This window comes from Citrobacter sp. C5_2, assembly GCF_014596845.2.
Lineage (GTDB): Bacteria > Pseudomonadota > Gammaproteobacteria > Enterobacterales > Enterobacteriaceae > Citrobacter > Citrobacter werkmanii.
This window is the reverse complement of sequence record NZ_CP115032.1, coordinates 4,203,435-4,261,105: the sequence shown is the minus strand read 5'-3', so window position 1 is coordinate 4,261,105 and position 57,671 is coordinate 4,203,435. Positions and strand designations below refer to the sequence as shown.

The window sequence follows — 57,671 nt, the reverse complement described above, 5'->3', positions numbered from 1 at the left end:
TGTAATTTTTATTCATCTGGCGGCTCGGGTGTTTTATATCAATAGCTTGGGTGTGTTGTGAAATGGAGAGGTGTTATGAATGTTTATACTCAGGCGTTACAGGTAGGATATGACCACTATTTATTTGTTAATACTCAGCTATCTAACCCGACTATTAAGTCGGTAAGTCAATACATTGAGTATAGAACATGGTCAGGTCAAATCTGGCGCTCTGAGATTATTGATCGTGGGAATGCCTTCTTTCACTGGCAAGGACAGGACAGAATAAATGGGCATCGTGATACGGTTATTAATTATCTGTTGAACGGCCAACGCTGGCAGTCAACAATTGCAGATTATATTTTCTTTCATTCTCTGGATGGCGAAGAGGCGCTGGGACATTATGATAATGTGATTAAATACGTTTGTGCTAATAATTGTGTGTATCGAAGTACGTTTGCGGAATATATAACTCAATAATAAGAAGGCGCGTCATTGTTTCCGGACGCGCCTGGCGTCATTTCACTGACCGTAATAGGCTTTTGCGCCATGTTTACGCAGGTAGTGTTTATCCAGCAGGGTTTGTTGCATATCCGGCAACTGCGGCGCGAGTTGGCGGCAGAATATCCCCATATAGGCGACTTCTTCCAGCACGATGGCGTTATGCACCGCATCTTCGGCATTTTTTCCCCAGGCGAACGGACCGTGAGAGTGCACCAGTACGCCTGGTATCTGCGCTGCGTCAATCCCTTGTTTCTCAAAGGTTTCGACGATCACATTCCCGGTTTCCCACTCGTATTCCCCGTTAATCTCGCTGTCGGTCATTTTACGTGTGCAGGGAATGGCGCCGTAGAAATAGTCCGCATGGGTGGTACCCGTGGCCGGGATCGACTGACCCGCCTGCGCCCAGATTGTCGCGTGGCGCGAGTGGGTATGAACAATGCCGCCAATGGTCGGGAATGCCTGATATAACAAACGGTGCGTTGGGGTATCGGAGGAGGGCTTTTTCGTGCCTTCAACGACTTCCCCGGTGGCGATACTGACAACAACCATATCGTCTGCGGTCATGACGCTGTAATCGACACCGGAAGGTTTAATCACAAACACGCCGCGTTCGCGATCGACGGCGCTAACGTTTCCCCAGGTCAGCGTCACCAGGTTGTGCTTGGGCAGTGCCAGATTCGCTTCCAGTACCTGACGTTTAAGATCTTCTAGCATGTAAACTCCTGAATGCCGGATGGCGTTTCGCTTATCCGGCCTACGGTGATTTGTAGGCCCGGTAAATGAAATGCCACCGGGCAATCCGTTTCACCAATTAACGTTTGAACCCGTAATACACTTCGTTCCAGCGCAGCGCGTCCTTAAAGGCCGGCAGACGGGTCTCGTTATCGATCACTGCGATCTCGATATCGTGCATTTCAGCGAACTGGCGCATATCGTTCAGATCCAGCGCATGGCTGAAGACGGTGTGGTGCGCGCCGCCGGCAAGGATCCAGGCCTCAGATGCGGTTGGTAGATCCGGCTGGGCCTTCCACAATGCGTTAGCCACCGGCAGTTTCGGCAGGTCGTGCGGCGTTTGCACCGTGTCGATGCAGTTAACCAACAGGCGGTAGCGATCGCCGAGATCGATCAGGCTGGCAACCACTGCCGGGCCGGTTTTGGTGTTGAAGATCAGACGGGCAGGATCGTCTTTACCGCCAATACCGAGGTGCTGAACGTCGAGGATCGGTTTCTCTTCCACAGCGATTGACGGGCACACTTCCAGCATGTGCGAGCCGAGCACCAGATCGTTGCCTTTCTCGAAGTGGTAGGTGTAATCCTCCATAAATGAGGTGCCGCCCTGCAGACCGGTTGACATCACCTTCATGATGCGAAGCAGAGCGGCGGTTTTCCAGTCGCCTTCGCCCGCAAAGCCGTAGCCTTGCTGCATCAGACGCTGTACGGCCAGACCTGGAAGTTGTTTCAGGCCGTGCAAATCTTCAAATGTCGTCGTGAAGGCGTGGAATCCGCCCTGCTCAAGGAAGCGCTTCATTCCCAGTTCAATTCGGGCGGCTTCCAGTACGTTCTGACGTTTCTCACCATGGACTTGTGTGGCCGCCGTCATGGTGTAGGTGCTTTCATACTCGTCGATCAGCGCGTTGATTTCGCCGTCACTAATTGCGTTCACTACCTGCACCAGGTCGCCCACGGCCCAGGTATTTACCGAGAAGCCGAATTTGATCTGTGCGGCAACCTTATCGCCGTCAGTGACCGCCACTTCGCGCATGTTGTCGCCAAAACGGCAGACTTTCAGATGGCGGGTATCCTGTTTGGACACCGCCTGACGCATCCAGGAGCCAATACGCTCGTGCGCCTGCTTATCCTGCCAATGGCCGGTGACCACGGTGTGCTGCTGACGCATACGCGCACCGATGAAGCCGAATTCGCGACCGCCGTGTGCGGTCTGGTTCAGGTTCATAAAGTCCATATCAATGCTGTCCCACGGCAGGGCGGCGTTGAATTGGGTGTGGAACTGCATCAGCGGCTTATTGAGGATAGTCAGACCGTTAATCCACATTTTGGCTGGAGAGAAGGTGTGCAGCCAGACCACCAGACCTGCGCAGCGATCGTCATAGTTGGCATCACGACAGATAGCGGTAATTTCGTCAGGTGAAGTACCCAGCGGTTTTAACACCAGTTTGCAGGGCAAGTTAGCTTCCGTATTCAGTGCGTTAACAACGTGCTCGGCATGTTGGGTTACCTGACGCAGGGTTTCCGGGCCATACAAGTGCTGGCTACCAATCACAAACCACACTTCATAGTTATTAAAAATTGTCATTGTCGTGTCCTTAATGAGTCAGGGTTGCCAGGTCTACCGGGGCTTGTTGCGCCGGAGCGGCAGTCGGAAGGTATTGTTGTTCAGCGCTTACCGCCCACTGCTGGTAGCGGCGGTAAAGTTGTTCAAAACGTTGAGCCTGTTCTGGGCGAGGTTGCATCGTCTTTTCTACTGCGCTCGCCATGTGTTGCTGGGCGGCTGGAATGTCTGCATGGACCTGCGCGGCAACGGCGGCGAAGATAGCCGCACCGAGCGCGCAGCACTGGTCTGAAGCGACAATCTGCAGCGGACGGTTTAGCACGTCGCAGCAGGCCTGCATGATGACCGGGTTTTTACGCGCGATACCGCCGAGCGCCATGACGTTGTTAACCGCAATGCCTTGTTCGGTGAAGCATTCCATGATGGCGCGCGCGCCAAAGGCCGTGGCGGCAATCAGACCGCCGAACAGCGCTGGCGCATCAGTTGCCAGATTCAGGTCGGTAATGACGCCTTTCAGACGCTGGTTGGCATTCGGCGTACGACGACCATTAAACCAGTCGAGCACCACCGGCAGGTGATCCAGCGACGGATTTTTCGCCCAGGCTTCGGTGAGCGCTGGCAGTAGCTGTTTTTGGCTGGCTTTAATCTGGGTTTTCAGTTCCGGGTGCTGCGCAGCAAGCTGTTCCAGCGGCCAGCTCAACACGCGGCTAAACCAGGCATAGATGTCGCCGAAAGCAGATTGCCCCGCTTCCAGACCGATAAAATGCGGCACCACGCTGCCATCAACCTGCCCGCAAATGCCTTTCACCGCGCGTTCGCCAACGCTGTGTTTATCGGCAATCAGAATGTCGCAGGTAGACGTGCCGATGACTTTCACCAGCGTATTGGGCTGTGCGCCTGCGCCGACCGCGCCCATATGGCAGTCAAAGGCGCCGCCTGAAATCACCACGCTTTCCGATAGACCCAGGCGCTGCGCCCACTCGGCACACAGAGTGCCAACCGGCAGGTCCGCCGTGAAGGTATCGCTAAACATTGGGTATTGCAGATGGCGGTTGAGGATGGGGTCGAGTTCGTCAAAGAAACTGGCTGGCGGCAGCCCCCCCCAGCTTTCATGCCACAGGGATTTATGCCCGGCGCTGCAGCGACCGCGACGAATATCCTGGGGGCGCACAGTATTGGAGAGCAGGGCCGGAACCCAGTCACACAGCTCAATCCATGAGACCGCCGCCTCGGCGACCGCGTGGTCCTGGCGAGTCACGTGCAGGATTTTTGCCCAGAACCATTCGCTGGAATAAATACCGCCAATATAGCGGGAGTAATCGATCTTGCCCGGCGTGTGGCACAGGCGAGTAATTTCTTCGGCTTCTTCTACCGCGGTGTGATCTTTCCACAGAACAAACATCGCATTCGGGTTTTCCGCAAACTCCGGGCGCAGCGCCAGTACGTTGCCGTCGGCATCGATAGGCGCCGGGGTTGAGCCGGTACTGTCAACGCCAATCCCGACCACTTCTGCGCGTTGTTCCGCGCTCAGTTCGGCGAGTACGGTTTTCAGCGCCGCTTCCATGGATTCAATGTAGTCGCGCGGATGATGGCGAAACTGGTTGTTTGGGCCGTCGCAAAACAGCCCTTCCTGCCAACGTGGATACCACTCAACGCTGGTGGCGATTTCTTCACCAGTGGCACATTCCACCGCCAAAGCGCGTACCGAATCACTACCAAAATCGAGGCCAATTGCAATCGCCATCGTCTTACTCCATCCAAAAATACGGGTATGGATAAACAGTAGTGACCAGGGATAAAAACCGTCAGGCAGGATTCGCTAATCTTATGGACTAAAATGCTGTGGCATCACAAAGTGTGACGCCGTGCAAATAATCAATGTGGACATTTCTGCCGTAGTTATAGACACTTTTGTTAGCCGATTTTGACGTTGGCGTGGTACATGTTTTTTACAAATTGCTTTTCACAAGCGGGGTTGATGGTCCATTACCGCAAACAACTGTGGCCCGCCGGGACGACGGCGATGATGTCTGGCGTAATATGGACAAATTGTTTCTTAGCAGAACCCAGGGAGTATTGAAATTATGGCTGAAACGCAAAACGATCCCCTCCTGCCGGGCTATTCGTTTAACGCACATTTGGTGGCTGGATTGACCCCCATTGAGGCGAACGGATACCTGGATTTTTTTATCGACAGGCCGCTGGGGATGAAAGGCTATATCCTCAATCTCACTATTCGTGGGCAAGGGGTCATTAATAATCAGGGCAAGCAGTTTGTCTGTCGACCTGGCGATATTTTGCTGTTTCCGCCTGGCGAAATTCACCACTACGGACGCCATCCTGACGCCAGCGAGTGGTATCACCAGTGGGTCTACTTCCGGCCACGCGCTTACTGGCAGGAGTGGCTGGCCTGGCCGGCCATTTTTGCCCAGACCGGTTTCTTTCGCCCTGATGAAGCGCATCAACCGCATTTCAACGAACTGTTTGGGCAGATCATCAATGCCGGGCAGGGAGAGGGACGTTATTCCGAACTGCTGGCGATTAATTTACTGGAGCAATTGTTACTCCGACGTATGGAAGCCATTAATGAGTCGCTGCACCCGCCAATGGACAACCGCGTTCGCGATGCCTGTCAGTACATTAGCGATCATCTGGCGGACAGCAATTTTGATATTGCCAGCGTCGCACAGCATGTCTGCCTGTCGCCTTCCCGTTTGTCACACCTGTTCCGCCAGCAATTGGGCATCAGCGTATTAAGCTGGCGTGAGGATCAGCGAATCAGTCAGGCGAAGCTACTGCTGAGTACCACACGAATGCCTATCGCCACGGTGGGTCGCAACGTCGGCTTTGATGACCAGCTCTATTTCTCTCGCGTTTTCAAAAAATGTACCGGCGCCAGTCCGAGCGAGTTCCGTGCTGGATGTGAATAAAAAGTGAATGATGTGTCCTGAAAGTTGTCATAACTGGCAATCTATTCAGACAATTGATGGCTTGACGAAGTTGAGAAGGGTTATCAAAATCCCTGCTTCGTAAATCTGACGGACACATTATGCAAGCATTGCTGGAACACTTTATTCTCCAGTCCGCCCTGTACTCTCTGATCGCCGTACTTTTGGTGGCCTTTTTGGAGTCTCTGGCGCTGGTTGGTCTGATTCTGCCTGGCACCGTGATGATGGCGGGGCTGGGGGCGCTGATTGGCAGTGGCGAACTGAATTTCTGGCATGCCTGGCTTGCGGGCATCGTCGGTTGCCTGTTGGGGGATTGGATCTCCTTTTGGTTGGGCTGGCGCTTTAAAAAGCCGCTGCACCGTTGGTCGTTCATGAAAAAGAACAAGGCGCTGCTGGATAAAACCGAGCATGCGCTGCATCAGCACAGCATGTTTACCATTCTGGTGGGCCGTTTTGTCGGCCCAACGCGTCCGCTGGTGCCGATGGTGGCGGGTATGCTGGATCTGCCTGTCGCAAAATTTATAGTCCCCAATATTATTGGCTGCGTGCTGTGGCCGCCGTTCTATTTCCTGCCGGGTATTTTGGCGGGCGCGGCAATCGATATTCCTTCCGATATGCAGAGTGGAGATTTCAAATGGCTGCTGCTGGCGACGGCGTTGCTGCTGTGGGTTGGCGGCTGGTTATGCTGGCGGCTGTGGCGCAGCGGCAAAGCGGCAGTCGATCGTTTAACTGCGTATTTCCCCCGCAGCCGTTTACTGTATCTGGCGCCGTTGACGCTCGGGATCGGCGTGGTCGCGCTGGTGGCGCTGTTGCGTCACCCGCTGATGCCGGTATATATCGATATTCTGCGCAAAGTTGTGGGTTACTAGCGATTCCTTTGCCGGATGGCGGCTTCACGTTATCCGGCCTACGAAATATGAGGCTTGATGCCTAACAGCGCTGAGGCGCTGGCTTGACCGCTTAGTAGCTCGTCTGTTTTGCCTTGCCACGCAATGCGTCCGTCGGCGACCACGATTGACCGGGGCGCAATTCGCGCCGCATCTTCGACGCTGTGGGATACCATCAGCAGCGTAAGCTGCTTATCACGGCAGACCTCGGCGACCAGGGTTAACATCTCCTGACGCAGCGCGGGATCGAGCGCAGAGAACGGTTCATCGAGCAGCAAAATGGGTTGCTCCCGCACCAGACAACGCGCCAGCGCCACACGTTGTCGCTGCCCGCCGGAAAGCTCACCGGGGAGTCGCTCCAGCAGTGAATCGAGCCCCATTTGCCGGGCGATGTGGCGCATTTTTTCCCGCTGCGATGCGTTCAGTTTTAATCCCGGATCAAGACCCAGACCGATGTTTTGCCACACGCTCAGATGGCTGAACAGGTTGTTTTCCTGAAACAGCATGGAGACGGGGCGACGCGAAGGGGGCGTTGCGGTGTGATCTTCACCTTCAATCATCATTGTGCCGCTGGCAGGCGCAAGAAAGCCGGCAATCAGATTCAATAGCGTACTTTTCCCGGCGCCGCTGGGGCCGAGTATTGCGACCTGCTCACCGCGCGAGACTGACAGCGTAAAGCGCATGGGCAAATGGTGGTAAAGCCATGTGATATCAATCAGTTTTAACATTTCTACCCGGCAATTTCTCAATAACGGTAAACAGCGTAAAACACAGGATCAGCAGCAAGAGCGCCGTAACCGCGCCATCCTGACTGCGATAAGATCCAATCTGCTGATATAGATAAAACGGCAAGGTGCGGAAATCCTCATTGCCAAATAACGCCACCACGCCAAAATCGCCAATCGACAGTACGCAGGCAAAAGCCATCGCCTGCGCCAGCGGACGTTTCAGTGCCCGCAGTTCAACCACTTTCAGCCGCGACCATCCCTCAATTCCCAACGACTGGCACAACATACTGTAGCGTGCGGTCACGTCACGCATTGGGTTTTCCAGTACCTTCAGCGCGTAAGGGATCGCCATCAGCGCGTTGGTGAAAATCACAATGCCGTCGGCGGATTCGGGGAGACCAACGGTGTTATTGAGCAGCAGAAAGAAGCCGGTTGCCAACACGATGCCCGGCATGGCGAGGATCATCATGCCGCTAAGCTCCAGTACCTGGCCTGCCAGCACCTGCTGTCGGGCGCGCAGTTCGCGACTGCTCCATAACAGCATCATGGTGAGTATCACGCATAATGCCCCTGCCGCCAGCGCGATGCGCAGTGAAGTTCCCAACGCCTGCCACAGAACCGGCTGCATAAGCACATCCAGAACCTGGCGGTTAAGACCATCGACAATCACTGCCAACAGCGGCGGCAGCAACAGCAACAGGGCCAGGAAAATCAGCAACGAGTCTGCCAGACGGCTGTGCAGACGATCGTCGGGATCGCGCCAGCCCTGAACCAGCGTGGTGCCGGGCGCAATAGCGCGGCTCAGGCGTTGACTGAGGAGCACCAGCGCTAAACAACACAGCATCTGGATCAATGCCAGCATAGCGGCACGGGCGGGATCGTAATCGAAATTCAGCGCCTGATAGATAGCCAGCTCAATGGTGGTGGCCTGCGGCCCGCCACCCAGCGACAAAACGGTGGCGAAGCTGGCGAAGCACAGCATAAAGATGAGCGCGGCGACGGGAAGGATCTGACGGCGTAACCATGGCCATTCGACAAAGCGGAAGAAATGCCAGCCGCGAATACCCAACTGAGCGGCTAACTGTCGCTGTTCACCGGGAATATTTTCCAGCGACTGCAACAGCAGACGGCTGGCCATCGGCAGATTGAAAAAAACGTGCGCCAGCAGAATACCCTGCAAACCGTACGGCGAAAACGTCCACTCCAGCCCGAATATCTGCCAGAGTGAGGCTAACCAGCCCTGACGGCCATACACGCTGAGAATGCCAAAGACCGCGACCAACACCGGCAGGATTAACGTCATCGCGCACAGGCGTAGCAGCGCCAGACGTCCGGGGAAACGGCGGCGATAAAGTGCTCTGGCAAGGAAAATTGCCGGGACAACCGACAACACTGCGGATAAAAAAGCCTGCCAGAAAGAAAAACGCACCACGTGCCACAGGTAGTCGTCTCGCCACAGCGAGAGCCATTCTCCTTGTGGGGCGTTAAACCATAGCGCCAGAAACGCGGCCAGGGCTACTGCGACCATCAGCGTGGCGGCAGAAAGCCCTGGAACCAGCCAGCCGGGAATTAACGGCTGACGGCGCGTTGCCATTCGCTAATCCATGTCTGACGCTGAGCCGCAACCTGCTGCGGGGTAAATTCCAGCGCGGTGGCCGGTTTCTTCAGTTGCTCAAATCCTGATGGGAGAGCAACCTGCGTCACCGGATACATCCAGTTGCCGGTCGGAATGGCATTCTGGAATGCCGGAGAAACCATAAACTTGAGGAACGTCTCAGCCAGTTCCGGCTGCTTGCTGGCCGCGGTGCGGGCGGCGACTTCCACCTGCAAATAGTGACCTTCACTAAAGTTGGCGGCGGCGTAGTTATCTTTTTTCTCGTCAATGATGTGATAGGCCGGAGAGGTTGTGTAGCTCAGTACCAGATCGCTTTCACCTTTCAGGAACAGGCCGTAGGCTTCGCTCCAGCCCTTGGTGACGGTGACGGTTTTGGCTGCCAGTTTCTGCCACGCCTCCGGTGCTTTGTCGCCATAGACTTTTTGCATCCATAACAGCAGGCCCAGCCCTGGCGTGCTGGTGCGTGGATCCTGATAAATGACGCGCCATTTCTGATCGCTTTCGATCAGTTCTTTCAGGCTCTTTGGCGGATTTTTCAGCTTGTTTTTATCATAGACAAAAGCGAAGTAGCCGTAATCAAACGGGACAAAGGTGTCATTTTTCCAGCCGCCGGGTACGTCAACGGCGTCGTTTGCGACATTGCTCTTGGCGAACAGTTTGGTTTGCGTGGCGGCTTCCAGCAGGTTGTTATCCAGTCCCAGCACGACGTCGGCTTTGCTGTTTTTTCCTTCCATGCGCAGGCGGTTAAGCAGCGAGACGCCATCTTCCAACGCGACCAGCTTCAGTTCGCAGTTGCAGTCAGCTTCAAAGGCTTTTTTGATTGTCGGGCCAGGCCCCCAGTCCGCAGCGAACGAATCGTAGGTATAGACGGTCAGCACCGGTTTGGCGAAGGCAGGCGCTGCGCACAGCAGTAAAAGCGGAAGACATTTTTTAAACACTTTGCACCTCAAGAGTTGGGTGGCAAAGGACTTGAGATAAGCCTCAAATCCCTTCGCCGGCATTATCCGGATCAGGTTCGACGGGTATCTCTCAGCCCATACACTTCATCATTCACGCTGCCTCTGTGTTGGCTGCGCTCGCTCACCCCAGTCACATAGTTATCTATGCTCCTGGGGATTCACTCGCTTGCCGCCTTGAGGCATCATGAATGATTTTGTGTATGTTTTTTATTTAGCACCCCGTTGAGAACGGCGTTAGTGTAGTGATTTTGTTGCCGGGCAGCAATTAAGAGCTGGCTCTTAGGGATCCGGCGGCGCAAACCATGCCGATTTAAAATCAAACCAGCCGAGGGTATTCATGCGTAGCCCGCGCATACTACGCTGGCCCTGAATGATCAGCCAGTGGTGGATCAACGGCACAATGGCCTTTGTGGCGAGCAGCTGTTGGCACCATGCCGCCAGGCTCATTTCACCGGTTCGCCAGCGGGCCGCATCGTTTTCCCAGTCGCGCGAGATACAGTTTTGCAGCAGCGGGACTTCGCACAAATGAGCGAACAGCGAGAAATCCAGCGGGAGGGTAAAGTTGGCGCTGTTGAGCCAGATATCACTGACTATTTCACCTGCATGCCACTGATCGTAGTCGATCTCCTGAATGTTCAGCTGTACCTGATGCTGCGCCAGCAACGTTTTCATGATCTGCGCGATAATCCGATGTTCGATGTGATCGCGATAGTAAGTGAGCGTTAGCGTTTCCAGCCCGGCCGGTTTTTCACCATGCCCGGGTTTGGCGTGGTGCCAGCGGGGGAGTAACCCATAGGCGGGAAACCACAGTCTCTGGTACTGTTCGTCGGCGTGACAGATTAAATTGGTTGGCGAGAGAACGCGGCTTGCCCACTCGCGAACCTCCTGATTAGCACCACGATGGGTGCGTGTATCAAACAGCAGGTAGTAGCAGCCTTCTTCCAGTCGACTTTCAATCGCCTTTTCATCCTCCGTGGGACCTTTTAGCGTCAACCCGCCGCCCGGCTCTTCGCCGATGTCAGGTAATACCCAAACGTTAACTTCATCGATCAGCGCCCGGTAGCCGAAGTAATCATCAAATGCGCGAATTTTCAGTTGGTTATTAGTATTGCGCATCACGGCATATGGGCCGGTGCCAATCGGATGGCTGGAAAAGTTATTTAGCGTTTCCCATTCTCGCGGCAGGATCATGGCGGGGACTTGCCCCAGTAGCCAGGGAAGCCAGCGGTCCGGTTGGGCAAGATGGATATCCAGCGTCCAGGCGGTGGGCGAGACGATTTGCGTAATGTGCGAATACAGCGGCAGCGCGTTGATGCGCTGTAGCGAGGTAATGACATCCTCCATTTCCAGCTCACGGCCATGATGAAAATGGATCCCCGGGCGCAGGAAGAATCGCCAGTGTAAAGGCGAAATCTGCTGCCAATGATGCGCAATGTCGGCTTCCAGTTCCCCATTTTCCTCATTTACCAGAATTAAGGAACTGAAGATTTGTCGGGCAATATGGGTTTCGGAGCGGCGTAACGCCGTGCCGGGGAGCAGATTGCGCATAGGGCGATAATAGAGGACGCGCATGATGTGCCGCCCCTGGCGAAAACTGCGTCCCAGGTGGGAAACCAGCATTTGTCTGACGGCCGTTTTATCACCGACCAGTTGCACCAGTTGATCGATACGATCCTGTTCCAGCAGGTCTTCTGCCCGCTGCTGCTGGAGCGCCAGCCCGGTATAGAGAAATGTCAGGCGCGAGCGTTTACCCCGCCCAACTTCGGCTTCCCACGTTAACCAGCCGCGATCCTGCATGGTATTAAGCAGGGTGCGCATATGACGGCGCGAGCAGCTCAGCAGCTCCGCCAGTTCGTTTAGCGTCGTGTCTTGCGTTTTGCCGTCACAGCATTGCCACAGACGGATGAACTGTTGTTGCAAACGACCAGAAGACATAAAAGGGGAACTCCTGCGGAAAACTCAGCAATTTTATTATCCCTATATTAAGCCAATAATAGATTCCGATGAAGCGATGAGACAACGAAGGGGTCATCTATGCGTCAGTTCTGGTTGAAGTACTTTACTGCGACGGAAAAATCGTCCTGGTTGGCTTGCCTGAGCGCACCGCAGCGCTTAAAGATGCTTGAAGAACTGATGCAGTGGGAGGTGACAGCCTGACCTCCGAATTGCGAGTTGCAGACATCATGTGTGACTGAGTATTGGTGTTAATCGCCGCGCCAGCAGGTATTATCTGCTGGCTTTTTTCGTTTCAGCTGCGCTTAAAAGGAAAGATATGCTCTGGATTATGACCATGGGACGGCGCCTTAACGGCGTTTACGCGGCATTTATGCTGGTCGCTTTTATGATGGGTGTGGCCGGGGCGTTGCAGGCACCCACGCTGAGCCTGTTTCTGAGCCGTGAAGTCGGGGCGCAGCCATTTTGGGTCGGGCTGTTTTATACCGTCAACGCTATTGCCGGGATCGGGGTCAGCCTTGGTCTGGCGAAACGATCCGATAGTCAGGGCGATCGGCGAAAACTGATCATGTTCTGTTGTCTGATGGCAATCGGCAACGCGCTGCTGTTTGCCTTTAATCGCCACTATCTCACGCTGATCACCTGCGGTGTGCTGCTGGCTTCGCTGGCAAATACCGCCATGCCGCAGCTGTTTGCGCTGGCGCGGGAATATGCCGATAGCTCGGCGCGTGAAGTGGTGATGTTTAGCTCGGTGATGCGTGCGCAGCTTTCGTTGGCGTGGGTGATAGGGCCGCCGCTGGCTTTTATGCTGGCGCTGAATTACGGCTTCACGGCGATGTTTTCCATTGCCGCAGGCATTTTTGCCATTAGCCTGGTGCTGATCGCGATGATACTGCCATCTGTGGCTCGGGTGGAGCAACCTGTCGATGTGCCGCTGGAACAGGCCAGCGGTTGGCAGGACAAAAATGTACGCATGCTGTTTATTGCCTCCACGCTGATGTGGACCTGCAATACCATGTACATCATTGATATGCCGCTGTGGATTAGCCTTGAGCTGGGCTTGCCGGACAAGCTGGCCGGGATCCTGATGGGCACCGCGGCCGGGCTGGAAATTCCGGCGATGATTCTGGCGGGCTACTACGTGAAACGCTTTGGTAAGCGGCGCATGATGATCGCGGCCGTAGCGGCGGGCGTACTGTTTTATCTTGGTCTGATCTTCTTTCACAGCCGCACGGCGCTGCTGGTCCTGCAACTGTTTAACGCGGTATTTATCGGCATTATCGCCGGAATAGGAATGCTGTGGTTTCAGGATCTGATGCCGGGGCGTGCGGGATCGGCGACCACATTGTTTACTAACAGTATTTCAACGGGCGTGATTCTGGCGGGAGTGATTCAGGGAGCGGTGGCGCAAAGCTACGGGCATTTTGCCGTTTACTGGGTGATTGCGGCGATTTCGGTGGTCACGCTGGTGATGACCGGGCGGGTGAAGGATGTTTGATTTATAAAGTGCCGGATGGCGGCGTAACGGCCTGATCCGGCACAACAATGACTAGCGCATAAACGCGGGCTGCCTGTCTTCGTATTCGGTGATGGCGGCTTCGTGCTGCAGCGTCAGCCCGATGCTGTCCAGACCGTTCAGCATGCAGTGGCGGCGGAAGTCATCGATCTTAAAGCTGTAGGACTTATCGCCCGCTTTGACGACCTGCGCCACCAGATCCACTTCAAATGTAATCCCCGGATTGGCTTTCACCAGGGTAAACATTTCATCGACCTGCGCGTCGTTCAGGGTTACCGGCAGCAGTTGGTTGTTGAAACTGTTGCCGTAGAAGATATCGGCGAAGCTTGGCGCGATCACTACTTTAAAGCCGTAGTCGGTCAGCGCCCACGGCGCATGTTCGCGTGAAGAGCCGCAGCCAAAGTTTTCCCGCGTCAGCAGAATCGACGCGCCTTTATATTCCGGAAAGTTCAGCACAAACTCTGGATTTGGCTGTTGACCCTTTTCGTCCAGGAAACGCCAGTCGTTAAACAGATGGGCGCCAAAACCGGTGCGTGTGACCTTCTGCAAAAACTGTTTCGGGATAATTGCATCGGTATCGACGTTGGCGGCATCCAGTGGGACAACCAGGCCGGTATGCTGGGTAAATTTCTCTGCCATGGTAGTTTCCTTATTTGATGCTGCGAATGTCGGCGAAGTGGCCGGTAACGGCGGCGGCGGCGGCCATCGCCGGGCTGACTAAATGCGTGCGGCCACCGCGGCCCTGACGACCTTCAAAGTTACGGTTGCTGGTGGATGCGCAGCGCTCGCCTGGGTTCAGGCGGTCATTATTCATGGCCAGGCACATGGAACAGCCCGGTAAGCGCCATTCAAATCCTGCTTCGATAAAGATCTTGTCCAGACCTTCCGCTTCCGCCTGCGCTTTCACCGGACCAGAACCCGGCACCACCAGTGCCTGTACGCCCGGCGCGACTTTGCGCCCTTTGGCGATTTCCGCCGCGGCGCGTAAATCTTCAATGCGCGAGTTGGTGCAGGAACCGATAAACACTTTATCGATAGCTACTTCTGTTAACGGAATGCCCGGTTTCAGCCCCATATACGCCAGCGCTTTTTCCGCCGATGCGCGCTCAACGGGATCGGTAAATGATGCTGGATCGGGAATATTATCGTTCACCGAGATCACCTGACCCGGATTCGTTCCCCAGGTGACCTGCGGCGCGATCTCTTCTGCTTGCAGAGTGACGACGGTATCAAACGTTGCGCCGTCGTCGGTTTGCAGCGTTTTCCAGTACTCAACCGCGTGGGCAAAATCCTCGCCCTTCGGTGCGTGTAAACGACCTTGCACATAGTTAAAGGTGGTTTCATCCGGTGCGACCAGACCCGCTTTGGCCCCCATTTCAATGGCCATGTTACACAGGGTCATACGGCCTTCCATGCTCAGCGCACGGATGGCTTCGCCGCAAAATTCAACCACATGCCCGGTACCGCCCGCGCTACCGGTTTTACCGATAATCGCCAGCACGATATCTTTCGCCGTGATGCCCGGCGCGGCCTGACCGTTGACTTCAATCTTCATGGTTTTGGCGCGACCCTGTTTCAGGGTTTGCGTTGCCAGCACGTGTTCAACTTCTGAAGTGCCAATACCGAACGCCAGCGCGCCGAATGCGCCGTGGGTGGCGGTGTGGGAGTCGCCACAGACGATGGTCATTCCCGGCAAGGTCACGCCTTGCTCAGGCCCCATCACGTGGACAATACCCTGATACGGGTGATTCAGGTCGTACAGTTCAACGCCAAATTCATTGCAGTTTTTGATCAGTTCCTGCATCTGAATACGCGCCATTTCGCCGGAGGCGTTAATGTCTTTGGTCTGCGTTGAGACGTTGTGGTCCATGGTGGCGAAGGTTTTACCCGGCTGGCGCACCTGACGACCATGCGCGCGCAGACCATCAAACGCCTGCGGGGAGGTGACTTCATGCACCAGATGGCGGTCGATATACAGCAGCGGGGTTTCGTTTTGCGCCTCAAAGACTACGTGCGCATCAAATAATTTTTCGTATAACGTTTTGGCCATGATTACACCCCTTCTGCGACGTAACGGGCAATGATGTCGCCCATTTCATCGGTACCGACTGCGGCAGCGCCACGGGCCAAATCACCAGTGCGAATGCCTTCTTCTAATGCGCGGTTAATGGCGCTCTCAATTGCGGTTGCCGCATCGTTGGCATCCAGGCTGTAGCGCAGCAGCAGCGCCAGCGACAGGATCTGGGCGATAGGGTTAGCAATGTTTTTCCCGGCGATATCCGGGGCGGAGCCGCCAGCAGGCTCGTACAGACCAAAACCCTGCTCGTTCAGGCTGGCGGATGGCAACATCCCCATTGAACCGGTGATCATGGCGCACTCGTCAGACAGAATGTCGCCAAACAGGTTGGAGCACAGCAGGACGTCGAACTGGGAAGGATCTTTGATCAACTGCATTGTCGCGTTGTCGATGTACATATGCGCCAGTTCAACGTCCGGATATTCATTGGCAATTTCATTGACGATTTCGCGCCACAGAATAGAGGTTTGCAGCACGTTAGCTTTATCAATCGACGTCACTTTACGGCGACGCTGGCGAGCTGACTCAAACGCGATACGGGCAATACGTTCGATCTCGAAACGGTGATATACCTCGGTATCAAATGCTTTTTCATGTTGCCCGCTGCCTTCGCGGCCTTTTGGCTGACCGAAGTAGATCCCGCCGGTCAGTTCACGCACGCACAGGATGTCGAAACCGTGAGCGGCGATATCGGCGCGCAGAGGACAAAACGCTTCCAGCCCCTGGTACAGCTTTGCCGGACGCAGGTTGCTGAATAATTTGAAGTGCTTACGCAATGGCAGCAGCGCACCGCGTTCAGGCTGCTGGTTTGGCGGCAGGTTTTCCCATTTCGGACCGCCAACGGAGCCAAACAGAATGGCGTCAGCTTGCTCACAGCCTTCAACCGTAGCCGGCGGCAGCGGCTGACCGTGGTTATCAATGGCGGCGCCACCCACGTCGTAGTGGCTGGTGGTAATGCGCATGTTAAAACGGTGGCGAATTGCGTCCAGTACTTTCAAGGCTTGCGCCATCACTTCCGGGCCAATACCGTCACCCGGCAAAACAGCAATATGGTAATTCTTCGACATCACACGGTTTCCTTGTTGTTCTCGTTGTTCTGAGCTTTGCGTTGCAATTCTTTTTCGACTTCTTCGGCGCGCCAGATATTGTTCAGCACATGGACCATCGCTTTGGCGGAAGACTCGACAATATCCGTTGCCAGACCGACGCCGTGGAAGCGGCGACCGTTATAGTTGGCGACGATATCCACCTGACCCAGCGCATCTTTACCGTGCCCTTTGGCGGTCAGGCTGTATTTCACCAGTTCGACGTTGTATTCCGTCACGCGGTTGATGGCCTGATAAATGGCATCAACCGGGCCGTTACCGTTCGCCGCTTCGGCTTTGACGTCTTCACCGCAGGCCAGCTTGACGGAGGCAGTAGCAATGTCATTTGAGCCGGATTGCACGCTGAAGTAATCCAGACGGAAATGTTCTGGCTCTTCCTGCTGTTTGTTAATAAAGGCCAGCGCTTCCAGGTCGTAATCAAATACCTGACCTTTTTTATCCGCCAGCTTCAGGAAAGCGTCGTACAGGTTGTCCAGATTATATTCACTCTCTTTATAGCCCATCTCATCCATGCGGTGTTTCACCGCGGCGCGTCCGGAACGGGAGGTCAGGTTCAACTGTACCTGATTCAGGCCGATGGATTCAGGCGTCATGATTTCGTAGTTTTCACGATTTTTCAGTACGCCGTCCTGATGAATGCCGGAGGAGTGAGCAAAGGCGCCGCTACCGACAATCGCTTTGTTAGCCGGAATGGGCATGTTACAGATTTGGCTCACTAACTGGCTGGTACGCCAGATCTCCTGATGATTAATGCGGGTCTGTACGTTCAGGATATCTTTGCGCACTTTGATCGCCATGATCACTTCTTCCAGGGAGCAGTTACCAGCGCGTTCGCCGATACCGTTCATTGCGCCTTCCACCTGGCGCGCTCCGGCGTGAACGGCAGCCAGCGCGTTGCCGACGCCCAGGCCTAAATCATCATGGGTGTGTACGGAGATGATGGCTTTATCGATATTCGGTACGCGTTCGTACAGACCGGAAATGATTGCGCCAAATTCGAAAGGCATGGTGTAGCCGACGGTATCGGGAATATTGATGGTTTTGGCACCGGCGTTAATGGCGGCTTCGACCACGCGAGCCAGGTCTGCGATAGGGGTACGGCCAGCATCTTCGCAGGAGAATTCCACGTCATCCGTGTAATTACGCGCACGCTTAACCATATAGATAGCCCGCTCGATCACCTCATCCAGCGTACTGCGCAATTTGGTCGCGATATGCATCGGCGAGGTGGCGATAAACGTATGAATGCGGAAAGCTTCAGCGACCTTCAGGGATTCAGCTGCAACATCAATATCTTTTTCAACGCAGCGCGCTAAGGCGCAAACACGGCTGTTCTTAACCTGACGAGCAATGGTCTGTACTGATTCAAAGTCACCTGGTGAAGAGACCGGGAAACCCACTTCCATCACGTCAACGCCCATACGCTCAAGGGCCAGCGCAATCTGCAGTTTTTCTTTCACACTCAGGCTTGCCTGTAACGCCTGTTCTCCGTCGCGTAAGGTGGTATCGAAAATAATGACTTGCTGGCTCATGGTTTAGGTCCTTGGTCTTTAGGGCGCCTTGCTTCGAGCATAAAAAAACCCGCGCAACGGCGCGGGTTTCTGTCTTAACTGGAGCTGACTTAATGCTGAATGTCGTCCACCAGTCTACCGCGCAACGAAGATGCGTTTAGTAGTAGTAGACCGTTGAAACGAGCAATGTAAGTCATCAATTAAGCTCCAGGCGAATGCGATATGCTTTTAGTGGTACTGGATATGAACTCCGATGTCAACCCCATCCCTTGTAAATGCCCCTGTAGCAGATAAAAGTTTAGGCAAAACTTAAGCGAATTGTGCTGAATTTGTTGGCGTATATAAAATTAATCTGCTGATGCTTGTACATAATTTTCATGGTTTGACATATTTAAGCATATTTATTCGCATTTATTGTAACGGTTCGTTGAAGTCGATGGCGCGATTAAGATTTTATATCTTTATGATTTGTCTGTTTTTATAGCAATACTGAATAGATCGGGGCACAGCGGAAGGACATGATTGATAAATTAATGTTAACTTTTAATGTATTAATAATATAAACATTTAATTAAAACTTAAATATACATTCATGATGTGTATGATTGTATATTCGCCACGCTTATGGTTATATTGTTTTTGAAATTTAAACATATGAATCATCGTGCAGTGACCTCTGCCACACTGCGCTCGCATTGCTGTTTTGTTCATTTAGGTTTGTACCTTTATGTTTTCCTAATTTTAATGTTTTTCCTTTTTCTTATTTTATATGCATGGTAAATCATATTAGCGGAGGTTATTTCTTTACTCCGTCTGGGAAAAGGGAGTTTAGAGTGACAGTGGAGTTAACTATGCCAGAAGTAAAAATAATAGATAAACCCAATCTTTTAGAGCCAGGAAAACCGCAACTTCGCATGGTTGACCTTAATCTTTTAACCGTTTTTGATGCGGTGATGCAGGAACAGAATATTACCCGCGCTGCGCATACCCTGGGGATGTCGCAACCAGCGGTCAGTAATGCGGTAGCGCGCCTCAAGGTCATGTTTAATGATGAGCTTTTTGTTCGTTATGGTCGGGGGATCCAGCCGACAGCAAGAGCTTTCCAGCTATTTGGTTCCATTCGTCAGGCATTGCAATTAGTGCAAAACGAACTGCCTGGATCGGGTTTTGAACCAGCCAGCAGTGAACGTGTTTTCAATCTCTGCGTATGCAGCCCATTAGATAATATCCTGACATCGTTGATTTATAATCGGGTTGAACAGGTCGCGCCAAACATTAATGTCATATTTAAATCTTCACTTAATCAAAATACCGAGCATCAGCTGCGTTATCAGGAAACAGAGTTTGTTATTAGCTATGAAGAATTCCGTCGTCCAGAATTCTCAAGTATTCCGTTATTCAATGATGAAATGGTATTAGTGGTAAGCAAAAAGCATCCGCGCATTAGTGGTCCATTATTGGAAAACGATGTTTATAATGAGCAACACGCGGTGGTTTCGCTGGATCGCTTCGCATCTTTCAGTCAGCCGTGGTATGACACGCCGGATAAACAATCCTGCGTCGCTTACCAGGGCATGGCATTAATTAGCGTTCTTAATATTGTGTCGCAAACGCATCTGGTCGCTATTGCGCCACGTTGGTTGGCAGAAGAGTTCGCTGATTCTTTAGAACTTCAGATATTACCTTTACCTTTAAAATTGAACAGCCGTACATGTTATCTTTCCTGGCATGAAGCTGCAGGCCGGGATAAAGGACATCAATGGATGGAAGAGCTGTTAGTCTCCATCTGTAAGCAATAGCATTCAGCAGAACAAGCCGGATAATGCTTCTGGTTTGTTCTGCTTTTTTATTTATATGTAAAATTTTATGCTGAAATCCACTTTCCAGGATTAGCTAACAGTGTAAAAAAATAGAGTAATAGCTGTAAGTCCCCCTTTTTAAGCGATTATTTATCATATCATTTACTTATCCTGGTTTAATTCTCCATTAAATCGACGCTTTCCTCCGTTTTATTCTTATTTGCTCTGAGGCTACTCCAGCGGAGTCAATTGCCATGCGTCATCGTCAGCGGTTAATGTGTTGTTAAACCGTTATTCATTATAAGAGTGAGGCAAGCCATGGAGATGTTGTCTGGAGCCGAGATGGTCGTCCGATCGCTCATCGATCAGGGTGTAAAGCAGGTATTCGGTTATCCCGGGGGGGCCGTCCTCGATATTTATGATGCGTTGCATACGGTCGGTGGTATTGATCATGTGCTGGTTCGTCATGAGCAGGCCGCGGTACACATGGCTGATGGCCTTGCGCGCGCCACGGGGGAGGTGGGCGTCGTATTAGTCACTTCAGGCCCCGGCGCTACCAACGCGATTACCGGGATTGCAACGGCTTACATGGATTCCATTCCGCTGGTGATCCTCTCCGGGCAGGTCGCAACGTCGCTGATTGGCTACGATGCCTTCCAGGAGTGCGACATGGTGGGCATATCCCGCCCGGTGGTGAAGCACAGTTTCCTGGTCAAACAAACAGAAGACATCCCACAGGTGCTAAAAAAGGCCTTCTGGTTGGCGGCAAGCGGTCGTCCGGGGCCTGTCGTGGTCGATTTGCCGAAGGATATTCTGAATCCCGCCAGGAAACTGCCTTACAGCTGGCCGGAGTCGGTGAGTATGCGTTCGTATAATCCGACGACTACCGGACATAAAGGGCAGATAAAACGCGCTCTGCAGACGTTAGTCGCGGCTAAAAAACCGGTTGTGTACGTGGGTGGTGGCGCCGTTAATGCCGCCTGCCATGAGCAGTTGTGCCAGATCGCTGAAGCTCTTAACCTGCCTGTTGTTTCCTCGCTGATGGGGTTAGGCGCGTTTCCGGCAACACATCGCCAGGCGTTGGGAATGCTGGGCATGCATGGAACTTACGAAGCAAACATGACCATGCATCATTCCGATGTGATCTTTGCCGTCGGCGTGCGCTTTGACGATCGAACAACCAATAATCTGGCAAAATATTGTCCAAATGCGACCGTGCTGCATATCGACATCGATCCGACCTCTATTTCGAAAACCGTCACTGCGGATATTCCGATTGTCGGCGATGCTCGTCTGGTACTTGATCAGATGCTCGAACTGCTGGAGCAGGAAAAATCTCAGCAGCCGCTGGATGATAACCGTGACTGGTGGCAACAGATTGAACACTGGCGCGCCCGTCAGTGCCTGAAATATGACACGCAAAGTGAAAGCATTAAGCCACAGGCGGTGATTGAAACCATCTGGCGTCTGACGAAAGGGGATGCGTATGTGACTTCTGACGTGGGTCAGCATCAGATGTTTGCCGCACTCTACTACCCGTTCGATAAACCACGCCGTTGGATTAACTCTGGCGGCCTCGGCACCATGGGATTTGGTTTACCTGCGGCGCTAGGCGTAAAAATGGCATTGCCTGAGGAAACGGTGGTGTGCGTGACCGGGGATGGCAGCATTCAGATGAACATCCAGGAACTGTCGACGGCGCTGCAGTACGAGCTGCCGGTACTGGTGCTCAACCTGAACAACCGCTATCTCGGCATGGTCAAACAATGGCAGGACATGATCTACTCTGGACGTCATTCACAATCTTATATGCAGTCGCTGCCCGATTTTGTGCGCCTTGCCGAGGCTTATGGGCATATTGGTATCCAGATTAACCATCCTGAAGAACTGGAAAGCAAACTGAGTGAAGCGCTGGAGCATGTGCGCAACCGTCGTCTGGTGTTTGTCGATGTCACCGTTGATGGCAGCGAGCATGTCTACCCGATGCAGATTCGTGGGGGCGGTATGGATGAAATGTGGTTAAGCAAAACGGAGAGGACCTGATTATGCGCCGGATATTATCGGTATTGCTGGAAAACGAGTCGGGTGCCTTGTCGCGTGTGATAGGCCTTTTCGCCCAGCGTGGATACAATATTGAAAGCCTGACCGTCGCGCCCACTGACGATCCAACCTTATCGCGAATGACGATTCAAACGGTAGGGGATGAGAAAGTCCTGGAGCAGATCGAAAAGCAGCTACATAAACTGGTGGATGTTCTGCGCGTGAGCGAACTGGGGCAGGGCGCCCATGTTGAACGCGAGATCATGTTGGTGAAAATCCAGGCCAGCGGCTATGGTCGGGAGGAGGTGAAACGCAACACGGAGATTTTCCGCGGGCAAATCATCGACGTCACACCGTCCATCTACACCGTACAGTTGGCGGGCACCAGTGATAAGCTGGATGCGTTCCTGGCAACATTACGTGAAGTCGCCAAAATTGTAGAGGTAGCCCGTTCTGGCGTGGTGGGGCTTTCTCGCGGCGATAAAATCATGCGCTAATAGTCGACTGTAGGCCTGATAAGCACAGCGCCCTCAGGCATCATCGCGGAGGCCATGCCGGATGACGGTGTAAACGCCTTATCCGGCATGGAGGGTTTTCGCTGATGCTATCTGTTGCGCTTTTTTTTGCGAAATCAGCAGTAACCAGAGACAAAAGCGGTTGCCGCAGTCATTATTCTGCGCTTAGATGTTAAGAAACTTAACCCATGCCATCACAAAGGTTATGGTTTGTACATTTTACGCAAGGGGCAATTGTGAAACTGGATGAAATCGCTCGGTTGGCCGGCGTTTCGCGAACGACTGCAAGCTACGTTATTAATGGCAAAGCAAAGCAATATCGCGTAAGCGACAAAACGGTTGAAAAAGTCATGGCGGTGGTGCGTGAGCATAATTACCACCCGAATGCCGTGGCGGCCGGGCTGCGTGCTGGACGCACACGCTCTATCGGACTGGTGATCCCGGATCTTGAGAACACAAGCTATACCCGGATTGCAAACTATCTGGAGCGCCAGGCGCGTCAGCGCGGGTATCAACTGTTGATTGCCTGCTCTGAAGATCAGCCTGATAACGAAATGCGCTGTATTGAGCATCTTTTACAACGCCAGGTTGATGCCATCATTGTGTCGACTTCCTTGCCGCCAGAACATCCGTTCTATCAGCGCTGGGCAAACAGTTCATTCCCGATTGTGGCGCTGGACCGTGCGCTGGATCGCGAACATTTCACCAGCGTCGTGGGCGCGGACCAGGATGATGCGGAAATGCTGGCGCAGGAGTTACGTAAATTCCCTGCAGAAACCGTACTTTATCTGGGCGCGCTGCCTGAATTATCCGTCAGCTTCCTGCGTGAGCAGGGCTTCCGTACCGCGTGGAAAGACGATCCGCGTGACGTTCATTTCCTTTACGCCAACAGCTATGAGCGGGAAGCGGCCGCGCAGCTCTTTGATAAATGGCTGGAAACGCATCCCATGCCTCAGGCGCTGTTTACCACGTCGTTTGCTCTGTTGCAGGGGGTGATGGATGTGACCCTGCGTCGCGATGGGCAGTTGCCGTCTGATTTGGCGATAGCGACTTTTGGCGATCACGAACTGCTCGACTTCCTGCAGTGTCCGGTGCTCGCAGTGGCGCAACGCCATCGCGATGTAGCTGAACGTGTGCTGGAGATTGTGCTGGCAAGTCTGGATGAGCCGCGTAAACCCAAACCTGGGTTAACGCGTATACGGCGTAATCTGTACCGTCGCGGTATTCTGAGCCGTAACTAAGTTGCCTCATTTGGTGACGTCAACGGGATAAGCCTCTGACGTCATCAAATATTCTATTCTCAGAAATAACCTCATTATAATTAAGAATATTCTTTAGAATTATCTGAAATTGATTCTTGAATTATGCCGAATTAAAAATGCAACTCTCCATTTTTGGGTTATTGAAGCGTAAAGATGCGTTACGGTTGTATTATTTTGTTACATGCTTGTAGGGTTTGCCGAATTAACAAACACTTTGCTGCCCTATAGCGACAACCTTACGCTTACCTCGCTCCTGCACGGCATACAGACTGATTAACTGGTACTGTTATCTCGCTGCATATTGTCCTAAAATGCCGCTCGCGTCGCAAACTGACACTTTATATTTTCTTTTGATGATATTCGGTTGTTTTAAACAATCATGAGTTGTTGGATTTTTTTCTTACAAATATTCATGACGTTAATTTGCTTCGTTTGCTGTACGGAATTTGTTCAACGCTGATATTAGCTGTAAACAATGTGTTTTTTGCTCCGCTTAGCGCCGTGACTTGCTTGACAAGGTTTTCCTCCGCTCCGTAAACTCCTTTAAGTGGGATTTTGTGGGATAAAGTGGTAATCGGGGGTGAGACTGGCATGTTCCGGGGAGCAACGTTAGTTAATCTCGACAGTAAAGGGCGCTTATCGGTGCCCACCCGTTATCGGGATCAACTGCTCGAGTGCGCTACCGGTCAAATGGTTTGCACCATTGACATCCATCACCCGTGCCTGCTGCTGTACCCCCTGCCTGAATGGGAAATTATCGAGCAGAAGTTATCGCGTCTGTCGAGCATGAATCCAGTTGAGCGTCGCGTACAGCGCCTGTTGTTGGGGCATGCCAGCGAATGTCAGATGGATAGCGCTGGCCGATTATTGATAGCGCCGATTCTGCGGCAACACGCGGGGCTAACGAAAGAAGTGATGCTGGTTGGGCAGTTCAATAAGTTTGAGCTGTGGGATGAAACGACCTGGTATCAACAGGTCAAGGAAGATATCGACGCTGAGCAGTCTGTTACCGGCGCGCTGTCGGAACGATTGCAGGATTTGTCTCTATAAAATGATGGAAAATTATAAACATACAACGGTGTTGCTGGATGAGGCCGTCAACGGCCTGAATATTCGTCCAGACGGCATCTACATTGACGGGACATTTGGTCGCGGTGGTCATTCACGTCTGATCCTTTCCCAGCTTGGCGAAGAGGGACGTTTACTGGCTATCGATCGCGATCCGCAGGCTATTGCCGTTGCACAGACGATTACCGATCCCCGTTTCTCCATCGTTCATGGACCTTTCTCTGCGCTGGCTGACTATGTCGCCGAGCGCGGACTTACCGGTAAGATCGACGGGATTCTTCTCGATCTTGGCGTTTCTTCACCGCAGCTTGATGACGCGGAGCGCGGTTTCTCGTTTATGCGTGACGGTCCGTTGGATATGCGTATGGATCCAACACGCGGTCAGTCCGCAGCCGAATGGCTGCAAACCGCCGATGAAGCGGACATTGCCTGGGTGATTAAAACCTTTGGCGAGGAGCGCTTTGGTAAACGCATTGCTCGCGCCATCGTCGAGCGCAATCGCATCGAACCGATGACCCGCACCAAAGAGCTGGCGGAAGTGATTGCGGCGGCAATGCCGGTGAAAGACAAATTCAAACATCCCGCGACCCGTACCTTCCAGGCGGTGCGCATCTGGGTGAACAGTGAACTGGAGGAGATAGAGCAGGCGCTAAAAAGCTCGCTCAGCGTGCTGGCACCAGGTGGTCGCCTTTCGATTATCAGTTTCCATTCGCTTGAAGACCGTATTGTGAAACGCTTTATGCGCGAACAAAGCCGTGGTCCTCAGGTTCCGGCTGGAATACCGATGACGGAAGCGCAGATCAAAAAGCTGGGCGGCCGTGAGTTAAGAGCACTAGGCAAGATGATGCCGGGTGAAGAAGAGGTAGCTGAAAATCCTCGTGCCCGTAGTTCAGTTCTGCGTATTGCAGAGAGGACGAACGCATGATCAGCAGAGTGACAGAAGCCCTTAGCAAAGTTAAAGGATCGATAGGAAGCAACGAGCGCCATGCCTTGCCTGGCGTGATCGGTGACGATCTTTTGCGGTATGGGAAGCTGCCACTCTGCCTGTTCATTTGCATTATTTTGACGGCGGTTACCGTCGTGACAACAGCCCACCATACGCGGTTACTGACCGCGCAGCGTGAGCAGTTGGTTCTGGAGCGAGATGCGTTGGATATCGAATGGCGCAACTTGATCCTTGAGGAGAACGCGCTCGGCGACCATAGCCGTGTTGAACGGATCGCAACGGAAAAGCTGCAAATGCAGCATGTTGATCCCTCACAAGAAAATATTGTAGTACAAAAATAAGGATAAACGCGACGCATGAAAGCAGCGGCAAAAACGCACAAACCAAAACGCCAGGAAGAACAAGCCAACTTTGTCAGTTGGCGTTTTGCGTTACTGTGCGGCTGTATTTTGCTGGCACTGGGTTTCCTGCTGGGACGCGTCGCCTGGCTGCAAATCATCGCGCCGGATATGCTGGTGCGTCAGGGCGACATGCGCTCCCTGCGCGTACAGGAAGTCTCTACATCGCGCGGGATGATTACCGACCGTTCGGGCCGTCCGCTGGCGGTGAGTGTTCCGGTGAAGGCGATTTGGGCCGACCCGAAAGAGGTGCATGACGCAGGCGGCGTGAGCGTTGGTGAACGCTGGAGAGCGCTGTCGACCGCGCTTAATCTCCCGCTCGACCAGCTGGCTTCCCGTATTAACGCCAACCCGAAAGGGCGCTTTATCTATCTGGCGCGTCAGGTTAACCCTGACATGGCCGACTACATCAAAAAACTCAAGCTGCCAGGTATTCACCTGCGTGAAGAATCCCGTCGTTACTATCCTTCCGGAGAAGTGACCGCTCACCTCATTGGCTTTACTAACGTTGATAGCCAGGGGATTGAAGGCGTTGAGAAGAGCTTCGATAAGTGGCTCACCGGACAGCCGGGCGAACGTATCGTACGTAAAGACCGCTATGGCCGCGTAATTGAAGATATCTCCTCTACCGACAGCCAGGCGGCGCACAACCTTGCGCTGAGCATTGATGAGCGTTTACAGGCGCTGGTCTACCGTGAACTGAATAATGCCGTCGCGTTCAACAAAGCGGAATCCGGCAGCGCCGTGCTGGTGGATGTCAACACCGGTGAAGTGCTGGCGATGGCAAACAGCCCGTCCTACAACCCCAATAATCTCTCCGGTACGCAAAAAGATGTCATGCGTAACCGTACCATTACCGACGTGTTTGAACCGGGTTCTACCGTCAAACCAATGGTGGTAATGACGGCGCTGCAGCGTGGAGTGGTACGCGAAAATACCGTACTCAATACGATTCCTTACCGAATTAATGGTCACGAAATCAAAGACGTGGCGCGTTATAGCGAATTGACCCTTACCGGGGTTTTGCAGAAGTCGAGTAACGTCGGTGTTTCTAAGCTGGCGTTAGCGATGCCGTCCTCAGCGTTAGTAGATACTTACTCACGTTTTGGGCTGGGAAAAGCGACCAATTTGGGGTTGGTCGGAGAACGCAGTGGCTTATATCCTCAAAAACAACGGTGGTCTGACATAGAGAGGGCCACCTTCTCTTTCGGCTATGGGCTAATGGTAACCCCGTTACAGTTAGCGCGAGTCTATGCAACGATCGGCAGCTATGGCGTTTATCGCCCGCTGTCGATTACCAAAGTTGACCCTCCTGTTCCGGGCGAGCGTATTTTCCCGGAAGCGACCGTTCGTACCGTGGTGCACATGATGGAAAGCGTAGCGCTGCCCGGAGGCGGCGGCGTGAAGGCGGCGATTAAAGGCTATCGCATCGCCATCAAAACCGGTACGGCGAAAAAAGTAGGGCCGGATGGTCGCTACATCAACAAATACATTGCTTATACCGCAGGCGTTGCGCCTGCGAGTCAGCCGCGCTTCGCGCTGGTTGTTGTTATCAACGATCCGCAGGCGGGTAAATACTACGGTGGCGCCGTTTCCGCGCCGGTCTTCGGTGCCATCATGGGCGGCGTACTGCGCACCATGAACATCGAACCGGATGCGCTGGCAACGGGCGATAAAAGTGAATTTGTGAATAATCAAGGCGAGGCAACAGGTGGCAGATCGTAATTTGCGCGACCTTCTTGCTCCATGGGTGCCGGGTGCACCGGAGCGAGCACTGCGGGAGATGACGCTCGACAGCCGTGTGGCTGCATCGGGCGATCTCTTTGTCGCAGTATTGGGTCATCAGGCGGACGGGCGTCGGTATATCCCGCAGGCGATAGCGCAAGGTGTGGCTGCCATTATTGCAGAAGCAAAAGATGAAGCGACTGATGGTGAAATTCGTGAAATGCACGGCGTTCCGGTTATCTATCTCAGCCAGCTTAATGAGCGTTTATCTGCACTGGCGGGCCGTTTTTACCACGAGCCTTCTGAAAAAATGCGTCTGGTTGGCGTGACCGGGACCAACGGTAAAACGACCACTACTCAATTGCTGGCGCAGTGGAGCCAACTGCTGGGTGAAACCAGCGCGGTGATGGGAACCGTTGGCAATGGTCTGTTGGGCAAAGTGATCCCGACAGAAAATACCACCGGTTCAGCCGTTGATGTCCAGCATGTACTGGCGGGGCTGGTTGCACAGGGCGCCACGGTTGGCGCGATGGAGGTCTCTTCCCACGGTCTGGTTCAGCATCGCGTCGCGGCGCTGAAGTTTGCCGCATCAGTGTTTACTAACTTAAGCCGTGACCATCTCGACTACCACGGTGACATGGAACATTACGAAGCCGCGAAATGGCTGCTGTACTCTACGCACCATTGCGGTCAGGCCATCGTCAATGCGGATGATGAGGTCGGTCGTCGCTGGCTGGCCAAACTTCCGGATGCGGTGGCCGTTTCGATGGAAGACCACATCAACCCGAACTGTCATGGTCGTTGGTTAAAAGCCGTTGAGGTGAAGTATCACGACAGCGGGGCAACGATTCGCTTTACCTCCTCATGGGGGGAGGGCGAAATTGAAAGCCGCCTGATGGGCGCGTTTAACGTCAGCAATCTGCTGCTGGCGCTGGCAACGCTGCTGGCGCTGGGGTATCCGTTAGCTGATTTACTAAAAACAGCGACACAATTGCAACCGGTTTGCGGGCGCATGGAAGTATTCAGCGCGCCGGGCAAAACCACCGTGGTGGTTGATTATGCCCATACGCCGGATGCGCTGGAAAAAGCGCTGCAGGCGGCGCGTCTGCACTGTACCGGCAAACTGTGGTGCGTCTTTGGCTGCGGTGGCGATCGTGACAAAGGCAAACGTCCGCTGATGGGCGCGATTGCCGAACAATTTGCTGATGTGGTCGTGGTGACTGATGACAACCCGCGTACCGAAGAGCCGCGCGCCATCATCAACGACATTCTGGCGGGGATGCTGGATGCCGGACAGGCGAAGGTGATGGAAGGTCGCGCCGAAGCAGTGACTAACGCCATCATGCAGGCGAAAGAAAACGACGTGGTGCTGGTGGCCGGGAAAGGGCACGAAGACTACCAGATCGTTGGTTCACAGCGTCTCGACTATTCTGACCGCGTCACGGCAGCGCGTCTGTTGGGGGTGATCGCATGATTAGCGTAACGCTCAGCCAACTGGCGGAGATCCTCCGTGGCGAACTAAAAGGGGGCGACCTGACCCTCGATGCAGTGACAACCGATACGCGTAAAGTGACGCCGGGCTGCCTGTTTGTGGCGCTGAAAGGCGAACGCTTTGATGCCCACGATTTTGCTGACAAGGCGAAAGATGGGGGAGCAGGCGCGCTGTTAGTCAGCCGTCCACTCAATATTGATTTACCGCAGGTTATTGTAAAAGACACCCGTCTGGCGTTCGGCGAACTGGCAGCGTGGGTTCGCGCCCAGGTTCCGGCGCGCGTGGTCGCGCTAACCGGCTCATCCGGCAAAACGTCTGTTAAAGAGATGACGGCATCCATTCTGAGCCAGTGTGGCAACACCCTATACACCGCGGGCAATCTGAACAACGACATCGGTGTACCGATGACGTTGCTGCGCTTAAACAACGATTACGACTATGCCGTGATCGAGCTCGGCGCCAATCATCAGGGCGAAATCGCCTGGACCGTTGGCCTGACGCGTCCGGAAGCGGCGCTGGTGAACAATCTTGCTGCCGCGCATCTGGAGGGTTTCGGCTCTCTGGCGGGCGTTGCGAAGGCTAAAGGTGAGATTTTTGGCGGGCTGTCAGCGAATGGCATCGCCATCATGAACGCTGATAACAACGACTGGCTGAACTGGCAGAGCGTCATTGGCGATCGCAAAGTCTGGCGCTTCTCCCCGAATGCGGCCAACAGCGATTTTTCGGCGGCTAACGTTCACGTGACCTCGCACGGTACGGAGTTTTCGCTGCGCACGCCAACCGGAAGCATTGATGTTCTGCTGCCGTTGCCGGGTCGTCACAACATTGCCAACGCCCTGGCGGCGGCTGCGCTCTCTATGGCGGTAGGCGCGACGCCTGAGGCGATCAAAGCGGGCCTGAAGGATCTGCAAGCGGTACCGGGGCGTCTGTTCCCGATTCAACTGGCAGAAAATCAGCTGCTGCTGGACGACTCCTACAATGCTAACGTCGGCTCGATGACCGCAGCGGTACAGGTGCTGTCCGAAATGCCGGGCTACCGCGTGCTGGTGGTGGGCGATATGGCAGAGCTTGGCGCGGAAAGCGAAGCATGTCACGTACAGGTAGGTGTTGCTGCGAAAAACGCGGGCATCGACCGTGTACTGAGTACAGGGAAACTGAGTCAGGCAATTAGCGACGCCAGCGGCGTTGGCGAGCATTTTGCGGATAAAACCGCGCTGGTCGCGCATCTCAAGGCGCTGATTGCGGAACATCAGATCATGACGATTTTAGTGAAGGGTTCACGTAGTGCCGCCATGGAAGAGGTAGTACGCGCATTACAGGAGAATGGGACATGTTAGTTTGGCTGGCCGAACATTTGGTCAAATATTATTCCGGCTTTAACGTCTTTTCCTATCTGACGTTTCGCGCCATCGTCAGCCTGTTGACCGCGCTGTTCATCTCTTTGTGGATGGGCCCGCGCATGATCGCCCGCCTGCAAAAAATGTCCTTTGGACAGGTCGTACGTAACGACGGCCCGGAATCACACTTTAGTAAACGCGGTACGCCGACCATGGGCGGGATCATGATCCTCACCGCGATTGTTATCTCCGTGCTCCTGTGGGCATACCCGTCGAACCCATACGTCTGGTGCGTGCTGGTGGTATTGGTCGGTTACGGGATTATTGGTTTTGTCGATGACTACCGCAAAGTGGTACGCAAAGACACTAAAGGTCTGATCGCGCGCTGGAAATATTTTTGGATGTCGGTGATTGCGCTGGGCGTAGCCTTTGCGCTGTACCTGGCGGGGAAAGATACCCCGGCGACCGAACTGGTCGTGCCGTTCTTTAAAGACGTGATGCCGCAACTGGGACTGTTCTACGTCCTGCTGGCGTACTTCGTCATTGTGGGTACCGGTAACGCGGTCAATCTCACCGATGGTCTGGATGGCCTGGCGATTATGCCGACCGTGTTCGTGGCTGCGGGTTTTGCGCTGGTGGCATGGGCGACCGGGAACATGAACTTCGCTAACTATCTGCACATTCCGTATTTACGCCATGCCGGTGAACTGGTGATCGTCTGTACGGCGATTGTCGGCGCGGGGTTAGGCTTCCTGTGGTTTAACACCTATCCGGCGCAGGTCTTTATGGGCGACGTCGGATCGCTGGCGCTGGGCGGCGCGCTGGGCATTATTGCCGTGCTGCTGCGTCAGGAGTTCCTGCTGGTGATCATGGGCGGCGTATTCGTCGTAGAAACGCTGTCGGTCATTCTGCAGGTCGGTTCCTTTAAGCTGCGCGGACAGCGCATCTTCCGTATGGCGCCGATTCACCACCACTATGAACTGAAAGGCTGGCCGGAACCGCGCGTGATTGTGCGCTTCTGGATTATTTCGCTGATGCTGGTGCTGATTGGCCTGGCAACGCTGAAGGTACGTTAATCATGGCTGATTACCAGGGTAAAAAAGTCGTCATTATCGGTCTGGGTTTGACCGGGCTGTCCTGCGTGGATTTCTTCCTGGCGCGTGGCGTGACGCCGCGCGTGATGGATACCCGCGCGACGCCGCCGGGCCTGGATAAATTACCGGAAGCGGTTGAGCGTCATGTTGGCAGCCTGAATGATGACTGGCTGCTGGACGCCGATCTCATCGTCGCCAGCCCTGGTATTGCCCTGGCGCACCCTTCACTGAGCGCCGCCGCCGATGCGGGGATTGAAATTGTCGGTGACATCGAGCTGTTTTGTCGCGAAGCACAGGCGCCGATCGTCGCGATCACCGGCTCTAACGGTAAGAGCACGGTTACGACGCTGGTTGGCGAAATGGCAAAAGCGGCAGGCGTTAACGTCGGCGTAGGCGGTAACATTGGCCTGCCAGCACTGATGTTACTGGACGCCGAGCGTGAGCTATATGTGCTTGAGCTATCCAGCTTCCAGCTTGAAACGACCTCCAGCTTACAGGCCGTAGCCGCCACCATTTTGAATGTCACCGAAGATCATATGGACAGGTATCCGTTTGGCTTGCAGCAGTATCGTGCGGCCAAACTGCGCGTTTATGAGAATGCGAAAGTCTGCGTGGTCAATGCGGATGATGCGCTGACCATGCCGGTTCGTGGCGCAGATGAGCGTTGTGTGAGCTTCGGTGTCAACATGGGGGACTATCACCTTAATCGTCAGCAGGGCGAAACCTGGCTGCGGGTGAAGGGTGAAAAAGTTCTCAACGTGAAAGAGATGACGCTTAGCGGCCAGCATAACTATACCAACGCTCTGGCAGCGCTGGCGCTGGCTGATGCAGCGGGTCTGCCGCGGGCGTCAAGCCTGAAAGCGCTGACCACCTTTACCGGACTGGCGCATCGTTTCCAGTTGGTACTGAATCATAACGGTGTGCGTTGGATCAACGATTCAAAAGCGACCAACGTCGGCAGTACCGAAGCGGCGCTCAATGGCCTGCATGTTGACGGTACGCTGCACCTGCTGCTGGGCGGCGACGGGAAATCCGCTGACTTTATGCCGCTGCAACGTTACCTCACCGGCGACAATATCCGTCTGTACTGCTTTGGCCGTGATGGCGCGCAGCTTGCGGTGCTGCGACCTGAGGTTGCCGAACAAACCGAAACCATGGAGCAGGCAATGCGTCTGCTCGCGCCGCGCGTGAAGCCGGGTGATATGGTGCTGCTGTCGCCAGCGTGTGCCAGCCTCGATCAGTTCAAGAACTTTGAGCAACGCGGTGACGTCTTTACGCGTCTGGCGAAGGAGTTGGGTTGATGCGTTTATCTCTCCCTCGCCTGAGAATGCCGCGCTTACCGGGACTGGGTGTCCTGGCGTGGATCTTCGCGGCACTCAAAGGCTGGGTGATGGCTTCGCGCGATAAAGACGCGGACAGCCTGATCATGTATGACCGCATGCTGCTGTGGCTGACCTTTGGTCTGGCGGCAATTGGTTTCATCATGGTGACATCGGCATCAATGCCGGTAGGACAACGTCTGGCGGGCGACCCCTTCCTGTTTGCTAAACGTGACGCGCTGTACATCTTCCTGGCGTTCTGTTTGGCGATGGTCACGCTGCGTTTGCCGATGGCGTTCTGGCAGAAGTACAGCACTACGATGCTCATCGCCTCGATCATCATGCTGCTGATCGTGTTGGTGGTGGGGAGCTCCGTTAACGGGGCATCGCGCTGGATTGCTCTGGGGCCGCTGCGTATTCAGCCTGCGGAATTTACCAAGCTGTCGCTGTTCTGTTATCTCGCCAACTACCTGGTACGCAAGGTGGATGAAGTGCGAAACAACCTGCGCGGCTTCCTGAAACCGATGGGCGTGATCCTGGTGCTGGCCGTATTACTGCTGGCGCAGCCTGACCTCGGTACGGTAGTGGTGCTGTTTGTCACCACGCTGGCGATGCTGTTTCTTGCCGGGGCTAAATTGTGGCAGTTCATTGCGATTATCGGCATGGGGATATCGGCGGTCGTGCTGCTGATCCTTGCCGAACCGTATCGTATTCGTCGCGTAACCTCTTTCTGGAATCCATGGGAAGATCCGTTCGGCAGCGGATACCAGTTGACGCAATCGCTAATGGCGTTTGGCCGTGGTGAGGTTTGGGGGCAAGGGTTAGGCAACTCAGTCCAAAAACTGGAGTATTTACCGGAAGCGCACACCGACTTCATCTTCGCCATCATTGGGGAAGAACTGGGTTATATCGGTGTGGTATTGGCACTTTTAATGGTATTCTTCGTCGCTTTTCGCGCGATGTCGATTGGCCGTAAAGCGCTGGAAATTGACCACCGTTTTTCAGGCTTTTTAGCCTGCTCCATCGGGATCTGGTTTAGCTTCCAGGCGTTAGTAAACGTCGGCGCGGCGGCAGGTATGCTGCCAACCAAAGGCCTGACGCTGCCGCTTATTAGTTATGGTGGTTCCAGTTTGTTGATAATGTCGACGGCCATCATGTTTTTGTTACGTATTGATTATGAAACGCGTCTGGAAAAAGCCCAGGCGTTTACACGAGGTGCACGATGAGTGGTCAACCGAAGCGGTTAATGGTGATGGCAGGCGGTACCGGCGGGCATGTGTTCCCGGGACTGGCGGTCGCGCATCATTTAATGGCCCAGGGCTGGCAAGTTCGTTGGCTGGGCACCGCCGATCGTATGGAAGCGGACTTAGTGCCGAAGCATGGCATTGAAATTGACTTTATTCGCATCTCCGGTCTGCGTGGCAAAGGCGTTAACGCACTGCTTGCCGCACCCGTGCGTATTTTTAACGCCTGGCGTCAGGCGCGCGCCATCATGAAGCAATTCAAGCCTGATGTGGTGCTCGGTATGGGCGGTTACGTGTCAGGTCCTGGCGGCTTGGCCGCATGGTCATTAGGTATTCCGGTCGTACTGCATGAGCAGAACGGCATTGCGGGATTAACCAATAAATGGCTGGCAAAGATTGCAACGAAGGTTATGCAGGCTTTCCCCGGTGCTTTCCCGAATGCGGAAGTGGTCGGGAACCCGGTACGCACGGACGTGCTGGCGCTGCCATTACCCGAAGCGCGTCTGGCTGGACGTGAAGGCCCGGTTCGTGTGCTGGTGGTCGGTGGTTCTCAGGGCGCGCGCGTTCTCAACCAGACGATGCCGCAGGTTGCCGCAAAGCTTGGCGAGGCGGTGACTATCTGGCACCAGAGCGGTAAAGGTGCGCAACAAACCGTTGAACACGCTTATGCCGAGGTCGGACAACCGCAGCATAAGGTCACTGAGTTTATTGATGATATGGCCGCCGCTTATGCATGGGCGGATGTTGTAGTGTGCCGTTCCGGCGCGCTGACGGTGAGTGAGATTGCCGCCGCAGGCTTACCTGCGCTGTTTGTGCCGTTCCAGCACAAAGACAGACAGCAGTACTGGAATGCGTTGCCGCTGGAAAAAGCGGGCGCCGCCAAAATTTTAGAGCAACCACAGTTTACTGTGGATGCCGTCGCCAGCACCCTTGCCGGGTGGTCGCGAGAAACTTTATTAACCATGGCAGAACGTGCGCGCGCCGCATCCATACCGGATGCCACCGAACGCGTTGCAAATGAAGTGAGCCGGGCTGCCCGGGCGTAATTGTGGTGATGCCTTTTGCATCGCATGAACTAAGAAGTTAATGGCTAAAGAATGAATACACAACAACTGGCAAAACTGCGTTCCATCGTGCCCGAAATGCGTCGCGTTCGGCACATTCACTTTGTCGGCATCGGTGGTGCTGGTATGGGCGGTATTGCCGAAGTTTTGGCCAATGAAGGTTATCAGATCAGCGGTTCTGACTTAGCGCCAAATCCGGTGACGCAGCAGTTGACGAATCTCGGCGCCACGATTTTCTTCAACCATCGTCCGGAAAACGTACGCGATGCGAGCGTGGTGGTGGTCTCCAGCGCCATTTCTGCGGATAACCCTGAAATTGTTGCGGCGCATGAAGCGCGCATTCCTGTGATCCGTCGCGCTGAAATGCTGGCGGAGTTAATGCGTTTTCGTCACGGCATCGCCATTGCCGGGACGCACGGTAAAACCACGACCACGGCGATGGTCTCCAGTATTTACGCGGAAGCGGGGCTGGATCCGACCTTTGTTAACGGTGGTCTGGTGAAGGCCGCAGGCGTTCATGCACGTCTGGGTCATAGCCGTTATTTGATTGCCGAAGCGGACGAGAGCGATGCGTCGTTCCTGCATTTGCAGCCGATGGTGGCGATTGTCACCAATATCGAAGCCGACCATATGGATACCTACCATGGCGACTTCGAAAATTTAAAGCAGACGTTTATTAATTTCCTGCATAACTTGCCGTTTTATGGTCGTGCGGTGATGTGCGTTGACGATCCGGTGATCCGCGAACTGCTACCGCGAGTTGGCCGTCAAACCACAACCTATGGTTTCAGTGATGATGCCGATGTACGCGTTGAAGATTACCAGCAGATCGGCCCGCAGGGTCACTTCACCTTGGTGCGTCAGGGGATGGCCGAACTACACGTAACGTTGAACGCGCCGGGCCGTCACAATGCGCTGAACGCCGCGGCTGCGGTGGCGGTCGCAACGGAAGAAGGTATTGAAGACGACGCGATCCTGCGCGCGCTGGAAAGTTTCCAGGGGACCGGACGCCGTTTTGACTTCCTCGGCGAATTCCCGCTTGAGCCGGTTAACGGTAAAGCCGGGACCGCGATGCTGGTTGATGATTACGGCCATCATCCAACGGAAGTGGATGCCACGATTAAAGCCGCGCGCGCAGGCTGGCCGGACAAAAATCTGGTGATGCTGTTCCAGCCGCATCGGTATACGCGTACGCGCGATTTGTACGATGACTTTGCCAACGTGCTGACTCAGGTTGATGCGCTGTTGATGCTGGATGTATACGCCGCGGGCGAAGCCGCCATTCCAGGCGCTGACAGCCGCTCGCTGTGCCGTACTATTCGTGGTCGCGGTAAGATCGATCCTATTCTGGTATCCGATCCGGCCCAGGTGGCAGAAATGTTGGCACCGGTATTAACCGGCAACGATCTGATTTTGGTGCAAGGCGCTGGAAATATCGGCAAAATTGCGCGTTCCTTAGCTGAAATCAAACTGAAGCCGCAAAATCCGGAGGAAGAACAACATGGCTGATAAAATCGCGGTCCTGTTAGGGGGCACCTCCGCAGAACGAGAAGTGTCGCTGAACTCTGGCGCGGCTGTGCTCGCCGGGTTGCGTGAAGGCGGCGTGGATGCCCATCCGGTTGACCCTAAAGAGGTTGATGTCACTCTTCTGAAATCAATGGGTTTTCAGAAGGTGTTTATTGCGCTGCACGGCCGTGGCGGTGAAGATGGCACGTTGCAGGGCATGCTGGAGCAAATTGGCCTGCCTTATACCGGCAGCGGCGTCATGGCTTCCGCGATTTCGATTGACAAACTGCGCAGCAAGCTGCTGTGGCAGGGCGCAGGTTTACCCGTCGCGCCATGGGTTGTGTTGACCCGCGCTGAGTTCGAAAAAGGTCTTAGCGATGAGGTAGTTGCAAAAATTTCTGCGTTAGGTTTGCCGCTGATTGTTAAGCCAAGCCGTGAAGGTTCCAGCGTAGGGATGTCAAAAGTTGAAGAAGAAAATGCTTTGCAGGGTGCATTAGCATTGGCTTTTCAGCATGATGAAGAAGTACTGATTGAAAAATGGCTCAGTGGCCCGGAATTTACCGTTGCGATACTCGGCGAAGAAATTTTACCGTCAATACGTATCCAACCCGCGGGAACCTTCTATGATTATGAGGCGAAGTATCTCTCTGATGAGACACAATATTTCTGCCCTGCAGGTCTGGAAGTCGAGCAAGAGGCCCAATTACAGGATTTAGTCCTGAAAGCGTGGACCGCCTTAGGCTGTAAAGGTTGGGGGCGCATTGACGTCATGCTGGACAGCGATGGCCAGTTTTATCTGCTGGAAGCCAATACCTCTCCGGGTATGACCAGCCACAGCCTGGTGCCGATGGCAGCGCGTCAGGCGGGTCTGAGCTTCTCGCAGTTGGTGGTAAGAATTCTGGAGTTGGCGGACTGATATGTCGCAGGCTGCGCTGAACACGCGAAACGGTGATGAAGAAGACGTAAATTCCTCACGCCGCAATAATGGAACGCGTCTTGCAGGAATACTGTTCCTGCTGACAGTGCTGTGCACCGTGTTTGTCAGCGGCTGGGTCGTGTTGGGATGGATGGAAGATGCGCAGCGTTTGCCGTTGTCAAAACTGGTGTTAACCGGCGAACGGCATTACACGCGCAATGACGATATTCGTCAGTCCATTCTGGCGCTGGGCGCGCCGGGAACCTTTATGACCCAGGATGTGAACATCATCCAGAGTCAGATTGAACGCCTCCCGTGGATTAAACAGGCGAGCGTCAGAAAGCAATGGCCTGATGAATTGAAGATTCATCTGGTTGAATATGTGCCAATTGCGCGTTGGAATGACCAGCACATGGTGGATGCTGAAGGCAATACGTTCAGCGTCCCATCCGGTCGGGCCAATAAGCAGGTATTACCCATGTTGTACGGACCGGAAGGTAGCGCAAGTGAAGTGCTGCAAGGGTTCCGCGATATGGGGCAGGTGCTGGCTAAGGATAGATTCACCCTGAAGGAAGCGGCGATGACCGCGCGTCGTTCCTGGCAGTTGACGCTAAATAACGATATTAAGCTCAATCTGGGCAGGGGCGATACGATAAAACGTTTGGCTCGCTTTGTGGAACTCTACCCGGTTTTACAGCAGCAGGCGCAAACCGATGGCAAACGGATTAGCTACGTTGATTTGCGTTATGACTCAGGAGCGGCAGTAGGCTGGGTTCCCTTGCCTCCTGAGGAATCTAATCAGCAACAGAATCAGGCACAGGCAGAACAACAATGATCAAGGCGACGGACAGAAAACTGGTAGTTGGACTGGAGATTGGCACCGCGAAGGTAGCCGCTTTAGTAGGGGAAGTTCTGCCCGACGGTATGGTCAATATCATTGGCGTGGGCAGTTGCCCATCGCGAGGTATGGATAAAGGCGGGGTGAATGACCTTGAGTCTGTGGTGAAATGCGTACAGCGCGCCATTGACCAGGCTGAGCTGATGGCAGATTGCCAGATATCCTCGGTGTATCTGGCGCTTTCCGGCAAACACATTAGCTGTCAGAATGAAATTGGTATGGTGCCCATTTCCGAAGAGGAAGTGACGCAGGAAGATGTGGAAAACGTCGTACATACGGCAAAATCCGTACGCGTGCGCGATGAACATCGTGTTCTGCACGTTATTCCGCAGGAATACGCCATTGACTACCAGGAAGGTATCAAAAATCCGGTAGGTCTTTCCGGCGTACGTATGCAGGCAAAAGTGCATCTTATTACCTGCCACAACGACATGGCGAAGAATATTGTCAAAGCCGTTGAACGTTGTGGTCTGAAAGTTGACCAACTGATTTTCGCCGGACTGGCAGCCAGTTATTCCGTGTTGACGGAAGATGAACGTGAACTGGGTGTCTGCGTGGTAGATATTGGTGGTGGTACAATGGATATCGCCGTTTATACTGGCGGGGCGTTGCGCCATACCAAAGTGATCCCTTATGCAGGGAATGTGGTGACCAGCGATATCGCGTATGCCTTTGGTACGCCGCCGAGCGATGCTGAAGCCATCAAAGTACGTCATGGCTGCGCGCTGGGCTCCATCGTCGGTAAAGACGAGAGCGTTGAGGTGCCAAGCGTGGGCGGTCGTCCGCCGCGTAGCCTGCAGCGTCAGACTTTGGCAGAGGTCATTGAGCCGCGTTATACCGAGCTGCTCAACCTGGTCAACGAAGAAATTTTGCAATTACAAGAACAGCTTCGCCAGCAGGGGGTGAAACATCATCTGGCGGCGGGGATTGTGTTAACCGGTGGCGCAGCGCAAATTGAAGGTCTTGCAGCCTGCGCACAGCGCGTGTTCCATACGCAAGTCCGTATTGGCGCACCGCTGAATATTACCGGTCTGACGGATTATGCCCAGGAGCCGTATTATTCAACGGCAGTGGGGCTGCTTCACTACGGGAAAGAGTCCCATTTGAGTGGTGAGGCTGAAGTTGAAAAACGCGTAACGGCGTCAGTTGGCTCGTGGATTAAACGACTCAATAGCTGGCTGAGAAAAGAGTTTTAATTTTTAAAGAGACCGACGCACATTAAAGGTCTCAGGCGACAGGCACAACGGAGAGAGAAACTATGTTTGAACCTATGGAACTAACCAATGACGCGGTGATTAAAGTCATCGGCGTCGGCGGCGGCGGCGGTAATGCCGTTGAACACATGGTGCGCGAGCGCATCGAAGGTGTTGAATTCTTTGCGGTGAATACCGACGCTCAGGCGTTGCGTAAAACGGCGGTTGGACAGACCATTCAAATTGGTAGCGGCATCACCAAAGGTCTGGGCGCGGGTGCAAACCCGGAAGTCGGTCGTAATGCGGCAGACGAAGATCGTGAAGCTCTGCGTGCAGCGCTTGACGGTGCAGACATGGTGTTTATCGCAGCAGGAATGGGCGGCGGTACCGGAACCGGTGCTGCGCCAGTGGTTGCTGAAGTGGCAAAAGATTTAGGTATCCTGACCGTTGCTGTCGTGACTAAGCCTTTCAACTTTGAAGGCAAGAAGCGTATGGCATTCGCGGAGCAGGGTATCACCGAACTGTCCAAACACGTGGACTCTCTGATCACTATCCCGAACGACAAACTGCTGAAAGTGCTGGGCCGTGGTATCTCCCTGCTGGATGCGTTTGGCGCAGCGAACGACGTGCTGAAAGGCGCAGTCCAGGGTATCGCTGAACTGATCACGCGTCCGGGCCTGATGAACGTCGACTTTGCAGACGTGCGCACCGTGATGTCCGAAATGGGCTACGCGATGATGGGCTCCGGCGTGGCAAGCGGTGAAGACCGTGCGGAAGAAGCGGCTGAAATGGCTATCTCTTCCCCGCTGCTGGAAGATATCGATCTGTCTGGCGCGCGCGGCGTGCTGGTCAACATTACTGCGGGCTTCGACCTGCGTCTGGATGAATTCGAAACCGTCGGTAACACCATCCGTGCCTTTGCATCGGATAACGCGACCGTGGTTATCGGTACCTCTCTGGACCCGGATATGAACGACGAACTGCGCGTGACCGTTGTTGCGACTGGAATTGGTATGGACAAGCGTCCTGAAATCACTCTGGTAACCAACAAGCAGGTCCAGCAGCCGGTAATGGATCGTTACCAGCAGCACGGTATGGCGCCGTTGACGCAAGAGCAAAAACCGGTTGCGAAAGTGGTTAACGACAATACGCCGCAAACCACCAAAGAGCCGGATTATCTGGATATCCCTGCGTTCCTGCGTAAGCAAGCTGATTAAGAATTAGCTGGAATTTGGGAATTGTGGCTCTTTGTGCTAAACTGGCCCACCGAATGTATAGTACACTTCGGTTGGATAGGTAATTTGGCGAGATTATACGATGATCAAACAAAGGACTCTTAAACGTATCGTTCAGGCGACTGGCGTCGGTTTGCATACCGGCAAAAAAGTCACCCTGACATTACGCCCTGCGCCGGCCAACACCGGGGTCATCTATCGTCGCACCGACTTGAATCCTCCGGTAGATTTCCCGGCCGATGCCAAATCTGTGCGTGATACCATGCTCTGTACGTGTCTGGTCAACGAGCATGATGTACGGATTTCAACCGTTGAGCACCTTAACGCTGCTCTGGCGGGCTTAGGTATCGATAACATCGTTATTGAAGTTAACGCCCCGGAAATCCCGATTATGGATGGCAGTGCCGCTCCGTTCGTCTATCTGCTGCTTGATGCGGGTATTGAAGAACTTAGCAGCGCCAAAAAATTTGTTCGCATCAAAGAGACCGTTCGTGTCGAAGATGGCGATAAGTGGGCTGAGTTTAAGCCGTATAATGGTTTTACGTTGGATTTCACCATCGACTTTAACCATCCGGCAATCGACTCCAGCACGCAGCGCTACGCGATGAACTTCTCTGCGGATGCGTTCATGCGCCAGATCAGCCGCGCGCGTACTTTCGGCTTCATGCGTGATATCGAATATCTGCAGTCCCGCGGCCTGTGCCTGGGCGGCAGCTTCGATTGTGCCATCGTTGTTGACGATTATCGCGTATTGAACGAAGACGGCCTGCGTTTTGAAGACGAATTCGTTCGTCACAAAATGCTCGACGCGATTGGTGACTTGTTCATGTGTGGTCACAACATTATTGGTGCATTCACCGCGTATAAATCCGGTCATGCATTGAATAATAAATTGTTGCAGGCGGTCCTGGCGAAACAGGAAGCCTGGGAATATGTGACCTTCCAGGACGATGCAGAACTGCCGTTGGCGTTCAAAGCACCTTCGACCGTACTGGCATAACGACATACGCTGTCGCATAAATTCGACTGGTTAATCTGGCACTCTCTCCGGCCAGGTGAACCAGTCGTTTTTTTATTTTCCGATTGCAAACCACCTTCCCTGAAGCGACTTTCTCCCCACCGGCAGAGTAAAATAGCGTTCGATCGCTGCTTTCTTAAGCATATTTACCCGCGACTTGCGTCATTACTGCTGTGGTGCGAACGCATTAATGGTAATATTTGTGCGCAAAAAATGGTTTTGCATATGTAACCCCAAACGCAGGGTATATCAGGTGGCAATAACGTGAGTGGAATACTGACGCGCTGGCGACAGTTAGGCAGACGGTACTTCTGGCCGCATCTCCTGTTGGGGATGGTCGCGGCTAGTTTTGGCCTGCCCGCGCTTGGTAATGCTGCTGAACCTAATACCCCCGCGAAGGCGACCGCCAGCAATCACGATCAAGGCGCTAAAGTTAACTTTAACCAGCTTGCTTTGCTGGAAGCGACCAATCGCCGCCCGAATTTTACCGTCGACTACTGGCATCAGCATGCTATTCGTACGGTTATTCGCCATCTTTCTTTTGCTATGGCTCCTCAGGCGCTGCCCGTTGCCGAAGAGCCGTTGCCAATCCAGGCGCACCATCTTGCGTTATTGAATACGCTCAGCGCGATGCTGACGCAAGAAGGCAGACCGCCAGCGACCGTGAGTCGCGTGACATACTCCCACTTTACCTCTCAGGCCGCGTTTAGCGTTCCGGTCTGGATCAGCCAGCTGCAGGGTATCCGCGCTGGCCCTCAACGCCTCAGCTAAAAAAGAACCTTCCAACTTATAATTTTTGACTCCGCACCGCGGGGCGTTTGAGATTTTATTATGCTAATCAAATTATTAACAAAAGTATTCGGTAGCCGTAACGAACGTACGCTGCGTCGTATGCGTAAAGTGGTCAATGTCATCAACGCCATGGAACCGGAGATGGAAAAACTCTCCGATGATGAGCTGAAAGCAAAGACCGCGGAATTCCGCGCCCGTCTGGAAAAAGGCGCCAGCGTTGAGAGCCTGATCCCGGAAGCGTTCGCGGTGGTTCGCGAAGCGAGTAAGCGTGTGTTCGGCATGCGCCACTTCGACGTTCAGCTGCTGGGCGGTATGGTGCTTAACGATCGCTGCATCGCGGAAATGCGTACCGGTGAAGGTAAAACCCTGACCGCAACGCTGCCGGCGTACCTGAACGCGTTAAGCGGGAAAGGCGTACACGTGGTTACTGTGAACGACTACCTGGCCCAGCGTGACGCCGAAAATAACCGCCCGCTGTTTGAATTCCTCGGCATGACTGTCGGTATCAACATGTCTGGCCTGCCAGCGCCAGCTAAGCGTGAAGCTTATAATGCCGATATTACCTACGGCACCAACAACGAATACGGCTTTGACTACCTGCGTGACAACATGGCGTTTAGCCCGGAAGAGCGTGTTCAGCGTAAACTGCACTATGCGCTGGTCGATGAAGTCGACTCCATCTTGATCGATGAAGCGCGTACGCCGCTGATCATTTCCGGTCCGGCTGAAGACAGCTCGGAAATGTATAAAAAAGTGAACAAAATCATTCCGCACCTGATCCGTCAGGAGAAGGAAGATTCCGACACTTTCCAGGGTGAAGGCCACTTCTCCGTTGATGAGAAAGCGCGCCAGGTTAACCTGACCGAACGGGGTCTGGTGCTGATTGAAGAACTGTTGGTGAACGAAGGCATTATGGATGAGGGCGAGTCGCTGTACTCTCCGGGCAACATTATGCTGATGCACCACGTGACTGCCGCACTGCGCGCGCACGTGCTGTTTACCCGTGACGTCGACTACATCGTGAAAGATGGCGAAGTTATCATCGTCGACGAACACACTGGTCGTACGATGCAGGGGCGTCGCTGGTCCGATGGCCTGCACCAGGCTGTTGAAGCGAAAGAAGGCGTGGAAATCCAGAACGAAAACCAGACGCTGGCATCCATTACCTTCCAGAACTACTTCCGTTTGTACGAAAAACTGGCCGGTATGACCGGTACTGCAGACACTGAAGCGTTTGAATTCAGCTCCATCTACAAACTGGATACCGTGGTCGTTCCGACCAACCGTCCGATGATCCGTAAGGATTTACCGGATCTGGTGTACATGACCGAAGCGGAAAAAATTCAGGCGATTATTGAAGATATTAAAGAGCGTACCGCAAATGGCCAGCCGGTGCTGGTGGGTACTATCTCCATTGAAAAATCGGAAGTGGTCTCTAACGAGCTGACCAAAGCAGGCATTAAGCACAACGTGCTGAACGCCAAGTTCCACGCCAGCGAAGCGGATATCGTCGCCCAGGCGGGTTATCCGTCAGCCGTCACTATTGCGACAAACATGGCGGGTCGTGGTACCGATATCGTGCTGGGTGGTAGCTGGCAGGCGGAAGTTGCCGAGCTGCAAGACCCAACTCCGGAACAGATCGCCCAGATCAAAGCTGATTGGCAGGTTCGTCATGACGCGGTGTTAGCGGCCGGCGGTTTACATATTATCGGTACTGAGCGTCATGAATCTCGTCGTATCGATAACCAGCTGCGTGGTCGTTCCGGTCGTCAGGGGGATGCGGGTTCGTCTCGTTTCTACCTGTCGATGGAAGATGCGCTGATGCGTATTTTTGCCTCTGACCGTGTGTCCGGCATGATGCGTAAACTGGGTATGAAGCCGGGTGAAGCGATTGAACACCCATGGGTGACGAAAGCGATTGCAAACGCGCAGCGTAAAGTGGAAAGCCGCAACTTCGATATTCGTAAGCAACTGCTGGAATATGATGACGTTGCTAACGATCAGCGCCGCGCAATCTACACCCAGCGTAACGAACTGCTGGATGTCTCTGACGTTAGCGAAACCATTAACAGCATCCGCGAAGACGTCTTCAAAGCGACGATTGATGCCTATATTCCGCCGCAGTCTCTGGAAGAGATGTGGGATATTCCGGGTCTGCAGGAGCGCCTGAAAAACGACTTTGATCTGGATATGCCGATTTCAGAGTGGCTGGATAAAGAACCTGAGCTGCACGAAGAAACGCTGCGCGAACGTATTCTGGCAAACGCGGTAGAAGTTTATCAGCGTAAAGAAGAAGTTGTGGGCGCAGAGATGATGCGTCACTTCGAAAAAGGCGTGATGCTGCAAACGCTCGACTCGCTGTGGAAAGAGCACCTGGCGGCGATGGATTACCTGCGTCAGGGTATCCACCTGCGTGGTTACGCGCAAAAAGATCCGAAGCAGGAATACAAGCGTGAATCCTTCTCTATGTTTGCATCAATGCTGGAATCACTGAAGTATGAAGTGATCAGCACCCTGAGCAAAGTTCAGGTACGTATGCCTGAAGAAGTAGAAGCGATGGAGCAGCAGCGTCGTGAAGAAGCTGAGCGTTTAGCGCAGATGCAGCAGTTGAGCCATAAAGGCGACGATGCCGCCGCGGCAGAAGAGATGGCAGCACAAACCGGCGAGCGTAAAGTGGGTCGTAACGATCCGTGCCCTTGCGGTTCCGGCAAAAAATACAAACAGTGTCATGGCCGTCTGAGCTAAGAAAATAACTTATTGAAAAGGCGCAGACTTCTGCGCCTTTTTTATGGACGATGAAAATGAAAAAATTGCAGATCGCCGTCGGGATTATTCGTAACCAGCACAATGAAATTTTTATCACCCAGCGTGCGGCGGATGCCCATATGGCAAATAAGCTGGAATTCCCCGGTGGGAAAATTGAAGCGGGTGAAACGCCAGAGCAGGCGCTGATTCGCGAACTACAGGAAGAAGTTGGGATCACACCGACTCAGAATTCACTGTTCGAAAAGCTGGAGTATCAGTTTCCGGACCGGCACATTACGCTGTGGTTCTGGCTGGTGGAAAGCTGGGAAGGCGAACCGTGGGGAAAAGAGGGGCAACCGGCGCAGTGGATTGCGCAAGATGCTCTGAATGTGGAGGACTTCCCGCCCGCGAATGCCCCGGTAATTGAAAAGCTGATTGCGGGCTAAGGGTGTTCGTAGGCCTGATAAGCGCAGCGCCATCAGGCAAAACAACATGCAACGCCGGATGCGGCGTTGCTTTATCCCGTTTTAGCAGAATTATTTCTGCTCTTCACTCCAGTCGTCGCTTTCCGACAGATCGCCAGAGCTGGGGATACGTTTCTCTTCTGCGGCCCACTCACCCAGATCGATTAACTGGCAGCGTTTGCTGCAGAATGGGCGAAACGGACTGACTTCAGCCCACACCACGGGTTTACCGCAGGTTGGGCAGTTGACGATGGTTTGTTCAGACATGTTGACTCCTTAACAGCACGCCAGATCAAAATCGAGACGCTCAGGCACCTGGCCATTCTCGCTATCCAGCGGCATAAAACGAATGGCAAAACGGCTCTTATGACCAGAAATTTGCGGATAAAGCTGCGAATCCAGCGGCAGCTGCAAGCGCAGCAAATCGGCATCTTCGCCGTTGTCCTGGTAAAAACCATTCAGGCTGGTTTGTTTACGAAACGGCGCCGAGTTACGAATTAAATCCAGCACCAGCGACAACGCCTGGTTGAGTGGATTCAGGCTGGCAAGCCAGGTTTCAACCTGCGCGTCGCGTTGCGGCTGCGGTAAATGTAACCAGATATGCAGGGTGGGGAGATCGAAACTGCAGCATCCGCCAGGAATGCTTAAACGCTGACGCACGAGGCCAATCAGGCGATCTTCACGCAGCGTTTGTCCAATGCGTGGGGCCGAAATCAGAATGCTGCCCGCGCTTTTTAACTGTTGGCGCAATGCGTCGATTCTGCTTTGATCGACGCCGGGAACTTCAACCCAGGCCTGGAGTTTACGCTGTTGTCGTTCAAGTTCTTTCAGGAGTTCGGTGCGAACTTCACCGCGTTCAAAGACATCCAGTAAATCGCCGATATTACGGAAAAAATGCAGTGCGCCTGCATGGTCTGCAATAGGTAAATTAACGGAGAGCTGTTGGATCAAAAACTCTATGCGCAGCCATGTACGCATCTTCTCATTGAGAGGGTGTTCAAAAAGGACCTGGGTGTGCATTACGGTTTTTCCTGTGAGACAAACTGCAACGCGCATTGCAAATAGAGCGCGTGCAGGCGGGCGACATCCGAGGCGATGGCTTCCGGTGCGCCATTATTATCAATAACATCGTCTGCCACGGCCAGACGCGCTTCACGCGTAGCCTGGGCAGCAAGAATTTTTTCAACATGCTCGCGCGTCACATCATCACGCTGCATGGTTCGTCTGAGCTGGGTCTCGGGGGTGACATCCACCACCAGCACGCGGTTGGCTTTTTTATACAGCGAATTCTCTACCAGCAACGGGACAACCCATAACAGATAGGGCGAGGTCGCTTGATCAAACTGACGCTGTGTTTCCTGCTGAATAAGCGGATGGAGCAGCGCATTTAGCCAGCTTTTTTCCTCAGGATTGGAAAAAATACGTTCGCGTAAAATGCGTCGCTGTAGCGAACCGTCCGCGGCTATCACGTCGGAACCAAAATGTTCTTCAATCGCCATGAGGGCAGGCGTACCTGGTTCAACCACCTGACGCGCAATGATATCTGCATCAATCACGTTTATTCCGAGGTCAGCGAACGCATTTGCAACGGTGCTTTTACCACTGCCAATGCCGCCGGTTAAGGCTACTGTATACCTCATAGATGCAGATCCTGGAGTTTAAGTTTGATTATCAAACAGTTAAAAGTTAAGCGCGCGAAGGCGAGGCTGCTGCAGGATTAACCTACTATTCGCCAGGTAAATTTATGGGATTGTAGCGTAAAAAAAGAGAATTTCGCAGTCTTGCGCGGCATTGATTAGTGCGTATGATAGCGTCACTGGAGTTGTGAGTTTCGATTTTTCGCCATTAACCCCAGGAATCCGCACATGCGTATCGAAGAAGATCTGAAGTTAGGTTTCAAAGACGTTCTTATCCGCCCTAAGCGTTCTACTCTCAAAAGCCGTTCCGATGTTGAGCTGGAACGTCAATTTACCTTTAAGCATTCAGGTCAGACCTGGTCCGGCGTACCGATTATCGCTGCGAACATGGACACTGTCGGGACATTTGCCATGGCAAAGGCGCTGGCATCCTTCGACATCCTGACCGCTGTGCACAAACACTATTCTGTTGAAGACTGGTCTGCCTTTATCGCGGATAGCTCTGCCGATATCCTCAAGCATGTGATGGTTTCCACCGGCACGTCTGACGCAGATTTCGAAAAAACCAAACAGATTCTGGCGCTCAACCCGGCGCTGAACTTTATCTGCATTGATGTGGCAAATGGCTACTCTGAGCATTTTGTTCAGTTTGTGTCAAAAGCGCGTGAAGCATGGCCGACGAAAACGATCTGTGCGGGCAATGTGGTTACCGGCGAAATGTGTGAAGAGCTGATACTTTCCGGTGCGGACATTGTCAAAGTCGGTATTGGGCCTGGTTCTGTATGTACCACGCGTGTAAAAACCGGCGTTGGCTATCCGCAGCTCTCGGCAGTGATTGAATGTGCCGACGCAGCGCACGGTCTGGGCGGTATGATTGTCAGCGACGGTGGCTGCACAATGCCGGGCGACGTGGCAAAAGCATTCGGCGGCGGTGCGGACTTCGTTATGCTCGGCGGTATGCTGGCCGGTCATGAAGAAAGTGGCGGCAAAATTGTTGAAGAGAACGGTGAGAAATTCATGCTGTTCTACGGTATGAGCTCTGAATCTGCCATGACGCGTCACGTAGGTGGTGTTGCACAGTACCGCGCCGCAGAAGGTAAAACCGTTAAGCTGCCGCTGCGTGGTCCGGTTGATAATACCGCTCGCGATATCCTCGGTGGCCTGCGTTCAGCTTGTACTTATGTAGGCGCCTCCCGTCTGAAAGAGCTAACCAAACGTACAACGTTTATTCGTGTACAGGAACAAGAAAACCGCGTTTTCAATAGCCTGTAACATGATGAAGCTGGCGTGTGGTAATGCGCCAGCTTTATCCTACGCCGCTCATTGCATCTCCCAAATGGAAAATCGGTAAATACATCGCGACAACCAGCGTACCGATGATCAAACCCGTAATGACCAGTAACGCGGGCTCAAGTAGCGCAGCCAGATTTTCCGCCTGAGACAGCGTTTTCTCCCCGTGATGGTGGGCGAGATTACGCAGCATTGCATCCAGCGAGCCGGATGCTTCCCCCGTTCTTACCAGCTGTATACATAATGGACTGAATTCGCCGCAATTTTTCAGCGCCAACCAGACAGGTTTCCCGGCGCTGATATCGTGATGAACCTGCGCTAAACGTTGAGACCAGAAAGGGCTGGCAAGCGTTTCACTAACGCTCTCAAGACCCTGTAAAAAGGGAATGCCAGCGTTTTGTGTTAACGCCAGAACGGTAAAGATCTGCGTGAGTTTTTGCCCTCTGACCATTGCTCCTGTAACAGGGAGCCCAAGCAACCATTTCTGACTCAGAATGCGCCAATACGGTTTCTGTTTGATCACGTGATATGTCATAACCGAGAGCATCGTGAATGCTACCGCCAGCCACCCCCATTGGCTGCTGTAGTGGGCGATGGCAATCATCCCCCGAGTGAGCGCTGGTAGTGGGGTGTTAAACGTTTGGTAGATGGCGGCAAACTCAGGGAGCACAAACTGCAGCATCGCAAATACCACTATTACCGCCATCGTGATGATGATTATCGGATAGCGCAGGGCTTTTTTAACTTTATCAGCGAGTTGCTGCTGCTTTTTTTGCTGTCTGGCGAGTTCAAAACAGCAGTCATCCAGCTTACCTGTAAGCTCTCCGGTACGAATCATCGCCTGATAAAGTGGCGGAAAAACGTGTTGCCATGTTGCGAGTGAGGTGGAGAGGGAAATGCCCTGCTCCATATCGTGAGCCAGCGTGCGCAGGAGCGCCTGCCACTGGCTGCTGGGATGCTGTTCAGCCAGCAGGGTTAGCGCTGCCGAGAGTGTTAGCCCTGCTTTCAGTAAGGTTGCCAACTGATGTATGGTTTCGGCGCTTCTTTCACGGCTCCAGTGAGAGTTTTTGACACGGATACGTTTAATACGTAACGGCGTGATATGCCGCTGCTCCAGCGCTTGTATCAGCGAGAGTCGGGTATCAGCCCATAATACTCCTTCCGACGGCTCACCTTCGTTGTTAATGCCTTGCCAGCGCCAAAGCTGTTTAGCTGACATGCGGCATGCCCAGTACGCGAATAAGTTCTTCATATGTCGTTAAGCCTTGTTCGACAGCCTGACAGCCATTCTCGAAAAGCGTACGCCCTGATAGCTGAGCATCTGACTCGACTCCGTCTGCGGATGTGCCACTGGCGATGCTCTGGCGTAATGCAGGTGTCACCGGGAGCACTTCAAACAATGCGGTACGACCATAAAAGCCGTGATAACAATGTTCGCAACCAGGCGCATGCCAACGTGGCAGTGGCATGGGCCAGATTGCTTGGGGGAGCGTAATGGATGTCTCCAGGCGTTGTCGGCAATGGGGGCATAGCTTTCTGACCAGGCGCTGGGCAATGACGAGCGTCAGCGCGGAGGCGATCATCCAGCGCGCAACCCCCATTTGCTGCAGGCGTACCAGCGTTTCACTGGTGGAATTAGTATGCAGTGTTGACAGAACCAGATGACCGGTTTGTGCCGCCTTAAGCGCTATTTCAGCCGTTTCGCCATCGCGGATTTCGCCGACCATAATGATGTCGGGATCCTGGCGCAGCAGAGCGCGCAATACGCCCTGAAAAGTAAGACCTGCGCGTGGATGAATTTGTGTCTGGTTAAGGCCTGCGATGGGGATCTCTACCGGATCCTCTACGCTACAAAGATTCACCTCTGATGTATTTCGGGTTTGTAGCGCGCTGTACAGGGTGACCGTTTTACCACTCCCGGTAGGCCCGGTAACCAGAATCAGCCCTTGAGGCTGCTGCAACGCTTGCGAAAATGCTGCCAGCTGCGCGTCCTGCATGCCCAGCGCGGTGATATCCAGTGTCTGATCGACCTGATGAAGTAGCCGTAGTACAACCTTTTCACCCCAACGACAGGGCAGGGTGGAGATACGAAACGAGATGGGTTGTCCTGAAATCTCAATGGTAAATTGTCCGTCTTGTGGCAGCCGGTGCTCGGCAATATCCAGGCTGCCTAATACTTTTAATCTTGCGGTGATAGCGATGCCCATCTCAGTTGTGACTTCCGGCAAAACGTGTAATACGCCATCCACGCGTAATCTGATCTGATAGCGATGTTCCGCTGGTTCAAAGTGAATATCAGAAGCCCGTTGCGCCAGGGCGGATTGAAACGTCTGATTCAGCAACCCAGCTGCGGTGGCGCTGCTTTCAGACACTACGACCGGTAACATTTTCTGTGGCGTATGCGTGTGGCCTTCCATTTGCTGGCGCGTCCAGCAAACAATGTCGATACGTCGGGTGGTGGCAAAATGCAGGGCGTCCAGCAGCTCATGGGACGGTGCATCCACCACGGCGATGTGCACTACTTCATTGTCTGCATCGAGTAATATCCCCTGATAACGTTGGCATAGCGCCGTGAGTTGCGTGGTATTCATCTCTTTTCCTTAGTACGTGTCGAAGCGAAAAACGTCTTCGCAAGCCTGTTGTAGTGCGCTGTCATTTGGAATGGCGCAGTTACGGTTCCAGCCGGTAATACCGTTGGCATTGTCCCAACCCGGCGTCATCGTGATACTTAGCCCATTCAGGCTTTCCTGGCCTGTGAGGCTGACAACGCCTTTTTCAACCCTCATGCCTGAGACATAACGGGTGGTTGTGGGGGAGGGAATGCCATTGGTCCCGGCATCGCAAGTCTCTGTTCCACCATGCTCCAGCGCACAGAGCTCGACCGCAGTGCGATAGGGGACAAAGGTTTGTAGCATGTCTGTCAGGGCGGCTTTGCGTAGATAGTTTTGATAAGCCGGAATGCCGATGGCGCTAAGAATGGCAATGATGCCAATGACCACCATCAGTTCGATAAGCGTGAAGCCTCGTTGTTTATCCATTGTTGATTCGCTTCTGAGTTAGCTGGCGCTACTTTGGCAAATCGAACGGATCTTAGGCGAGAGACAAAAAACAGAACGGGAAAGCGGGTTCAGAGGATTTTTACGAAATTACAGGATCAGACAACGTATTTGCGAAGGGGCTCGAAGAAACTGCCTGATGACGGCGTAAATGCCTTATCCGGCTGGGGGAGGCCCGATAAGCGAAGCGCCATCGGGCCTTGCAATGAGCAATTAACGAAAACGCATGGAGAGATCGAGCGCGCGGACGTGCTTGGTCAGTGCGCCAACGGAGATAAAGTCCACACCGGTTTCGGCAAATTCGCGCAGCGTTTCATGGGTGACGTTACCCGAGACTTCCAGACGCGCCTGGCCGTTGGTGCGTTTTACCGCTTCGCGCATTTGCTCAGTTTCGAAGTTATCGAGCATGATGATGTCCGCCCCGGCTTTCAGTGCGTCGTCCAGTTCTTCCAGGCTTTCAACTTCAACTTCAACAGGCACATCCGGATGCAACCAGAAGGCTTTTTCAACGGCCTTACGTACCGAACCAGAAGCAATAATGTGGTTTTCTTTAATCAGGAAGGCGTCAGAAAGCCCCAAGCGATGATTCGCGCCGCCGCCGCATAACACGGCATATTTCAGAGCGGTACGCAGTCCTGGCAGCGTTTTACGTGTATCCAGTAGTTGGGTTTTTGTCCCCGCCAGCAGATCGACGTATTTACGCACCTCGCTCGCCACGCCCGAAAGCGTCTGTACAAAATTAAGCGCGGTACGTTCGCCGGTCAGCAGTACGCGGGAGGGGCCGTCCAGCTCAAACAGCGGTTGATTAGCCTTAATGCTGTCGCCATCTTCGACATGCCAGATGATGTTGACATCATCGCCAGCCAATTGAATAAAGACCTCTTCCACCCAACGTTTCCCGCAAAAAACGCCATTTTCTCGGGTAATCACGGTGGCGTGGGAACGCATATCTTCGGGTAAAAGCTGTGCGGTGATATCGTTATTGGCATCAACTTCTCCGCCTAAATCTTCGCGCAGTGCCTGAGCTACAGCGGCAGGGATATCCAGATTTATGCGTTCCAACAGCGCGTCACGTCGGTAGTCAGGGTTATAGCGGCGAGGCGGCATGATAAAACTCCAAATTGCTAACGAATCATAAGGTAGAAACATGCTACCCTGAACCTGGTATGAGCACCACCAATAAGGAGATTCTGCATGTTGTTAGACGAGGGCTGGCTGGCAGAGGCGCGACGCGTTCCCTCTCCTCATTACGATTGCCGCCCGGATGACGAAACCCCTTCTCTGCTGGTGGTGCATAATATCAGTCTGCCGCCCGGCGAGTTTGGCGGCCCGTGGATAGACGCGTTATTTACCGGCACGATTGATCCCAAGGCCCATCCTTTTTTTGCTGAGATCGCCCATTTGCGCGTCTCGGCCCATTGTTTGATCCGCCGAGATGGTGAGATTGTGCAGTACGTCCCTTTTGATAAACGCGCCTGGCATGCGGGCGTGTCAAATTATCAGGGGCGTGAGCGCTGTAATGATTTTTCAATCGGTATTGAGCTGGAAGGAACGGATACGCTGGCCTATACCGATGCACAGTATAAGCAACTGGCCGCCGTGACGAATGCGCTGATTACGCGTTATCCGGCCATTGCCAACAATATGACTGGACACTGTAATATTGCCCCCGAACGTAAGACCGATCCCGGGCCGTCTTTTGACTGGGCAAAATTTCGCGCCCTGGTCACCCCCTCGTCGCACAAGGAGATGACATGACGTTGTTTACAACATTACTGGTGTTGATTGTTGAACGCCTGTTTAAGCTGGGTGAGCACTGGCAGCTTGATCATCGGGTGGAAGCTTTTTTCCGCCGAATTAAGCACTTCTCGATGATGCGTACGGCGGGCATGACCCTGATTGCAATGGGGCTGACATTCCTGCTGCTGCGCGCGGTTCATGGACTGCTGTTTAACGTTCCGTTGCTGGTGGCATGGATCTTAATTGGCTTGCTGTGCATCGGCGCAGGGAAGGCGCGTCTCCACTATCATGCCTATTTGCAGGCGGCCGCTCGCGATGACGCACATGCTCGTGAGGCGATGGCCAGCGAGCTGACGCTTATACATGGGGTTCCGCCGGATTGCGATGAGCGAGAGTTCTTGCGCGAGCTGCAAAACGCGTTGTTATGGAACAACTTCCGCTTTTATCTGGCGCCGTTATTCTGGTTGATTGTCGGTGGTCCGTGGGGACCGGTGACGCTGGTTGGTTATGCCTTTTTACGCGCCTGGCAGTCCTGGCTGGCGCGCTATCAGACGCCGCATCAGCGTCTGCAATCGGGTATTGATGCGATCCTGCATGTGCTGGACTGGATCCCGGTTCGTTTGGCTGGCGTAGTCTATGCGTTGCTGGGACACGGCGAGAAAGCGTTGCCGGCCTGGTTTGCCTCACTGGCGGATCTGCATACTTCGCAATATCAGGTGTTAACGCGTCTGGCGCAGTTCTCTCTGGCGCGTGAACCGCATACTGATAAAGTCGAAACGCCAAAAGCGGCTGTTTCAATGGCGAAGAAGACCTCTTTTGTGGTGGTGGTGATTATCGCGTTGCTCACCATTTATGGCACATTAGTGTAGCGTTGTGCCGGATGGCGCTAACGCTTATCCGGCCTGGAATGGAAAACGTGTAGGCCCGGTAAGCATTAGCGCCACCGGGCAGTGCAACGGCTTAGATCGTATCAGCAGGCGGGATGCCAAAATCGGGCATCCCGTTTTCGTCCCAGCGCACCAGTTTCAGACGCGTATGGCGGTTTGGATCGTACAACGGATCGCCTTCAATCTCGGTATAATTTCTCGCGTGGTACACCAGTACATCTTCACCATCCGGCGTTTGCGTAAAACTGTTGTGTCCCGGTCCATACTGGCGATTTTCATAGCTAGTGGTAAAGACCGGGCGCGGTGATTTATGCCAGTTCTGCGGGGTGAGCGGATCGTCGTTGAGGCCAATCCACAGTAACCCCATACAGTAATTCTCATCGGTGGCGCTGGCCGAATAGCTGATAAACAGCTTGTCGCCATGCACCATGACTGCCGGCCCCTCGTTGACCCAGAAACCCCGGCATTCCCAGTCATACTCAGGATGGCTGAGCATGACCGGCTCGCCTTTAATCGTCCATGGGTTTTCCAGCTCTGCGAGATAAATATTGGAATTTCCGGCGATATCTGGCGATTTCTGTGCCCACAAATACCACTGTTTCCCCTGATGATTAAAGGTGGTGGCGTCCAGGGCGAAGGTATCAAACTGCGTTTTAATTTGGCCTTTCTCTGTCCACTTGCCGGTCAGCGGATCGGCGTCTGCGCACTCCAAGGCAAACATGCGGTGCTGGAACATCCCCAGGTTATCAAGCGCCTGAGTATGGGTAGCGGCAAAATAGATGTACCACTTGCCTGCCAGATGATGAAGTTCCGGCGCCCAGATGAGTTGGCTCATAGGACCATTTTCCGGCTTACGCCAGACGACAACAGGAGTGGCGGAGCGCAATCCCTCCAGAGAGTCGGCCCGACGAATCTCCAGTCGGTCATATTCTGGCACTGACGCAATGAAATAGTAGTGGCTACCGTCGCGTAAGATAAACGGATCGGCGCGTTGTTCGATAAAGGGATTTGGCCACTGTTTCATTAGGCTTTCCTTACGGGTTCAGTCGTTTTTATATCGTGGTATTCATTGAGTTCACGGTAGTTGGTACGGCGTTTTTCCAGATCGGTCTGGATTTGCTGCATAAACTCGCGGTCAACTTTTAGCAGGCGAACCACGCCTGCGGTAATCAGATAACCTACGCCAGGTATGATGGTGAACAGCAGCATAATACCGTTAATGGCGGAGTCGCTTTGCGCTTTCGCCCCTGCGTCGTAGCCGTACCAGGAGAGCAGGAAGCCTACCATCGCCCCGGCAATTGCCAGGCCCAGCTTGAGGAAAAACAGGTTACCGGAGAAACTGATCCCGGTGATGCGCTTACCGGTTTTCCACTCGCCGTAGTCATCGACATCCGCCATCAACGACCAGTGCAGCGGGGAAGGGATCTGATGCAGGACGTTGAGCAGGAAGTAGAGCACCATAATCATCATGGTGGCTTTCGGGTCGAAGAAATAAAATGCAGCGGAGAAAATCGCCAGGATGATGTTGGTCCAGAAGAACACCTTCAGTTTGCACCAGCGATCGGTTAATACCTTCGCCAGCATGCTGCCGATCATCATGCCGACGACGCCGAGGCTGATAAACAACGTGGCGAACTGCGTGCTTTGTTGCATAACCCACGTAACGTAGTACATGGTGGCGGCCATGCGAATAAAGCCCGGGCAGACGTTGCACAGGGTTAACAGCAGGATTTTTACCCACTGGTCGTTCTTCCACACGTCTTTCAGGTCGGCTTTTAAATCGTCGTTAGTCTGCACGGCGGGGCGAACGCGTTCACGGACTGATGCAAAGCAAAACAGGAACATACACATGCCGATGAAGGCGAGTACCGCCATCGCCATCTGATACCCTTTAGCTTTGTCTTCCCCGCCAAACCAGTCGGCCATCGGCAGCAGGGTAAGGGAGAGCAGCAGGGTTGCGATTCCTACCAATACAAAGCGATATGACTGGCAGGCGACGCGTTCCTTGGGATCGTTGGTGATAACGCTGCCGAGCGAGCAGTAGGGAATGTTGATCGCCGTATAGGTAATAGAGAGCAGGAAGTAGGTGACGAAGGCATAGATAACCTTGCTGTTATACGTCCACTCAGGGGTGGTAAACATAAGCACGCTGAATAATGCGTAAGGGAAAGCCATCCACAAAAGCCATGGACGAAATCGACCATATTTACTGCGTGTGCGGTCGGCCATCGCGCCCATTATAGGGTCGGTAACGGCATCGATAACGCGTACTGAGAGCAGTAATACGCCGACCAGGGCAGGCGCAAGACCAAAAATATCGGTGTAAAAATAGTTAACAAACAACATGATGGCGCCAAAGATGATGTTGCATCCGGCGTCGCCCATTCCATAGCCGATCTTTTCTTTCACCGTGAGCTTACTGGTTTCCATCAACTGCACTCCATTAATGAGATATGGAGAGAATTATTGTCTTGTACCGATGTTTTTACGTTGCAGGATAACGCCGCTGATATGGACGAAACAGTCGTGAGTGGGAAAGTGTGAGGCAGGTAACAACCCCCACCTGGTCCAGGTGGGGGAGGGAGGTTTAATGCGCTTTAACCGCGCGGGCCGTTTTCTGCTTGCACAGATAGCCGATGCCAAGAATACCAATCCATACCGGGATTAAGTACACCGAGATCGCCATGCCCGGCGTCATCAGCATAATCACCAGCACTGCGGCCATGAACAGCAGGCATACCCAGTTACCCAGCGGGTAGAACAGCGCCGGGAAGCGAGTGGTTACGCCCTGCTGCTGTTTGGCTTTGCGGAACTTCATGTGCGCCAGGCTGATCATCGCCCAGTTGATCACCAGGGCGGAAACCACCAATGCCATCAGCAGGCCAAAGGCGGATTCCGGCGCCAGATAGTTGATCAGC

At 53.6% G+C, this 57,671-nt stretch carries 53 protein-coding genes and 1 riboswitch (1 of these 54 only partly in view); of the genes, 31 read left to right on the top strand and 22 right to left on the bottom strand.

All coding sequences use genetic code 11. From position 1 onward, the window contains the following. Positions 1 to 75: 75 nt before the first annotated feature. Positions 76 to 459 carry a DUF4751 family protein gene (locus ICA20_RS20755; RefSeq protein WP_038637140.1) on the top strand — a complete coding sequence of 128 codons (384 nt, stop codon included), beginning with the start codon at positions 76 to 78 and terminating at the stop codon, positions 457 to 459. A 42-nt stretch (positions 460 to 501) separates the two neighbouring features. On the opposite strand, the gene araD is transcribed toward ICA20_RS20755, so the two are convergent. The 3 genes from araD to araB all read right to left on the bottom strand — a co-directional run bounded on the left by araD (position 502) and on the right by araB (position 4,517). Further along, the gene (araD, locus tag ICA20_RS20750) at positions 502 to 1,197 is read right to left on the bottom strand and encodes an L-ribulose-5-phosphate 4-epimerase (protein ID WP_038637145.1); all 696 of its coding nucleotides are present in this window, start codon (positions 1,195 to 1,197) and stop codon (positions 502 to 504) included. A gap of 97 nt (positions 1,198 to 1,294) precedes the next feature. Beyond that, complete coding sequence (gene araA / locus ICA20_RS20745) at positions 1,295 to 2,797, bottom strand: L-arabinose isomerase (RefSeq protein WP_038637148.1); 1,503 nt, start codon at positions 2,795 to 2,797, stop codon at positions 1,295 to 1,297. A 10-nt stretch (positions 2,798 to 2,807) separates the two neighbouring features. Next, complete coding sequence (araB, locus tag ICA20_RS20740; protein WP_038637151.1) at positions 2,808 to 4,517, bottom strand: ribulokinase; 1,710 nt, start codon at positions 4,515 to 4,517, stop codon at positions 2,808 to 2,810. 340 nt (positions 4,518 to 4,857) lie between these two features. Here araB and araC point away from each other — a divergent pair, with 340 nt between their 5' ends. Together araC and ICA20_RS20730 are read left to right on the top strand one after the other, a co-directional pair. Next, positions 4,858 to 5,703, top strand: a complete 846-nt coding sequence (gene araC, locus ICA20_RS20735; protein WP_038637154.1) for an arabinose operon transcriptional regulator AraC — start codon at positions 4,858 to 4,860, stop codon at positions 5,701 to 5,703. Between the two features lie 119 nt (positions 5,704 to 5,822). Then, positions 5,823 to 6,590: a DedA family protein gene (locus ICA20_RS20730; RefSeq protein ID WP_038637157.1), complete on the top strand. Its 768-nt coding sequence runs from the start codon at positions 5,823 to 5,825 to the stop codon at positions 6,588 to 6,590. A gap of 38 nt (positions 6,591 to 6,628) precedes the next feature. On the opposite strand, the gene thiQ is transcribed toward ICA20_RS20730, so the two are convergent. The 4 genes from thiQ to sgrR all read right to left on the bottom strand — a co-directional run bounded on the left by thiQ (position 6,629) and on the right by sgrR (position 11,845). Then, entirely contained in the window at positions 6,629 to 7,336 is a 708-nt protein-coding gene (gene thiQ / locus ICA20_RS20725; protein WP_038637159.1) for a thiamine ABC transporter ATP-binding protein ThiQ, read from the bottom strand. After that, on the bottom strand, positions 7,320 to 8,930 hold the full coding sequence (gene thiP, locus ICA20_RS20720) for a thiamine/thiamine pyrophosphate ABC transporter permease ThiP (protein ID WP_038637161.1): 1,611 nt from the start codon (positions 8,928 to 8,930) through the stop codon (positions 7,320 to 7,322). The genes thiQ and thiP overlap by 17 nt, the downstream gene beginning before the upstream one ends. Next, the gene (gene thiB / locus ICA20_RS20715) at positions 8,906 to 9,889 is read right to left on the bottom strand and encodes a thiamine ABC transporter substrate binding subunit (protein ID WP_038637164.1); all 984 of its coding nucleotides are present in this window, start codon (positions 9,887 to 9,889) and stop codon (positions 8,906 to 8,908) included. Before thiB ends, thiP begins: the two co-directional genes overlap by 25 nt. A gap of 30 nt (positions 9,890 to 9,919) precedes the next feature. Continuing rightward, a riboswitch (TPP riboswitch) is annotated at positions 9,920 to 10,142 on the bottom strand. A 47-nt stretch (positions 10,143 to 10,189) separates the two neighbouring features. Then, a complete protein-coding gene (gene sgrR / locus ICA20_RS20710; RefSeq protein ID WP_038637166.1) occupies positions 10,190 to 11,845 on the bottom strand; it encodes an HTH-type transcriptional regulator SgrR in 1,656 nt (551 codons plus the stop codon). A gap of 99 nt (positions 11,846 to 11,944) precedes the next feature. Here sgrR and sgrT point away from each other — a divergent pair, with 99 nt between their 5' ends. Both sgrT and ICA20_RS20700 read left to right on the top strand, forming a co-directional pair. Beyond that, the gene (gene sgrT / locus ICA20_RS20705; RefSeq protein ID WP_016151681.1) at positions 11,945 to 12,067 is read left to right on the top strand and encodes a glucose uptake inhibitor SgrT; all 123 of its coding nucleotides are present in this window, start codon (positions 11,945 to 11,947) and stop codon (positions 12,065 to 12,067) included. 115 nt (positions 12,068 to 12,182) lie between these two features. Further along, positions 12,183 to 13,361: a sugar efflux transporter gene (locus ICA20_RS20700; protein ID WP_038637169.1), complete on the top strand. Its 1,179-nt coding sequence runs from the start codon at positions 12,183 to 12,185 to the stop codon at positions 13,359 to 13,361. A 51-nt stretch (positions 13,362 to 13,412) separates the two neighbouring features. On the opposite strand, the gene leuD is transcribed toward ICA20_RS20700, so the two are convergent. From leuD to leuL, 5 genes are all read right to left on the bottom strand, one after another. Next, positions 13,413 to 14,018, bottom strand: a complete 606-nt coding sequence (gene leuD, locus ICA20_RS20695) for a 3-isopropylmalate dehydratase small subunit (protein ID WP_038637172.1) — start codon at positions 14,016 to 14,018, stop codon at positions 13,413 to 13,415. A gap of 10 nt (positions 14,019 to 14,028) precedes the next feature. Beyond that, positions 14,029 to 15,429: a 3-isopropylmalate dehydratase large subunit gene (leuC, locus tag ICA20_RS20690; protein ID WP_038637175.1), complete on the bottom strand. Its 1,401-nt coding sequence runs from the start codon at positions 15,427 to 15,429 to the stop codon at positions 14,029 to 14,031. Positions 15,430 to 15,431: 2 nt separating this feature from the next. Continuing rightward, positions 15,432 to 16,523: a 3-isopropylmalate dehydrogenase gene (gene leuB / locus ICA20_RS20685; protein WP_038637178.1), complete on the bottom strand. Its 1,092-nt coding sequence runs from the start codon at positions 16,521 to 16,523 to the stop codon at positions 15,432 to 15,434. Then, positions 16,523 to 18,094 (bottom strand): 2-isopropylmalate synthase, encoded by a 1,572-nt coding sequence (gene leuA / locus ICA20_RS20680; protein ID WP_038637181.1) that lies wholly within the window; start codon positions 18,092 to 18,094, stop codon positions 16,523 to 16,525. The genes leuB and leuA overlap by 1 nt, the downstream gene beginning before the upstream one ends. Positions 18,095 to 18,183: 89 nt before the next feature. Beyond that, positions 18,184 to 18,270, bottom strand: coding sequence for a leu operon leader peptide (leuL, locus tag ICA20_RS20675; RefSeq protein WP_048998978.1), 87 nt, complete (start codon positions 18,268 to 18,270; stop codon positions 18,184 to 18,186). 654 nt (positions 18,271 to 18,924) lie between these two features. On the opposite strand from leuL, the gene leuO reads away from it, so the two are divergent. The 23 genes from leuO to mutT all read left to right on the top strand — a co-directional run bounded on the left by leuO (position 18,925) and on the right by mutT (position 46,125). Then, entirely contained in the window at positions 18,925 to 19,872 is a 948-nt protein-coding gene (leuO, locus tag ICA20_RS20670; RefSeq protein WP_038637183.1) for a transcriptional regulator LeuO, read from the top strand. Positions 19,873 to 20,190: 318 nt separating this feature from the next. Beyond that, a complete protein-coding gene (ilvI, locus tag ICA20_RS20665; RefSeq protein ID WP_071888094.1) occupies positions 20,191 to 21,915 on the top strand; it encodes an acetolactate synthase 3 large subunit in 1,725 nt (574 codons plus the stop codon). 2 nt (positions 21,916 to 21,917) lie between these two features. Beyond that, complete coding sequence (ilvN, locus tag ICA20_RS20660; RefSeq protein WP_003829566.1) at positions 21,918 to 22,409, top strand: acetolactate synthase small subunit; 492 nt, start codon at positions 21,918 to 21,920, stop codon at positions 22,407 to 22,409. 254 nt (positions 22,410 to 22,663) lie between these two features. Then, positions 22,664 to 23,668: a catabolite repressor/activator gene (gene cra / locus ICA20_RS20655; RefSeq protein ID WP_038637189.1), complete on the top strand. Its 1,005-nt coding sequence runs from the start codon at positions 22,664 to 22,666 to the stop codon at positions 23,666 to 23,668. 612 nt (positions 23,669 to 24,280) lie between these two features. Then, on the top strand, positions 24,281 to 24,739 hold the full coding sequence (gene mraZ / locus ICA20_RS20650) for a division/cell wall cluster transcriptional repressor MraZ (protein ID WP_038637194.1): 459 nt from the start codon (positions 24,281 to 24,283) through the stop codon (positions 24,737 to 24,739). Position 24,740: 1 nt separating this feature from the next. Next, positions 24,741 to 25,682: a 16S rRNA (cytosine(1402)-N(4))-methyltransferase RsmH gene (gene rsmH / locus ICA20_RS20645; RefSeq protein ID WP_042312345.1), complete on the top strand. Its 942-nt coding sequence runs from the start codon at positions 24,741 to 24,743 to the stop codon at positions 25,680 to 25,682. Continuing rightward, positions 25,679 to 26,044: a cell division protein FtsL gene (gene ftsL, locus ICA20_RS20640; protein ID WP_006686695.1), complete on the top strand. Its 366-nt coding sequence runs from the start codon at positions 25,679 to 25,681 to the stop codon at positions 26,042 to 26,044. Before rsmH ends, ftsL begins: the two co-directional genes overlap by 4 nt. Positions 26,045 to 26,059: 15 nt before the next feature. Continuing rightward, complete coding sequence (gene ftsI / locus ICA20_RS20635) at positions 26,060 to 27,826, top strand: peptidoglycan glycosyltransferase FtsI (RefSeq protein ID WP_038637202.1); 1,767 nt, start codon at positions 26,060 to 26,062, stop codon at positions 27,824 to 27,826. Continuing rightward, the gene (gene murE / locus ICA20_RS20630) at positions 27,813 to 29,300 is read left to right on the top strand and encodes a UDP-N-acetylmuramoyl-L-alanyl-D-glutamate--2,6-diaminopimelate ligase (RefSeq protein ID WP_038637205.1); all 1,488 of its coding nucleotides are present in this window, start codon (positions 27,813 to 27,815) and stop codon (positions 29,298 to 29,300) included. Before ftsI ends, murE begins: the two co-directional genes overlap by 14 nt. After that, positions 29,297 to 30,655, top strand: coding sequence for a UDP-N-acetylmuramoyl-tripeptide--D-alanyl-D-alanine ligase (gene murF / locus ICA20_RS20625; RefSeq protein WP_038637208.1), 1,359 nt, complete (start codon positions 29,297 to 29,299; stop codon positions 30,653 to 30,655). The genes murE and murF overlap by 4 nt, the downstream gene beginning before the upstream one ends. Beyond that, complete coding sequence (gene mraY, locus ICA20_RS20620) at positions 30,649 to 31,731, top strand: phospho-N-acetylmuramoyl-pentapeptide-transferase (protein WP_016151694.1); 1,083 nt, start codon at positions 30,649 to 30,651, stop codon at positions 31,729 to 31,731. The genes murF and mraY overlap by 7 nt, the downstream gene beginning before the upstream one ends. Positions 31,732 to 31,733: 2 nt before the next feature. Next, a complete protein-coding gene (murD, locus tag ICA20_RS20615; RefSeq protein WP_038637211.1) occupies positions 31,734 to 33,050 on the top strand; it encodes a UDP-N-acetylmuramoyl-L-alanine--D-glutamate ligase in 1,317 nt (438 codons plus the stop codon). Beyond that, on the top strand, positions 33,050 to 34,294 hold the full coding sequence (gene ftsW / locus ICA20_RS20610) for a cell division protein FtsW (RefSeq protein WP_038637214.1): 1,245 nt from the start codon (positions 33,050 to 33,052) through the stop codon (positions 34,292 to 34,294). Before murD ends, ftsW begins: the two co-directional genes overlap by 1 nt. Further along, complete coding sequence (gene murG, locus ICA20_RS20605; RefSeq protein WP_038637216.1) at positions 34,291 to 35,358, top strand: undecaprenyldiphospho-muramoylpentapeptide beta-N-acetylglucosaminyltransferase; 1,068 nt, start codon at positions 34,291 to 34,293, stop codon at positions 35,356 to 35,358. The genes ftsW and murG overlap by 4 nt, the downstream gene beginning before the upstream one ends. A 51-nt stretch (positions 35,359 to 35,409) precedes the next feature. After that, entirely contained in the window at positions 35,410 to 36,885 is a 1,476-nt protein-coding gene (gene murC / locus ICA20_RS20600; RefSeq protein WP_038637219.1) for a UDP-N-acetylmuramate--L-alanine ligase, read from the top strand. Next, positions 36,878 to 37,798 (top strand): D-alanine--D-alanine ligase, encoded by a 921-nt coding sequence (locus ICA20_RS20595; protein WP_038637221.1) that lies wholly within the window; start codon positions 36,878 to 36,880, stop codon positions 37,796 to 37,798. The genes murC and ICA20_RS20595 overlap by 8 nt, the downstream gene beginning before the upstream one ends. A 1-nt stretch (position 37,799) precedes the next feature. Then, positions 37,800 to 38,633, top strand: coding sequence for a cell division protein FtsQ (gene ftsQ / locus ICA20_RS20590; RefSeq protein ID WP_038637223.1), 834 nt, complete (start codon positions 37,800 to 37,802; stop codon positions 38,631 to 38,633). Then, positions 38,630 to 39,892, top strand: coding sequence for a cell division protein FtsA (gene ftsA, locus ICA20_RS20585; protein WP_003018755.1), 1,263 nt, complete (start codon positions 38,630 to 38,632; stop codon positions 39,890 to 39,892). Before ftsQ ends, ftsA begins: the two co-directional genes overlap by 4 nt. 62 nt (positions 39,893 to 39,954) lie before the next feature. Then, positions 39,955 to 41,106, top strand: coding sequence for a cell division protein FtsZ (gene ftsZ / locus ICA20_RS20580; protein ID WP_003018753.1), 1,152 nt, complete (start codon positions 39,955 to 39,957; stop codon positions 41,104 to 41,106). A gap of 100 nt (positions 41,107 to 41,206) precedes the next feature. Further along, entirely contained in the window at positions 41,207 to 42,124 is a 918-nt protein-coding gene (gene lpxC / locus ICA20_RS20575; protein ID WP_006686706.1) for a UDP-3-O-acyl-N-acetylglucosamine deacetylase, read from the top strand. Between the two features lie 282 nt (positions 42,125 to 42,406). Continuing rightward, positions 42,407 to 42,913 carry a secA translation cis-regulator SecM gene (gene secM, locus ICA20_RS20570; RefSeq protein ID WP_038637228.1) on the top strand — a complete coding sequence of 169 codons (507 nt, stop codon included), beginning with the start codon at positions 42,407 to 42,409 and terminating at the stop codon, positions 42,911 to 42,913. A 60-nt stretch (positions 42,914 to 42,973) separates the two neighbouring features. Further along, a complete protein-coding gene (gene secA / locus ICA20_RS20565; RefSeq protein ID WP_038637231.1) occupies positions 42,974 to 45,679 on the top strand; it encodes a preprotein translocase subunit SecA in 2,706 nt (901 codons plus the stop codon). Positions 45,680 to 45,735: 56 nt separating this feature from the next. Next, entirely contained in the window at positions 45,736 to 46,125 is a 390-nt protein-coding gene (gene mutT, locus ICA20_RS20560; RefSeq protein ID WP_038642991.1) for an 8-oxo-dGTP diphosphatase MutT, read from the top strand. Positions 46,126 to 46,215: 90 nt separating this feature from the next. Here mutT and yacG read toward each other — a convergent pair whose 3' ends face one another. From yacG to coaE, 3 genes are read right to left on the bottom strand one after another with little or no spacing between them, the layout of a single operon-like run. Beyond that, positions 46,216 to 46,410 (bottom strand): DNA gyrase inhibitor YacG, encoded by a 195-nt coding sequence (gene yacG, locus ICA20_RS20555; protein WP_003018740.1) that lies wholly within the window; start codon positions 46,408 to 46,410, stop codon positions 46,216 to 46,218. Positions 46,411 to 46,419: 9 nt separating this feature from the next. Next, positions 46,420 to 47,163, bottom strand: a complete 744-nt coding sequence (gene zapD / locus ICA20_RS20550; RefSeq protein WP_038637234.1) for a cell division protein ZapD — start codon at positions 47,161 to 47,163, stop codon at positions 46,420 to 46,422. Next, the gene (gene coaE / locus ICA20_RS20545; RefSeq protein WP_038637237.1) at positions 47,163 to 47,783 is read right to left on the bottom strand and encodes a dephospho-CoA kinase; all 621 of its coding nucleotides are present in this window, start codon (positions 47,781 to 47,783) and stop codon (positions 47,163 to 47,165) included. Before coaE ends, zapD begins: the two co-directional genes overlap by 1 nt. A gap of 225 nt (positions 47,784 to 48,008) precedes the next feature. Here coaE and ICA20_RS20540 point away from each other — a divergent pair, with 225 nt between their 5' ends. After that, complete coding sequence (locus ICA20_RS20540; protein WP_038637240.1) at positions 48,009 to 49,052, top strand: GMP reductase; 1,044 nt, start codon at positions 48,009 to 48,011, stop codon at positions 49,050 to 49,052. Positions 49,053 to 49,086: 34 nt separating this feature from the next. On the opposite strand, the gene hofC is transcribed toward ICA20_RS20540, so the two are convergent. The 4 genes from hofC to nadC all read right to left on the bottom strand — a co-directional run bounded on the left by hofC (position 49,087) and on the right by nadC (position 53,233). Beyond that, complete coding sequence (gene hofC / locus ICA20_RS20535; protein ID WP_038637243.1) at positions 49,087 to 50,289, bottom strand: protein transport protein HofC; 1,203 nt, start codon at positions 50,287 to 50,289, stop codon at positions 49,087 to 49,089. Beyond that, positions 50,279 to 51,661: a type II secretion system protein GspE gene (gspE, locus tag ICA20_RS20530; RefSeq protein WP_038637246.1), complete on the bottom strand. Its 1,383-nt coding sequence runs from the start codon at positions 51,659 to 51,661 to the stop codon at positions 50,279 to 50,281. Before gspE ends, hofC begins: the two co-directional genes overlap by 11 nt. Positions 51,662 to 51,670: 9 nt before the next feature. Further along, complete coding sequence (ppdD, locus tag ICA20_RS20525) at positions 51,671 to 52,108, bottom strand: prepilin peptidase-dependent pilin (RefSeq protein ID WP_038637249.1); 438 nt, start codon at positions 52,106 to 52,108, stop codon at positions 51,671 to 51,673. Positions 52,109 to 52,339: 231 nt separating this feature from the next. Further along, positions 52,340 to 53,233, bottom strand: coding sequence for a carboxylating nicotinate-nucleotide diphosphorylase (gene nadC, locus ICA20_RS20520; RefSeq protein ID WP_038637251.1), 894 nt, complete (start codon positions 53,231 to 53,233; stop codon positions 52,340 to 52,342). Positions 53,234 to 53,320: 87 nt separating this feature from the next. Between nadC and ampD the strand changes: the two genes are divergently transcribed. Both ampD and ampE read left to right on the top strand, forming a co-directional pair. Beyond that, on the top strand, positions 53,321 to 53,884 hold the full coding sequence (gene ampD / locus ICA20_RS20515) for a 1,6-anhydro-N-acetylmuramyl-L-alanine amidase AmpD (protein ID WP_038637254.1): 564 nt from the start codon (positions 53,321 to 53,323) through the stop codon (positions 53,882 to 53,884). Further along, the gene (gene ampE / locus ICA20_RS20510) at positions 53,881 to 54,735 is read left to right on the top strand and encodes a beta-lactamase regulator AmpE (protein ID WP_038637257.1); all 855 of its coding nucleotides are present in this window, start codon (positions 53,881 to 53,883) and stop codon (positions 54,733 to 54,735) included. The genes ampD and ampE overlap by 4 nt, the downstream gene beginning before the upstream one ends. 91 nt (positions 54,736 to 54,826) lie before the next feature. Here the strand turns inward: ampE and ICA20_RS20505 are convergent, their stop codons facing one another. From ICA20_RS20505 to aroP, 3 genes are all read right to left on the bottom strand, one after another. Further along, entirely contained in the window at positions 54,827 to 55,777 is a 951-nt protein-coding gene (locus ICA20_RS20505) for a family 43 glycosylhydrolase (protein WP_129694841.1), read from the bottom strand. Then, on the bottom strand, positions 55,777 to 57,183 hold the full coding sequence (locus tag ICA20_RS20500; protein ID WP_038637261.1) for an MFS transporter: 1,407 nt from the start codon (positions 57,181 to 57,183) through the stop codon (positions 55,777 to 55,779). Before ICA20_RS20500 ends, ICA20_RS20505 begins: the two co-directional genes overlap by 1 nt. Before the next feature lie 157 nt (positions 57,184 to 57,340). Continuing rightward, positions 57,341 to 57,671, bottom strand: partial view of an aromatic amino acid transporter AroP gene (aroP, locus tag ICA20_RS20495; RefSeq protein WP_087857667.1) — the 3' end only. It continues 1,043 nt past the right edge of the window; only the last 331 of its 1,374 coding nucleotides appear in the window; its start codon lies off the right edge, out of view — the gene reads right to left on this strand; it ends in the stop codon at positions 57,341 to 57,343.

Bases quoted from the DNA above. Each gene is read 5' to 3' on its own strand.
- ICA20_RS20755 (WP_038637140.1), top strand. From the start codon at position 76: ATGAATGTTTATACTCAGGCGTTACAGGTAGGATATGACCACTATTTA.
- araD (WP_038637145.1), bottom strand. From the start codon at position 1,197: ATGCTAGAAGATCTTAAACGTCAGGTACTGGAAGCGAATCTGGCACTG.
- araA (WP_038637148.1), bottom strand. From the start codon at position 2,797: ATGACAATTTTTAATAACTATGAAGTGTGGTTTGTGATTGGTAGCCAG.
- araB (WP_038637151.1), bottom strand. From the start codon at position 4,517: ATGGCGATTGCAATTGGCCTCGATTTTGGTAGTGATTCGGTACGCGCT.
- araC (WP_038637154.1), top strand. From the start codon at position 4,858: ATGGCTGAAACGCAAAACGATCCCCTCCTGCCGGGCTATTCGTTTAAC.
- ICA20_RS20730 (WP_038637157.1), top strand. From the start codon at position 5,823: ATGCAAGCATTGCTGGAACACTTTATTCTCCAGTCCGCCCTGTACTCT.
- thiQ (WP_038637159.1), bottom strand. From the start codon at position 7,336: ATGTTAAAACTGATTGATATCACATGGCTTTACCACCATTTGCCCATG.
- thiP (WP_038637161.1), bottom strand. From the start codon at position 8,930: ATGGCAACGCGCCGTCAGCCGTTAATTCCCGGCTGGCTGGTTCCAGGG.
- sgrR (WP_038637166.1), bottom strand. From the start codon at position 11,845: ATGTCTTCTGGTCGTTTGCAACAACAGTTCATCCGTCTGTGGCAATGC.
- sgrT (WP_016151681.1), top strand. From the start codon at position 11,945: ATGCGTCAGTTCTGGTTGAAGTACTTTACTGCGACGGAAAAATCGTCC.
- ICA20_RS20700 (WP_038637169.1), top strand. From the start codon at position 12,183: ATGCTCTGGATTATGACCATGGGACGGCGCCTTAACGGCGTTTACGCG.
- leuD (WP_038637172.1), bottom strand. From the start codon at position 14,018: ATGGCAGAGAAATTTACCCAGCATACCGGCCTGGTTGTCCCACTGGAT.
- leuC (WP_038637175.1), bottom strand. From the start codon at position 15,429: ATGGCCAAAACGTTATACGAAAAATTATTTGATGCGCACGTAGTCTTT.
- leuB (WP_038637178.1), bottom strand. From the start codon at position 16,523: ATGTCGAAGAATTACCATATTGCTGTTTTGCCGGGTGACGGTATTGGC.
- leuA (WP_038637181.1), bottom strand. From the start codon at position 18,094: ATGAGCCAGCAAGTCATTATTTTCGATACCACCTTACGCGACGGAGAA.
- leuL (WP_048998978.1), bottom strand. From the start codon at position 18,270: ATGACTTACATTGCTCGTTTCAACGGTCTACTACTACTAAACGCATCT.
- leuO (WP_038637183.1), top strand. From the start codon at position 18,925: ATGCCAGAAGTAAAAATAATAGATAAACCCAATCTTTTAGAGCCAGGA.
- ilvI (WP_071888094.1), top strand. From the start codon at position 20,191: ATGGAGATGTTGTCTGGAGCCGAGATGGTCGTCCGATCGCTCATCGAT.
- ilvN (WP_003829566.1), top strand. From the start codon at position 21,918: ATGCGCCGGATATTATCGGTATTGCTGGAAAACGAGTCGGGTGCCTTG.
- mraZ (WP_038637194.1), top strand. From the start codon at position 24,281: ATGTTCCGGGGAGCAACGTTAGTTAATCTCGACAGTAAAGGGCGCTTA.
- rsmH (WP_042312345.1), top strand. From the start codon at position 24,741: ATGATGGAAAATTATAAACATACAACGGTGTTGCTGGATGAGGCCGTC.
- ftsL (WP_006686695.1), top strand. From the start codon at position 25,679: ATGATCAGCAGAGTGACAGAAGCCCTTAGCAAAGTTAAAGGATCGATA.
- ftsI (WP_038637202.1), top strand. From the start codon at position 26,060: ATGAAAGCAGCGGCAAAAACGCACAAACCAAAACGCCAGGAAGAACAA.
- murF (WP_038637208.1), top strand. From the start codon at position 29,297: ATGATTAGCGTAACGCTCAGCCAACTGGCGGAGATCCTCCGTGGCGAA.
- mraY (WP_016151694.1), top strand. From the start codon at position 30,649: ATGTTAGTTTGGCTGGCCGAACATTTGGTCAAATATTATTCCGGCTTT.
- murD (WP_038637211.1), top strand. From the start codon at position 31,734: ATGGCTGATTACCAGGGTAAAAAAGTCGTCATTATCGGTCTGGGTTTG.
- ftsW (WP_038637214.1), top strand. From the start codon at position 33,050: ATGCGTTTATCTCTCCCTCGCCTGAGAATGCCGCGCTTACCGGGACTG.
- murG (WP_038637216.1), top strand. From the start codon at position 34,291: ATGAGTGGTCAACCGAAGCGGTTAATGGTGATGGCAGGCGGTACCGGC.
- murC (WP_038637219.1), top strand. From the start codon at position 35,410: ATGAATACACAACAACTGGCAAAACTGCGTTCCATCGTGCCCGAAATG.
- ICA20_RS20595 (WP_038637221.1), top strand. From the start codon at position 36,878: ATGGCTGATAAAATCGCGGTCCTGTTAGGGGGCACCTCCGCAGAACGA.
- ftsQ (WP_038637223.1), top strand. From the start codon at position 37,800: ATGTCGCAGGCTGCGCTGAACACGCGAAACGGTGATGAAGAAGACGTA.
- ftsA (WP_003018755.1), top strand. From the start codon at position 38,630: ATGATCAAGGCGACGGACAGAAAACTGGTAGTTGGACTGGAGATTGGC.
- ftsZ (WP_003018753.1), top strand. From the start codon at position 39,955: ATGTTTGAACCTATGGAACTAACCAATGACGCGGTGATTAAAGTCATC.
- lpxC (WP_006686706.1), top strand. From the start codon at position 41,207: ATGATCAAACAAAGGACTCTTAAACGTATCGTTCAGGCGACTGGCGTC.
- secA (WP_038637231.1), top strand. From the start codon at position 42,974: ATGCTAATCAAATTATTAACAAAAGTATTCGGTAGCCGTAACGAACGT.
- mutT (WP_038642991.1), top strand. From the start codon at position 45,736: ATGAAAAAATTGCAGATCGCCGTCGGGATTATTCGTAACCAGCACAAT.
- yacG (WP_003018740.1), bottom strand. From the start codon at position 46,410: ATGTCTGAACAAACCATCGTCAACTGCCCAACCTGCGGTAAACCCGTG.
- zapD (WP_038637234.1), bottom strand. From the start codon at position 47,163: ATGCACACCCAGGTCCTTTTTGAACACCCTCTCAATGAGAAGATGCGT.
- coaE (WP_038637237.1), bottom strand. From the start codon at position 47,783: ATGAGGTATACAGTAGCCTTAACCGGCGGCATTGGCAGTGGTAAAAGC.
- ICA20_RS20540 (WP_038637240.1), top strand. From the start codon at position 48,009: ATGCGTATCGAAGAAGATCTGAAGTTAGGTTTCAAAGACGTTCTTATC.
- hofC (WP_038637243.1), bottom strand. From the start codon at position 50,289: ATGTCAGCTAAACAGCTTTGGCGCTGGCAAGGCATTAACAACGAAGGT.
- gspE (WP_038637246.1), bottom strand. From the start codon at position 51,661: ATGAATACCACGCAACTCACGGCGCTATGCCAACGTTATCAGGGGATA.
- ppdD (WP_038637249.1), bottom strand. From the start codon at position 52,108: ATGGATAAACAACGAGGCTTCACGCTTATCGAACTGATGGTGGTCATT.
- nadC (WP_038637251.1), bottom strand. From the start codon at position 53,233: ATGCCGCCTCGCCGCTATAACCCTGACTACCGACGTGACGCGCTGTTG.
- ampD (WP_038637254.1), top strand. From the start codon at position 53,321: ATGTTGTTAGACGAGGGCTGGCTGGCAGAGGCGCGACGCGTTCCCTCT.
- ampE (WP_038637257.1), top strand. From the start codon at position 53,881: ATGACGTTGTTTACAACATTACTGGTGTTGATTGTTGAACGCCTGTTT.
- ICA20_RS20505 (WP_129694841.1), bottom strand. From the start codon at position 55,777: ATGAAACAGTGGCCAAATCCCTTTATCGAACAACGCGCCGATCCGTTT.
- ICA20_RS20500 (WP_038637261.1), bottom strand. From the start codon at position 57,183: ATGGAAACCAGTAAGCTCACGGTGAAAGAAAAGATCGGCTATGGAATG.